At 72.0% G+C, this 57,671-nt stretch carries 37 protein-coding genes (1 of these 37 only partly in view); 26 read left to right on the top strand and 11 right to left on the bottom strand.

Features of this window, described 5'->3' with window-relative positions; genetic code table 11:
* Both ACIRR9_RS15485 and ACIRR9_RS15480 read left to right on the top strand, forming a co-directional pair.
* On the top strand, window positions 1–2,643 hold the 3' portion of the coding sequence (locus ACIRR9_RS15485) for a S8 family serine peptidase (RefSeq protein ID WP_403751450.1). It extends 1,044 nt beyond the left edge of the window; the window shows 2,643 of its 3,687 coding nt (coding positions 1,045–3,687); its start codon lies beyond the left edge, outside the window; it ends in the stop codon at window positions 2,641–2,643.
* Between the two features lie 76 nt (window positions 2,644–2,719).
* Window positions 2,720–3,721, top strand: coding sequence for a helix-turn-helix transcriptional regulator (locus tag ACIRR9_RS15480; RefSeq protein WP_403751449.1), 1,002 nt, complete (start codon window positions 2,720–2,722; stop codon window positions 3,719–3,721).
* A 78-nt stretch (window positions 3,722–3,799) separates the two neighbouring features.
* Here ACIRR9_RS15480 and acnA read toward each other — a convergent pair whose 3' ends face one another.
* Complete coding sequence (gene acnA / locus ACIRR9_RS15475; protein ID WP_403751447.1) at window positions 3,800–6,514, bottom strand: aconitate hydratase AcnA; 2,715 nt, start codon at window positions 6,512–6,514, stop codon at window positions 3,800–3,802.
* A gap of 347 nt (window positions 6,515–6,861) precedes the next feature.
* Between acnA and ACIRR9_RS15470 the strand changes: the two genes are divergently transcribed.
* Window positions 6,862–8,391: a helix-turn-helix domain-containing protein gene (locus ACIRR9_RS15470; protein ID WP_403751445.1), complete on the top strand. Its 1,530-nt coding sequence runs from the start codon at window positions 6,862–6,864 to the stop codon at window positions 8,389–8,391.
* Between the two features lie 72 nt (window positions 8,392–8,463).
* Window positions 8,464–8,889: an isochorismatase family protein gene (locus ACIRR9_RS15465; RefSeq protein WP_403751443.1), complete on the top strand. Its 426-nt coding sequence runs from the start codon at window positions 8,464–8,466 to the stop codon at window positions 8,887–8,889.
* Window positions 8,890–8,934: 45 nt separating this feature from the next.
* Here the strand turns inward: ACIRR9_RS15465 and ACIRR9_RS15460 are convergent, their stop codons facing one another.
* Entirely contained in the window at window positions 8,935–9,729 is a 795-nt protein-coding gene (locus tag ACIRR9_RS15460) for a hypothetical protein (RefSeq protein ID WP_403751441.1), read from the bottom strand.
* Between the two features lie 340 nt (window positions 9,730–10,069).
* Between ACIRR9_RS15460 and ACIRR9_RS15455 the strand changes: the two genes are divergently transcribed.
* The 3 genes from ACIRR9_RS15455 (at window position 10,070) to ACIRR9_RS15445 (ending at window position 12,858) form a co-directional block, all read left to right on the top strand.
* Window positions 10,070–10,738: a DedA family protein gene (locus tag ACIRR9_RS15455; protein WP_365346202.1), complete on the top strand. Its 669-nt coding sequence runs from the start codon at window positions 10,070–10,072 to the stop codon at window positions 10,736–10,738.
* A 78-nt stretch (window positions 10,739–10,816) separates the two neighbouring features.
* The gene (locus ACIRR9_RS15450) at window positions 10,817–11,479 is read left to right on the top strand and encodes a response regulator transcription factor (RefSeq protein ID WP_403751438.1); all 663 of its coding nucleotides are present in this window, start codon (window positions 10,817–10,819) and stop codon (window positions 11,477–11,479) included.
* On the top strand, window positions 11,476–12,858 hold the full coding sequence (locus tag ACIRR9_RS15445) for a sensor histidine kinase (protein ID WP_403751436.1): 1,383 nt from the start codon (window positions 11,476–11,478) through the stop codon (window positions 12,856–12,858). Before ACIRR9_RS15450 ends, ACIRR9_RS15445 begins: the two co-directional genes overlap by 4 nt.
* A 3-nt stretch (window positions 12,859–12,861) precedes the next feature.
* On the opposite strand, the gene ACIRR9_RS15440 is transcribed toward ACIRR9_RS15445, so the two are convergent.
* A complete protein-coding gene (locus tag ACIRR9_RS15440; protein WP_403751435.1) occupies window positions 12,862–13,722 on the bottom strand; it encodes a hypothetical protein in 861 nt (286 codons plus the stop codon).
* A gap of 255 nt (window positions 13,723–13,977) precedes the next feature.
* On the opposite strand from ACIRR9_RS15440, the gene ACIRR9_RS15435 reads away from it, so the two are divergent.
* The 7 genes from ACIRR9_RS15435 to ACIRR9_RS15405 all read left to right on the top strand — a co-directional run bounded on the left by ACIRR9_RS15435 (window position 13,978) and on the right by ACIRR9_RS15405 (window position 32,230).
* Window positions 13,978–14,625 carry an isochorismatase family cysteine hydrolase gene (locus ACIRR9_RS15435; RefSeq protein WP_403751433.1) on the top strand — a complete coding sequence of 216 codons (648 nt, stop codon included), beginning with the start codon at window positions 13,978–13,980 and terminating at the stop codon, window positions 14,623–14,625.
* Between the two features lie 430 nt (window positions 14,626–15,055).
* Window positions 15,056–19,105, top strand: a complete 4,050-nt coding sequence (locus tag ACIRR9_RS15430; RefSeq protein ID WP_403751709.1) for an amino acid adenylation domain-containing protein — start codon at window positions 15,056–15,058, stop codon at window positions 19,103–19,105.
* Window positions 19,102–28,656 carry an amino acid adenylation domain-containing protein gene (locus ACIRR9_RS15425; RefSeq protein WP_403751431.1) on the top strand — a complete coding sequence of 3,185 codons (9,555 nt, stop codon included), beginning with the start codon at window positions 19,102–19,104 and terminating at the stop codon, window positions 28,654–28,656. Before ACIRR9_RS15430 ends, ACIRR9_RS15425 begins: the two co-directional genes overlap by 4 nt.
* Before the next feature lie 11 nt (window positions 28,657–28,667).
* The gene (locus ACIRR9_RS15420; RefSeq protein WP_403751429.1) at window positions 28,668–29,780 is read left to right on the top strand and encodes a GSCFA domain-containing protein; all 1,113 of its coding nucleotides are present in this window, start codon (window positions 28,668–28,670) and stop codon (window positions 29,778–29,780) included.
* Complete coding sequence (locus ACIRR9_RS15415; protein WP_403751427.1) at window positions 29,752–30,435, top strand: hypothetical protein; 684 nt, start codon at window positions 29,752–29,754, stop codon at window positions 30,433–30,435. Before ACIRR9_RS15420 ends, ACIRR9_RS15415 begins: the two co-directional genes overlap by 29 nt.
* A 90-nt stretch (window positions 30,436–30,525) precedes the next feature.
* Window positions 30,526–31,404: a TauD/TfdA dioxygenase family protein gene (locus tag ACIRR9_RS15410; RefSeq protein ID WP_403751425.1), complete on the top strand. Its 879-nt coding sequence runs from the start codon at window positions 30,526–30,528 to the stop codon at window positions 31,402–31,404.
* Between the two features lie 22 nt (window positions 31,405–31,426).
* Window positions 31,427–32,230, top strand: a complete 804-nt coding sequence (locus ACIRR9_RS15405) for a hypothetical protein (protein WP_403751423.1) — start codon at window positions 31,427–31,429, stop codon at window positions 32,228–32,230.
* A 111-nt stretch (window positions 32,231–32,341) separates the two neighbouring features.
* Here ACIRR9_RS15405 and ACIRR9_RS15400 read toward each other — a convergent pair whose 3' ends face one another.
* Window positions 32,342–32,662 carry a trypco2 family protein gene (locus ACIRR9_RS15400; protein WP_403252454.1) on the bottom strand — a complete coding sequence of 107 codons (321 nt, stop codon included), beginning with the start codon at window positions 32,660–32,662 and terminating at the stop codon, window positions 32,342–32,344.
* Between the two features lie 91 nt (window positions 32,663–32,753).
* On the opposite strand from ACIRR9_RS15400, the gene ACIRR9_RS15395 reads away from it, so the two are divergent.
* The 5 genes from ACIRR9_RS15395 (at window position 32,754) to ACIRR9_RS15375 (ending at window position 40,399) form a co-directional block, all read left to right on the top strand.
* Window positions 32,754–34,085 carry a serine protease gene (locus ACIRR9_RS15395; protein ID WP_403751421.1) on the top strand — a complete coding sequence of 444 codons (1,332 nt, stop codon included), beginning with the start codon at window positions 32,754–32,756 and terminating at the stop codon, window positions 34,083–34,085.
* A gap of 37 nt (window positions 34,086–34,122) precedes the next feature.
* Complete coding sequence (locus ACIRR9_RS15390) at window positions 34,123–36,471, top strand: tetratricopeptide repeat protein (RefSeq protein ID WP_403751419.1); 2,349 nt, start codon at window positions 34,123–34,125, stop codon at window positions 36,469–36,471.
* 264 nt (window positions 36,472–36,735) lie between these two features.
* Window positions 36,736–38,124, top strand: a complete 1,389-nt coding sequence (locus tag ACIRR9_RS15385) for a hypothetical protein (RefSeq protein WP_403751417.1) — start codon at window positions 36,736–36,738, stop codon at window positions 38,122–38,124.
* Window positions 38,121–39,149, top strand: coding sequence for a hypothetical protein (locus ACIRR9_RS15380; RefSeq protein WP_403751415.1), 1,029 nt, complete (start codon window positions 38,121–38,123; stop codon window positions 39,147–39,149). Before ACIRR9_RS15385 ends, ACIRR9_RS15380 begins: the two co-directional genes overlap by 4 nt.
* The gene (locus tag ACIRR9_RS15375) at window positions 39,146–40,399 is read left to right on the top strand and encodes an ABC transporter substrate-binding protein (RefSeq protein WP_403751413.1); all 1,254 of its coding nucleotides are present in this window, start codon (window positions 39,146–39,148) and stop codon (window positions 40,397–40,399) included. The genes ACIRR9_RS15380 and ACIRR9_RS15375 overlap by 4 nt, the downstream gene beginning before the upstream one ends.
* Before the next feature lie 18 nt (window positions 40,400–40,417).
* On the opposite strand, the gene ACIRR9_RS15370 is transcribed toward ACIRR9_RS15375, so the two are convergent.
* The 3 genes from ACIRR9_RS15370 to ACIRR9_RS15360 are packed head-to-tail and all read right to left on the bottom strand — an operon-like array spanning window position 40,418 to window position 42,632.
* Window positions 40,418–40,627 carry a DUF397 domain-containing protein gene (locus ACIRR9_RS15370; protein WP_403751411.1) on the bottom strand — a complete coding sequence of 70 codons (210 nt, stop codon included), beginning with the start codon at window positions 40,625–40,627 and terminating at the stop codon, window positions 40,418–40,420.
* A complete protein-coding gene (locus ACIRR9_RS15365) occupies window positions 40,609–41,451 on the bottom strand; it encodes a helix-turn-helix domain-containing protein (protein ID WP_403751409.1) in 843 nt (280 codons plus the stop codon). The genes ACIRR9_RS15370 and ACIRR9_RS15365 overlap by 19 nt, the downstream gene beginning before the upstream one ends.
* A gap of 59 nt (window positions 41,452–41,510) precedes the next feature.
* Complete coding sequence (locus ACIRR9_RS15360; protein ID WP_403751407.1) at window positions 41,511–42,632, bottom strand: CapA family protein; 1,122 nt, start codon at window positions 42,630–42,632, stop codon at window positions 41,511–41,513.
* Window positions 42,633–43,009: 377 nt separating this feature from the next.
* On the opposite strand from ACIRR9_RS15360, the gene ACIRR9_RS15355 reads away from it, so the two are divergent.
* Window positions 43,010–44,014, top strand: coding sequence for a substrate-binding domain-containing protein (locus tag ACIRR9_RS15355; protein WP_403751405.1), 1,005 nt, complete (start codon window positions 43,010–43,012; stop codon window positions 44,012–44,014).
* A gap of 14 nt (window positions 44,015–44,028) precedes the next feature.
* Here ACIRR9_RS15355 and ACIRR9_RS15350 read toward each other — a convergent pair whose 3' ends face one another.
* Entirely contained in the window at window positions 44,029–45,042 is a 1,014-nt protein-coding gene (locus tag ACIRR9_RS15350; protein WP_403751403.1) for a LacI family DNA-binding transcriptional regulator, read from the bottom strand.
* A gap of 220 nt (window positions 45,043–45,262) precedes the next feature.
* Between ACIRR9_RS15350 and ACIRR9_RS15345 the strand changes: the two genes are divergently transcribed.
* From ACIRR9_RS15345 to ACIRR9_RS15330, 4 genes are read left to right on the top strand one after another with little or no spacing between them, the layout of a single operon-like run.
* The gene (locus tag ACIRR9_RS15345; RefSeq protein ID WP_403751401.1) at window positions 45,263–46,213 is read left to right on the top strand and encodes a TIM barrel protein; all 951 of its coding nucleotides are present in this window, start codon (window positions 45,263–45,265) and stop codon (window positions 46,211–46,213) included.
* A 10-nt stretch (window positions 46,214–46,223) separates the two neighbouring features.
* The gene (locus ACIRR9_RS15340; protein ID WP_403751399.1) at window positions 46,224–47,648 is read left to right on the top strand and encodes a sugar porter family MFS transporter; all 1,425 of its coding nucleotides are present in this window, start codon (window positions 46,224–46,226) and stop codon (window positions 47,646–47,648) included.
* A 22-nt stretch (window positions 47,649–47,670) separates the two neighbouring features.
* Window positions 47,671–48,687, top strand: coding sequence for a Gfo/Idh/MocA family oxidoreductase (locus tag ACIRR9_RS15335; RefSeq protein WP_403751397.1), 1,017 nt, complete (start codon window positions 47,671–47,673; stop codon window positions 48,685–48,687).
* Entirely contained in the window at window positions 48,684–49,550 is an 867-nt protein-coding gene (locus tag ACIRR9_RS15330; RefSeq protein WP_403751395.1) for a sugar phosphate isomerase/epimerase family protein, read from the top strand. Before ACIRR9_RS15335 ends, ACIRR9_RS15330 begins: the two co-directional genes overlap by 4 nt.
* Window positions 49,551–49,668: 118 nt before the next feature.
* On the opposite strand, the gene ACIRR9_RS15325 is transcribed toward ACIRR9_RS15330, so the two are convergent.
* Window positions 49,669–51,660 carry a BTAD domain-containing putative transcriptional regulator gene (locus ACIRR9_RS15325; protein ID WP_403751393.1) on the bottom strand — a complete coding sequence of 664 codons (1,992 nt, stop codon included), beginning with the start codon at window positions 51,658–51,660 and terminating at the stop codon, window positions 49,669–49,671.
* Window positions 51,661–51,717: 57 nt separating this feature from the next.
* On the opposite strand from ACIRR9_RS15325, the gene ACIRR9_RS15320 reads away from it, so the two are divergent.
* The gene (locus tag ACIRR9_RS15320) at window positions 51,718–52,608 is read left to right on the top strand and encodes an alpha/beta fold hydrolase (RefSeq protein WP_403751391.1); all 891 of its coding nucleotides are present in this window, start codon (window positions 51,718–51,720) and stop codon (window positions 52,606–52,608) included.
* Between the two features lie 42 nt (window positions 52,609–52,650).
* Here ACIRR9_RS15320 and ACIRR9_RS15315 read toward each other — a convergent pair whose 3' ends face one another.
* Window positions 52,651–54,945, bottom strand: coding sequence for a Dyp-type peroxidase (locus tag ACIRR9_RS15315; RefSeq protein ID WP_403751389.1), 2,295 nt, complete (start codon window positions 54,943–54,945; stop codon window positions 52,651–52,653).
* 44 nt (window positions 54,946–54,989) lie between these two features.
* Window positions 54,990–56,906 carry a galactose oxidase-like domain-containing protein gene (locus tag ACIRR9_RS15310; protein ID WP_403751387.1) on the bottom strand — a complete coding sequence of 639 codons (1,917 nt, stop codon included), beginning with the start codon at window positions 56,904–56,906 and terminating at the stop codon, window positions 54,990–54,992.
* A gap of 202 nt (window positions 56,907–57,108) precedes the next feature.
* Between ACIRR9_RS15310 and ACIRR9_RS15305 the strand changes: the two genes are divergently transcribed.
* On the top strand, window positions 57,109–57,555 hold the full coding sequence (locus tag ACIRR9_RS15305; RefSeq protein WP_403751385.1) for a hypothetical protein: 447 nt from the start codon (window positions 57,109–57,111) through the stop codon (window positions 57,553–57,555).
* Window positions 57,556–57,671 lie beyond the last annotated feature (116 nt).

The raw sequence follows: 57,671 nt of genomic DNA, 5'->3' as shown, positions 1-57,671 counted from the left end.
GTCGACGACCTGTCCGCCGCCACGGGCACCCTCTTCGTGATCGCGGCGGGCAACACCGGCCCGTCCGACCAGACCGTCGGCACCCCCGGCATCGCGGACTCGGCCCTGACGGTCGGAGCGGTCGACAAGTCCGACAACCTGGCCTCGTTCTCCAGCCGCGGCCCGCGCACCGGCGACTACGCGGTCAAGCCGGAGATCACCGCGCCGGGCGTGAACATCACGGCGGCCCGCGCGGCCGGGACCAGCATGGGAACCCCGGTGAACGACTACTACACGACGGCGAGCGGTACGTCGATGGCGACCCCGCATGTCGCGGGCGCGGCGGCGCTGGTCGCCGAGGCGCATCCCGACTGGACCGGCCAGCAGATCAAGGCGGACCTGGCGAGCACCGCGAAGACCATGACCGACGCCACCGCCTTCGAGCAGGGCGACGGCAGGGTCGACGCCGTACGGGCGGTACAGCAGGGTGTCTTCGCGACCCCGACGCTGAGCTTCGGCAAGTTCGAGGACGGGGACAACGATGTCGTCACCAAGGACATCACGTACACCAACACCACTGACAAGGCAGTGGAGTTGAAGGTCGCGTCGAGCCTCGCGGACCTCGCGCTGGGCGCCGGTACGGTGACGGTACCCGCGAACGGCACCGCCACGGTCCCGGTCGGCGTCGACCCGGCGCAGGAGACCCAGGGCCGCTACACCGGTTACGTCACCGCGACCGCCGACGGCATCCAGGTCACCACGGGCGTCGGCTTCGAGAAGGCGCCGAAGACGTACGACCTCAAGGTGTCCCTCGTGAACCGGGAGGGCAACCCGTCCACCGGCGCCTCGCTCTTCACGCTCCAGGAGCTGAACGGCGCCTTCCCCGACGAGTACGGTTACCTCGGCTCGGGCTGGACCTGGCAGGTGCCCGCGGGTACCTACTCCATCGCGACCTGGATCCCGGACCGCGACGGGGCAGGAGTGGCGGTCGGTACGTCCGTCGTCGGCAATCCGGAGATCAAGGTCGACGGGGACACCGAGGTCGTCCTCGACGCCCGCAAGGCGGTGGAGATCAAGCCGAAAACCAAGGAGGACTCCGAGTTCCAGGGCTTCACCACCTCCTGGCACCGTGAAGGGCCGGGCGGCGCCTGGGGGCTGACGTACAGCCAGGGCTGGTGGACCGACCACGTCTATGTGGCGCCGACCCCGAAGGTCACCGAGGGAACCCTGGAGTTCTCCGCCAAGTTCCGCCTGTACGCGAAGGAGTTGACGGCGAGCGTCACGAGACCGGAGAAGACGACGCTGTCATCGCTCTACTACTCGCAGACCTACAACGGCTTCCCGCTGAAGATCAGCGGTGAGCACACCGTGCAGGCGGTGGACGCGGGCGGCGGTACCGCGGCCGACTTCGCGGGGCTCGACGTCAGGGGCAAGGTCGCGGTTGTCGGGGTCGGCTCCACGGAGCGGGCGCAGAGCGCCCTGGACAACGCGACCAAGGCCGGCGCCGGTTACCTCATCGTGTACCGCAAGACGCCCGGCTTCTGGATCGAGGCCGTGGACAAGGCCACCACCGTCCCGACGATGATCGCCACCGGCGAGGAGGGTGCCGAGCTCACCAGTCTGCTGCAGACCGGCAAGAAGGTCATGCTGAAGCTGACCGGCACACCGGTCAGCCCGTACGTCTACAACCTGCTCGCCGCGCAGAGCGGCTCCATCACGGCGGACCAGACCTACAACCTGGACAGTTCCAACACGACGAAGCTGACGGCCCGTTACTACGGGGCCACGGACGGCGAGATCGGCATGGACAGTCTGTACACGTTCCGCCCCTGGCAGCAGTTCAGCATCGAGACCGCCAAGTACCTGCAGCTCGGCATCAAGCGCACCGAGTACTACTACGCCGACCCCGACACCCGTACCCGGCACGCCGTCTACCCCGACTCGACGGCGCTCCTGGGCGAGTGGAGTCCCCTGAAGACCTACGACAAGGCGATCACCGAGCCCACCGAGAACTGGCTGCGTCAGGTCGTCCGCCCGGCGTCCAGCGAGGAGTACGGCGCCTCCCAGCGCACCGGCGACAAACTCACGTTCCGGATACCGGAGTTGACCGACTCGACACCGGGCCACTACGGATCCGTGGACGGCATCCAGAACACGGCGACCGGCACGCTGTACGCGAACGGGGAGGCGGTCGGCAACTCGGCCCTCGGCGGGTACGGCACCTTCGACGTACCGGCGGACAAGGCCTCGTACCGTTTCGTCCTGGACACACAGCGCAAAGCCGACTGGGCCGTGTACTCCACGGGCACGCACACCGAGTGGTCCTTCGCCTCGGCGCACACCGACACCGCGACGGCGCTGCCGCTGCTCAGCCTCGGGATCACCCCGAAGGGGCTCGACCTCCTCAACCGTGCCGACGGCGGACGGGAGTCGGTGGTCGGTCTCTCGGTCACCGATCAGCTGGGGAACGTCAGGGCATGCGGCCTGACGGCCTGGGTCTCGTACGACGACGGCACGTCCTGGAAGGAGGTGCCGGTCAGGCACGGCGAGGCGCGGTTCAAGCCCGCGAAGGGCGCGGAGTCCGTGTCTCTGCGGGTGCAGGCCACCGACAAGGACGGCAACCGGATCGACCAGACCGTGCTGCGGGCGTTCGGCCTGAAGTGAGCGGTGCGGCTTGAAGTGAGTCATGGCCCGGATCGGTGCGACGAGCCTTAACAAGGATCGCCTACCGTACCGGGCCATGGTGAACACCGCACACGACCCGGCAAGACAGACCCCTGCCACGAGCCCCTGGGCCGTGGTGGGGGTCTCCGCCTTCGACGAGCGGGTGTACCGGACGATCCTTCAGCAGCCGGATATCGGCGCGGGCGGCTGGGCGCTGCTGGCCGGGGCGTCCCCGGCCCAGGTCCGCGAGTCCTGCAACCGGCTGCTCGGGCTCGGGCTGCTCCAGGCGCCCGACTCGATGGGCGGGTTGCGGGCGGTCGACCCGCGGGTGGCGATCCGCGCGCTGATCCGGCGGCGCGAGACGGAGTCCGAACTGCTCGCCGCCACCGCCGAGGAGATGGCGACCGCGTACGAGGCGGGGCTGCTGCGCGAGGAGCCGTCCCGGCTGGTCGAGGTCGCCTCCGGCGAGGGCGCCATCGCGGCACGCCTGGAGGAGCTGTACGCGCGCGCCGAGTACGAGGTGTGTCTCTTCGACACGCCGCCGTATCTCGCCCCGCCCGCCCCGCAGGTGGATCTCCAGGCCGATCTGCTCAGACGCGGGATCGTCTCTCGTGGGGTCTACGCGGCGACCGCCCTGGAGGATCCGAAGGTCCTTGCGCGCGCCTGGACGATGGCGGAACTCGGCGAGCAGGCACGCGTGCTGCCGTCCGTGCCCCTCAAACTACTGGTGGTCGACGGATGCCGGGCGATGCTCCCGCTGACCGCTTCCGAGGCGGGCGGGTACTGCGCCGTCGTGGTGTGGCACTCAGCGGTGACCGAGGCCCTCCAGAAGCTCTTCGAGCTGGCCTGGCAGCAGGCGACGCCGCTCGGCCAGCCGGTCGGCGACGGTGAACTCCCTGAGGGCGAACAGACGTTGATCAGGTTGCTGTCGGCCGGGATGAAGGACGAGGCGGTGGCCCGTCATCTGGGTGTGAGCCTGAGGACGCTGCGGCGGCGGGTGAGTGAGCTGCAGGAGCGACTGGGGGCGGCGAGCAGGTTCCAACTGGGGGTGCGGGCCGCCCAGCGGGGCTGGGTGTAGCCGTACCGGTCCGGGTACGGCGAAGGGCCGTACCCCCGGCGAACCGGGGACGCGGCCCTCGACTGCGTTCCCTGCCGCTTACTTGCGGATCAGGCTGCGCAGCACGTACTGCATGATGCCGCCGTTGCGGTAGTAGTCGGCCTCACCGGGGGTGTCGATCCGGACGACCGCGTCGAACTCGACGCCCGTGTCAGTGGTGACCTTGACCGTGCGCGGGGTGGTGCCGTTGTTGAGCTCCTCGACACCGGTGAAGGAGAAGGTCTCCTCGCCGGTCAGACCGAGGGACTCGGCGTTGGCGCCCTCCGGGAACTGCAGCGGGAGGACGCCCATGCCGATGAGGTTCGAGCGGTGGATGCGCTCGTACGACTCGGCGATGACGGCCTTGACGCCCAGCAGCGCGGTGCCCTTGGCGGCCCAGTCGCGGGACGAGCCGGAGCCGTACTCCTTGCCGGCCAGGACGACCAGCGGGATGCCCTGCTCGATGTAGTTGCGGGAGGCGTCGTAGATGAACGCCACCGGCGCGTCGGCCTGCGTGAAGTCGCGGGTGTAACCGCCTTCCGTCCCCGGCGCGATCTGGTTGCGCAGGCGGATGTTGGCGAACGTGCCGCGGATCATGACCTCGTGGTTGCCTCGGCGGGAGCCGTAGGAGTTGAAGTCACGACGCTCCACACCGTGCTCGGTGAGGTACTTGCCGGCCGGGGTGTCGGCCTTGATGGCACCGGCGGGCGAGATGTGGTCGGTGGTGACCGAGTCGCCGAGCTTGGCGAGGACGCGGGCGCCGGCGATGTCGGTGACCGGGGACGGCTCGTGCTGCATGCCCTCGAAGTACGGGGGCTTGCGGACGTAGGTCGACTCGGCGTCCCACTCGAAGGTGTTGCCGGTCGGGACCGGGAGCGACTGCCACTGGGCGTCGCCGGCGAAGACGTCGGCGTAGGACTTGTTGAACATGTCCTCGCCGATCGCGTTGGCGACGACGTCGTTGACCTCGGCCTCGGTCGGCCAGATGTCGGACAGGTAGACCGGCTTGCCGTCCTGGTCGGTGCCGAGGGCGTCCTTGGTGATGTCCACCTTCATGGAGCCCGCGAGCGCGTAGGCGACCACCAGCGGCGGGGAGGCCAGGTAGTTCATCTTGACGTCGGGGTTGATACGGCCCTCGAAGTTCCGGTTGCCGGAGAGGACCGAGGTGACCGCGAGGTCGTGGTCGTTGACGGCCTTGGAGACCTCCTCCGGCAGCGGGCCGGAGTTGCCGATGCAGGTGGTGCAGCCGTAGCCGACGAGGTTGAAGCCGACCTTGTCGAGGTAGGGGGTGAGGCCCGCCTTCTCGAAGTAGTCGGTGACGACCTTGGAACCCGGGGCGAGGGTGGTCTTGACCCACGGCTTGCGGGTCAGGCCCTTCTCCACGGCCTTCTTCGCGACGAGCGCGGCGGCGACCATGACATACGGGTTCGAGGTGTTGGTGCAGGAGGTGATGGCCGCGACGGTGACCGCGCCGTGGTCGATCTCGTACGTGGTGCCGTCGGGGGCGGTCACGGTGACCGGGTTGGACGGAACGCCGTTGATGGACGCCGGGGCGTCGGAGGCCGGGAAGGACTCCTTGCCCGCCTCGTCGGCGGTGTCCACGTAGTTGCGGACGTCCGTCTTGAACTGCTCGGCGGCGTTGGCGAGGACGATACGGTCCTGCGGGCGCTTCGGGCCGGCGATCGACGGGACGACCGTGGAGAGGTCCAGCTCCAGCTTCTCGGAGAAGTCGGGCTCGGCCTTCGGGTCCAGCCAGAGGCCCTGCTCCTTGGCGTACGACTCGACGAGCGCGACCTGCTGGTCGGAGCGGCCGGTCAGGCGCAGGTAGTTCAGGGTCTCGTCGTCGATCGGGAAGATCGCGGCGGTGGAGCCGAACTCCGGCGACATGTTGCCGATGGTGGCGCGGTTGGCGAGGCTCGTGGCCGCCACCCCCTCGCCGTAGAACTCGACGAACTTGCCGACCACACCGTGCTTGCGGAGCATCTCGGTGATGGTGAGGACGAGGTCCGTGGCGGTCGTGCCCGGCTTGAGCTCACCGGTCAGCTTGAAGCCGACGACGCGCGGGATGAGCATGGAGACCGGCTGGCCGAGCATGGCGGCCTCGGCCTCGATGCCGCCGACGCCCCAGCCGAGCACGCCGAGGCCGTTGACCATGGTGGTGTGCGAGTCGGTGCCGACCAGGGTGTCCGGGTAGGCCTGGCCGCCCCGGACCATCACCGTGCGGGCCAGGTGCTCGATGTTCACCTGGTGGACGATGCCGGTGCCCGGGGGGACGACCTTGAACTCGTCGAACGCGGTCTGGCCCCAGCGCAGGAACTGGTAGCGCTCCTTGTTGCGGCCGTACTCCAGCTCGACGTTCTGCTTGAAGGCGTCGTTGGTGCCGAACTTGTCGGCGATGACGGAGTGGTCGATGACCAGCTCGGCCGGGGCCAGCGGGTTGATCTTCGCCGGGTCGCCGCCGAGCTCCTTGACGGCCTCACGCATGGTGGCGAGGTCGACGACACAGGGGACGCCGGTGAAGTCCTGCATGATCACGCGGGCCGGCGTGAACTGGATCTCCTGGCTGGGCTGGGCCTGCGAGTCCCAGCCGCCGAGGGCGCGGATGTGGTCGGCGGTGATGTTCGCGCCGTCCTCCGTGCGGAGCAGGTTCTCCAGCAGCACCTTCAGGCTGTACGGAAGGCGAGCCGAGCCTTCCACCTTGTCCAGCCGGAAGATCTCGTACGACTCGTCGCCCACCTGCAGCGTGCTGCGGGCGTCGAAGCTGTTCGCCGACACGACAGTCTCCTTCATTGATGTGCGCGTACCACCACGATCCTGCCGCCACGCCGACTTGGCCCATCCACTAAGGTAAGGCTAAGTTAGGTAACCCTTACTGACGGGGCGGGCACGGTGCGCCTGGCAGATATCTCGATGTCGAGATAACTCTAGTACACGGGGGCTGGATGGTCATGCCCGGACCGCGCCCCGTCGCGGCCTTCCCGGCCGGCCGGGCAGCTCACCTCACACCCTCGCGCGAACCGGCAGGAGTGCGGATGGGCCGAACGGGTACTCTCGCTGACGCGGCGTCACTCCAACAGACCCCCCAGCAGGTGGCATCTCATATCTGAGATAACCTCGACCTCATGTCAGACGACTACCTCGTACGCATCGGCAAGCTCATCCGTGACGCCCGGCAACACCGCGGCTGGACACAGGCACAGCTCGCGGAGGCGCTCGGCACCAGCCAGAGTGCTGTCAACCGCATCGAGCGGGGCAACCAAAACATCAGCCTTGAGATGATCGCTCGAATCGGTGAGGCCCTGGACAGTGAGATCGTCTCACTGGGCTACGCGGGTCCGATGCATCTGCGGGTGGTCGGCGGCCGTCGGCTCTCCGGCGCGATCGACGTGAAGACCAGCAAGAACGCGTGCGTGGCCCTGCTGTGCGCCTCGCTGCTCAACAAGGGGCGCACGGTGCTGCGCCGGGTGGCCCGGATCGAGGAGGTGTACCGCCTGCTGGAGGTGCTCAACTCCATCGGTGTGCGCACCCGCTGGATCAACGAGGGCGTCGACCTGGAACTGGTGCCGCCGGCCGACCTCGACATGGCGTCGATCGACGCGGAGGCCGCCGTACGCACCCGCTCGATCATCATGTTCTTCGGCCCGCTGCTGCACCGTATGGACCACTTCAAGCTGCCGTACGCGGGCGGCTGCGACCTCGGCACCCGGACCATCGAGCCGCACATGATCGCGCTGCGCCGGTTCGGGCTGGACATCGCGGCGACCGAGGGGCAGTACCACGCGCAGGTCGACCGGGCGATCCGGCCCGACCGCCCGATCGTCCTGACCGAGCGCGGCGACACGGTGACCGAGAACGCGCTGCTGGCCGCCGCCCGCCACGACGGTGTCACCGTCATCCGCAACGCCTCCTCCAACTACATGGTCCAGGACCTCTGCTTCTTCCTGGAGGCGCTCGGCGTCAAGGTCGAGGGCATCGGCACGACCACGCTGACCGTGCACGGCGTCCCGAACATCGACGTGGACGTGGACTACTCCCCCTCCGAGGACCCGGTCGAGGCGATGAGCCTGCTGGCCGCGGCGGTGGTGACGGAGTCGGAGCTGACGGTGCGCCGGGTGCCGATCGAGTTCCTGGAGATCGAGCTGGCGGTCCTGGAGGAGATGGGCCTCGACCACGACCGCAGCCCCGAGTACCACGCGGACAACGGCCGTACCCGCCTGATCGACCTCACGGTCCGCCCCTCCAAGCTGGAGGCGCCGATCGACAAGATCCACCCGATGCCGTTCCCCGGCCTGAACATCGACAACGTCCCGTTCTTCGCCGCCATCGCGGCGGTCGCGCAGGGCAAGACCCTGATCCACGACTGGGTCTACGACAACCGGGCGATCTATCTGACCGACCTGAACCGCCTCGGCGGCCGCCTGCAGCTCCTGGACCCGCACCGGGTGCTGGTGGAGGGCCCGACCCGCTGGCGCGCGGCCGAGATGATGTGCCCGCCGGCGCTGCGTCCCGCCGTCGTCGTCCTCCTCGCCATGATGGCCGCCGAGGGCACGTCCGTCCTCCGCAACGTGTACGTCATCAACCGCGGCTACGAGGACCTCGCGGAACGCCTGAACTCGATCGGGGCACAGATCGAGATCTTCCGGGACATCTGACCCACGAACGCCGGGCCGGCATCCACCGGCCCGGCAAGCCCGGTGCGCCTTCAGATCACCGGGCTGTCAGGCATGGACTGCCATCGCGGCACCCTGGCGAGCGGGCCCGCTTGCAGTCGCCGGGGAAGCGCGTTCCCCAGCCGGCACGCCTGGCACGACGACCGGGTCCGTGAGGCCGTCGAGGCCACCGGGCGGCGGAAGCTGATCTTCGCCGGGGTGTCGCTGGAGGTGTGCGCGGCACTGCCGGCGATCGCGGCGACGGCGGCCGGGTACGACGCGTACGTCGCCGTGGACGCCTCCGGCACCTTCAGCCGGACCAAGCGGGAGACCGGGCTGCTGCGCATGCAGCAGGCGGGGGTCGTCGTCAGCGACTACGCCACCCTCATGGTCGAGGCCCTGGCCGACAACGCCCTCCCCGAGTCCGGCGCGCTCTACACGGCTCTCGACATGCCGTTCGCCGTCCTGGTCGGCCAGATCTCCGCGGCCCACCGCGGCTGACGGCCGACCCTCAGGCTGCCCTCGGACCGGCCCTCGGACCGGCCCTCAGACCGTCGCGTCGGCGCCGGAGGTGTCCCGGCGGGAGACGGCCAGGTAGCCGACGAAACCGACGATGGCGACCGTCCAGGCCAGGGTGACCGGCGCCAGCCCCAGCGCGAGTCCGCCACGGGCGTGGCTGACCGCCATCCAGTCGGCGAAAGAGGCACCGAGGGGGCGGGTGATGACGTAGGCCGTCCAGAACGCGGGCACGGCGTTCAGGACGCCGCCCCGGTGGGCGAGTGCGGGAACGCAGATCGCGACGGCGTAGAGGACGCCCGAGCCGAGGTAGCCGAGGCCCATGGTGGCGCTCAGGTCACCGGCGGCGGTGCCCAGCGCGAAGGTGGCGAGGACGGCCGCCCAGTAGAAGATCTCGCGGCGGCGGGTGCGGATGCTGTGGATGGACAGGGTCCGCTCGACGGCGTACCAGAGGGAGAAGACCGCGGCCAGTGCGATGAGGAAGAACGGCGTGGAGATCGCGTAGGGCACACCGAGGCCGACGTGCAGGACGTCGGCGGCCATCGTGCCGAACACGCTGACCATGACGACGGCGGTCCAGTACACCCAGGCGATGTACCGGCGGACGGTGAACTGCACGGCCAGGGAGGCCACGAGGGCGAGACCGCCGAGACCGACCGCCGGCACCGGGCCGAGCACCTTGGCCAGCAGGTCCGACGCGGTCTCGCCCATCCCGGTGGTGAGCACCTTGATGATCCAGAAGTAGGCGGTCACCTCCGGCACCTTGTTCGCCATGGTGCGGAGGTTGACATGGGGACGGTCGTCGAGGAGGTGCTCCGTGGTCATGGTGGGCACCATGACACGGTGGAGCGCCGGTGCCACAGATGCCTTTGCCATTGTTTTGAAGGCTCTGGTGCATGAATTTCACCAGCACGCGACCAACCTGAACACGACCTGAGCGTGTCGGCATATCCCCTGTTCAGGTGGGCCGGGATGCTGATACGCAGGGAGTTTCGGGTCCCGTGGCCCGGGCCCCGCACGGATTTCGGATGCATGGCTCACGCACAGCGCCATCGACTACAGTCTTCGATGACGTCTACATGTCTGTAGTCATTCTTCTGTAGTCATTCTTCTGTAGTCATTCGGCGACTGCGTCCCGGTCTTCCCCAGGAGAGGTCCTCTGTCCATGACGACACCGATCACCGCTGCCTCGCAGCTGGCCGTGAACGTACTCGACGCCCACTCGCTGCTGGCGGCCTTCGGCGTGCTGGGCGTCGGCGTGGTGATGTTCGTCGAGACCGGGCTGCTGGTCGGGTTCTTCCTGCCGGGCGACTCCCTGCTGTTCACCGCCGGCCTGCTGTGCACGGGCACGGCCGAGAGCAATGTGCATCTGTCCCTGGGGCCGCTGCTCGCGGCGGCCGCGGTGGGGGCGCTGGCCGGGGCGCAGTGCGGCTACCTGCTCGGCCGGAAGGCGGGCACCACGTTGCTGGCCCGCTCCCGCTCACAGCGCCTGCACGAGGGCATGAAGCGCTCCGAGGAACTGCTGCAGCGGTACGGGTACGCGAAGGCCATCGTGCTGGCCCGGTTCGTGCCGGTGGTGCGGACGGTGCTCAATCCGATGGCGGGCGCGCTGGAGGTTCCGGTGCGGACCTTCACGGTCTGGCAGGCCGTCGGCGGCCTCGTGTGGAGCATGGGCCTCACTCTCGCGGGGTACGCACTGGGCTCGTCGATCCCCAATGTCGACCGCTACCTGCTGCCGCTGGTGGCACTGATCGTCGTCGTGTCGCTGCTCCCGCTGCTCGCCGAGGTGCTGCGGAGCCGCCGGGCCGCCCGGCCCGAGCGCGGCGACGGCTGACCCCGGCCCTCGGACGGGCGCCGACCGGCTCAGGCACGGCCCGCTCGGCCCGCACGGCACCAGACCCGACGGAGAACCATGCGCCACAAGATCCTCGTCGTCGAGGACGATCACGCCCTGCGTGACGTGCTGCGCCGCGGCCTGGCCGACGAGGGCTTCGAGCCGGTGCCCGCCGCCGACGGCGCCACCGCTCTGCGACTGATCACCGACGACATCGCCGCGGTCGTCCTGGACGTCGGACTGCCCGACGCGGACGGCCGGGACGTGTGCCAGGCGATGCGCGCCAACGGGTTCACGGCCCCGATCATCTTCCTGACCGCCCGCCACCACCTCACCGACCGGCTCTCCGGGTTCTCCGCCGGGGCCGACGACTACCTGCCCAAGCCCTTCCATCTCGCCGAACTCGTCGCCCGGCTGCGGGCCACGCTGAAACGTGCGGCCCCGCCGGCCGTGGCCACGGCCGGCGACCTGGTCCTGGACGCGACCCGGCACCGGGCGAGTGTCGGCGCCGTCCACGTCGACCTGTCCCCGACGGAGTTCCGGCTGCTGGCCACGCTCGTGGCCGCGGGCGGCGGCATCGTGAGCCGCCGCGACCTGGTCCGGGCCGCCTGGCCGGACGGCGCCCAGGTCAGCGACAACACGCTGGACCAGTATCTGAGCCGGCTGCGCCGCAAGCTGCGCGAGGCGGGCAGCGACCTGAGCCTGGGGACGGCACGCGGGATCGGTCACCGGCTGTCATGAACGGCCTGCTGCGGCACCTGGCTCCCCGTACGCTGCGCGGGCGGCTCTCGCTCGTGGCGCTGACCACCGCGGCGCTCCTGATCACCGTGCTGACCGTGGCGTTCAACACCGTGATGTCCCGGCACCTGCAGCACCAGGCGGACTACGAACTGCGCAACCGTGCGGCCGCCGTCGCCACGACCGTCGACACCAGCGGTCCCCGGGTGCGGGTCCTGGAGACCGTCAACGACAGCCTCCTGGACGCGAACGTGTGGATCTACTCGGGGACCGGGACACACCTGCTGGAGAAGCCGCCGGGGGCAGTCGGCACCGGCACGCTCCCCCGGGCCGTCGACCGCCTCGCCGCGCGGGGACACGGCGTCTGCGTGACCGTCGAGGCCGGAAACCCTCGCTTCGTCCGGCTGTGCTCCCGCCCGGTGACCGGCCGCCGCAGTACCGCGACCATCGTCACGGCCCTGGACCTCGCCCCGTACCGCAACTCGGCGAAGACCCTGCTGCTCGGTTCCCTGGTCCTGGACGCCGTCATGCTCGCGTGCACCTACGCACTGACCCGGCTGGCCGTGGGGCGGGCGCTGCGCCCGGTGCGCACCATGACCGACCAGGCCACCGAATGGAGCGCCGTGGGCTCCGACGAACGTTTCGGCGGGGAGCACCACCCGGCCGAACTCGCCCGGCTGGGCGGCTCGTTGGACGCGCTGCTGGACCGCATCCGGACCGTGCTGCGGCATGAGCGGCAGCTGACCGGGGAGCTGTCGCACGAGCTGCGCACCCCGCTCACCCGGATCATCATCGAACTCGACTGGTGGCAGGCCCGGCCGCGCTCCGCCGCCGAGACCCGCGCCACCCACGAGGTGATAGCCGAGGCCGCCCAGTCCATGCGCACCATCTGCGACACCCTGCTCGACGACGCCCGCGACGACGCGCTGAGCACCGGTACGGCCCCCGGTGCCGTCCATGTCGCCCCCGTACTGCGCCGGCTGGCCGAGGACCTCGGCCGGCCGGACCGGGTGACGGCCGTCGTGGACGTCCCGGATCCGGCGCTGGAGGCGGGCGTCACGCCCGCGCTCCTCGAACGCATCGTCAGCCCGCTGCTGGCCAACGCGGCGCGGTACGCCCGCTCCACGGTGACCGTGTCCGCGCGGCGGCTGCCCGGCGGAGTGCGGATCGCTGTCACCGACGACGGTCCCGGCGTGCCGGAGGAGTTCCTGGGCGAGCTCTTCCAGCCCGGCCGCCGCGCCGACCACGGCGACGGGCACGACGGCGCGGGCCTCGGACTTCCGCTCGCGCGGCGCCTGGCCCGCGCCGCCGGCGGCGAGGTGTCCCACGATCCCGCGTACACCTCCGGGGCACGCTTCCTGGCCGACCTGCCGGCCGGGTGACCGCTACACCTGCTCCGCGGCGTCGGCCCTGCGCTCCTGGACGTGCGCGTAGGCCATGAGGCCGAGCAGGACCACCAGCAGGACGGCCGAGGAGCCGATGGTGCCGAGGTCCAGTCCGCCCTTGGCGGTCGGCTTGGTCAGGAAGTCGCCCGCGGTGGCGCCGAGCGGACGGGTGAGGACGAACGCGATCCAGAACAGCAGGACGTTCGGCACCACGGGCACCTTCATCAGCGCGACCAGCACGGCGAGCGCCCCGGACACCACCAGCGCGCCGCCCGCGTAGCCGAGACCGGAGCTGTCCGACAGGAAGTCGCCCATGGAGGTACCGAGGGTGTTGGAGACGAGGATCGCCGACCAGAACAGGGCCTCGCCGCGGAAGGTGACGATGTCGCGGATCTGGAAGGTCATTCCGCTCAGCCGCCAGATCGCGAAGATGACCAGCAGGAGGGAGATGAGGATCGCCGCGCCGGCCGGGTAGCCGAGGCCGAGGCCCTGCGGTCCCCAGCCGAGCGAGGTGGCGCCTTTCGAGAGGTACTTGGCACTGGCGTCACGGTTCATGAAGTCGGACATGGTGGTGCCGGCCATGCTGGTCGACAGGATGACCGTCCAGTAGAAGAACGGGTTGTAGCGACTGGAGCGGAGCTGGACGACGAGTGTCACCACGAAGACCAGGAAGAGGACGACCGTGGTGAGGAAGTAGCCGAGCTTCAGGGTCTGGGAGAAGAGGTCTCCCGCGGTCTCGCCCAGTGTCGTCGCGGCGATCTTCATGATCCAGAACGCGAGGGTGACTTCGGGGAGCTTCTTCATCACCGATTTCGTCGTACTCGCGACGTCGAGGTCGGTGATGACTTCCGGCTGCTGCAAGGTGGGGGGCTCCTTGTGTGGTCGTGCGGCAGGGTGATCGACACAAAACGATCACAGACCAAGACCTTGACAGCGTCGACCTGAACGGATCCTGAACGCGGACCGCGTGCCTGTTCAGACGGCGTGCCGAGCGGTCCGCCGCGGCCGCCGTGTCACCGAGTGCCGGACGGCGCCTGCTGGACGGGCGCGAAGCGGGGGCCGGTGGCAAGGTGGGACGGAGGACGACCGCGAGTCCGATGGAAGCCGAGGACTGCGATGACTGACAGCTACGGCCTCGCGGGTGACACCTACGACCCCGCGCGTACGGCGATCCTGCTGGTCGACCCGTACAACGACTTCCTCTCCGAGGGCGGCAAGGCCTGGCCCGCGGTCAGCCGCGTCGCCCTCGAGGTCGGACTGCTGGACAATCTGCGTGCCGTCGTCGGCACCGCACGGGCGAGCGGGGTCGGTGTCTTCTTCGTCCCGCACCGCCGCTGGCGGGAGGGCGACTACGAGGGCTGGGACCATCCCAACCCCACCCAGCAGCGCATCCGGCAGAGCCACACCTTCGCGTTCGGCACCTGGGGCGGCGAGTTCCATCCCGACTTCCAGCCCGCCGGCTCCGACGTGGTCGTCAAGGAGCACTGGGCGCAGAGCGGCTTCGCCAACACCGACCTGGATTTCCGGCTGAAGCAGCGCGGCGTCACCCACGTCATCGCCGTCGGCCTGCTGGCCAACACCTGCATCGAATCCACCGGCCGTTTCGCCATGGAACTCGGCTACCACGTCACCCTCGTCCGTGATGCCACGGCCGCCTTCGGACCCGAGATGATGCACGCGGCCCATGAACTCAACGGGCCCACCTTCGCCCACAGCATCACCACGACCGGAGAACTCGTGCGGGCACTGAAGAACGGCGCATAGGCGGTTTTCTACCCGCGGGCGTTTCAAACGAAAAATTAGCGGCGACGGCGAGAAATGACCCCCTCTTTACCCGCGACCCGGTGGCTGGACAGGACATCCGACGGGCTCAGAGTTACGTGAACTCCCCCAGGAAAGTCAAGAGTTGACATGTCCCCAATGCGTGACTGAGGATCACAACCAGATCACGGAGCCTCCTGAGAAACTCCGCACAGCTGACGCAACTGTGCTCCCGGCTGCACCACGCGCATTCCCCGGTCGATTTCCCCCCACCCGCCGATCGACGATTTCCCTCCCCCCTCTTCCCTCAGGGCCTTTTAGGCCCTCCCGCGCCCTCTCACGGCCTCTTACGGCACTTCGCGCGCTGCCGTCATCGCCGTGCCTCTGTTCCGTCCCCGGTCCCGTCCCCCGACAGGAAGGCCAGGCCTTGCCGGTGCAGAACACCTCCGACCCCGCCCCCGCCCCCACGGACCCGGCCCGCCACGTCCGGCCGGCGTCCTTCGCCCAGCAGCGGCTGTGGTTCCTGGCCCAGCTCCCGGGCGGGAACACCGCCTACAACGAGACCCTCGCCTTCCGCCTCGACGGACCGCTGGACCGCGGCACCCTGGCCGCCGCCCTCGATGCCCTGACCGACCGGCACGAGACCCTGCGCACCAGGCTGGTGGCCAAGGCGGGCGGAGTGCACCAGCACATCGACCCGCCGGGCTCGGGCCACCCCCTGGCCTTCGAGGACCTCACCACCGCCACCGACCCCGACGCACAGGTGGCCGCCCGGCAACTGGCCGAGACGGAAGGCGAGTTCGACCTGGCGACCGGCCCGCTCTGGCGCGGTCGGCTGCTCGCCCTCGGCCCCGCTCACCACGTGCTGCTGCTGACGTTCCATCACAGCATCTACGACGGCGCGTCGATGAACGTGATGATGCACGAAGTCGGCCTGCTCTACGAGGCGTTGGCGACCGGCGTACCCGACGGGCTGCCGGAGCTGCGGCTCCAGTACGCCGACTATGCGGAGGCACAGCGGGAGTCCGTGTTCGGCGGTGCCCTCGCCACTCAAGAGGCCTACTGGAAGGGCGCGTTGGCCGACGCGCCGACCATGCTCGAACTGCCCGTGCCGGGGCCGCGGCCGGCGGAGCAGGGTTACGACGGCGGACGTGTCGGGTTCGAGCTGGACACGGACGTCACGGCGGCCCTGCGCGGCCTGGCCCGGGAACACGGTGCCACCTTGTTCGTCGCCGTGCTGACGGGCTGGGCGATCCTGCTGTCCCGGCTGTCGGGGCAGCAGGACATCGTTGTCGGCAGCCCGGTGGCCGGTCGGCGCGGGCCGGGGACCGCCGGGCTGATCGGTTTCCTCGTCAACTCGCTACCGCTGCGCGTCGACCTGTCCGGTTCCCCGACCGCGGCGGAGGCGCTGGCCCGCACCAGGGCGGTGGTCCGCGACGCCCTGGCCCACCAGGACCTGCCGTTCGAGCGGATCGTCGAGGTGGTGAACCCGCCGCGCAGCGCGGCCCACACCCCGCTGTTCCAGACCATGCTGGCCTGGGTCCCGGACCGGCACGACCTGCTGAAGCTGCCCGGTGTCGAGGCCGCGCCGCTGCCGATCGCCCACGCCCCGGCCAAGTTCGACCTCGCCCTGTCGGCGACCGAGTCGGAGGGCCGGGTGACCGGGCACCTCGATCACGCGACCGCGCTGGTGGACGCCGCCACGGCCGAACGCTGGGCCGGACACCTGCGGCGGCTGCTCACCGACATGGCCCGGCACCCGCACCGCACCGTCGACACCCTGGAACTGATGGACCCGCGCGAGCGCCTGGAGCTGATCGGCGCGGGCGACGCCACGCGGGGGCGGGGCGCGGGCGTCGGTGACCCCTCCGACGCGACGGCGACCGCGCTGCGTACGGCATCCGGTCTCACGGAGCTCTTCGAGGCACGTGCCCGTGCGCACCCCGCCGCCACCGCCGTCGTCGACCGCGACCGCGCGCTCGACTACGCGACGCTCGACCGGCGTGCCAACCGGCTCGCGCACGCCCTCGTCTCCCGTGGTGTCCGCCCGGGTGACGTCGTCGGACTGCATGCCCGCCGCACCTGTGACCTGGCCGTCGGCATCCTCGGGATCCTCAAGGCGGGTGCCGCCTACCTCCCGCTCGACCCAGGACAGCCCTGGGAACGCCTCACCGCCATGGTCGAGGACGCCGTGTGCCCCGTGGTGCTGAGCGACCACATTGGCGAGGACCGGCCACGGGACTGGCTCGACATCGGCACGGTCAAGGCAGGGGCAGGGGCAGGGGCAGGGATAGAGGCCGGGGCAGAGGCGGACGGGACGACCGGGGACCTGCCGCCGGCCGGGATCACCCGCGGCCCGGACCAGTTGGCCTACGTGATCTTCACCTCCGGGTCCACCGGGCGGCCCAAGGGTGTCGCCGTCGAGCACCGCAGCGTCCTCAACCTCTTCGCGGTCTGGCACGACCGGATGGGCACCGCACCCGGCGAGGCGGGTTCGGCCTGGTCCAGCATCGGCTTCGACGCCTCGGTCCACGAACTGCTGCTGCCCCTGACCACGGGCGGTGTGCTGCACATCGTCCCCGAGGAACTGCGCGGCGACCCGGAGGCGTTGTTCGGGTGGCTGCGCGAGCGGGAGATCGTCCAGGCGTTCCTGCCGCCCGCCTACGTCAAGTGGGTCGACGAGAACCCGGCGGAGCGGTTGCGCGGGCTGGCGTTGCACAGGCTGCTGACCGGCGTCGAGTCGCTGACCGAGGCCGCGTTGCACCGGATGACGGAGCAACTGCCCGGCCTACGCGTCTGCTTCGGCTATGGCCCCACCGAGGCGACCCTCTACAGCACCGCCCACTACGACCCCCGCCCGCTGGACCGCCCGTGCCCCATCGGCCGCCCGCTGCCCGGCACCCGCTGCTACGTCCTCGACGCCCGGCTGCAGCCCGTCCCGCCCGGTGTCGTCGGGGAGGTCCATCTCGGCGGGGCGGCCCTCGCCCGCGGCTATCTGGGCCGCCCCGACCTCACCGAGGAGCGCTTCCTGCCGGACCCGTTCGTGCCCGGTGCCCGCGTCTACCGCACCGGCGATCTCGCCCGCTGGGGCGACGACGGCCTGCTCCACTACGCGGGCCGCGCCGACGACCAGGTGAAGCTGCGCGGCTTCCGTATCGAACCCGGCGAGATAGCGGCGGCGTTGACGCGGCTGCCCGGCGTCCGTGAGGCCGTCGTGCTCGCCGATCAGGACCCTGCGGGCCGGTCCCGGCTGGTGGCCGCCGTCGGCCGGGGCGCCGCCGCGGCCCGCACCAGCGCCGACTGGCGCACGGCACTCGCCCGCAGCCTGCCGGACTACATGGTCCCCGCCGTCGTCCTCGACCTGGAGACCCTGCCGCTGGGCCGCAACGGCAAACTCGACCGCGCCGCACTGCTGCGACTGGTCCACGAGCAGACGTCCGGCCAGGTCAACACCGCCAGCCCGCGCGACCATGTCGAGCACGCCCTGTACCGGATCTGGCAGCGCATCCTGCTCCATCCGTCGATCGGCGTCGGCGACAACTTCTTCGACATCGGCGGCACTTCGCTGTCCGCCATCAAGATGGCCCACGAGGTCACGGAGGCCTTCGGGCGCCCGCTGCCGGTCGCGGAGGTCATGGTGCGGCCGACGATCGAAGCACTGGCCGCGCTGCTGCGCGAGGACGGCGAGGACGGCACCGACCGCGCCCCGGGCAGTCTCGTCGAGTTCCGCCGGGGCACCGGCCCCCGGGTCGTCTGCGTCCACCCGGCCGGCGGCACCGCCTTCTGCTATCTGCCCCTCGCCGCCCATCTCCCCGAACACACCGGCCTCTACGGCATCCAGTCCCCCGGGGTGAATCCGGGAGAGGACGTGCTGCCCAGCGTGGAGGCCATGGCCGAGGCGTATCTGCGCCTCCTCGAACCGCTCGGCGACCGCCCGCTGGTGCTGACCGGTCTCTCCTACGGCGGGCTGGTCGCCCACGAGATGGGACGCCTCCTCGGCCGTGCCGGACGCGACGATGTGAGTGTGGTTCTCCTCGACACCCAGGCGACCGACGACGCCGAGGCCCGTGCGGCGATCACCGTCGTCGACGCGGACGAGTTCCGCGACAAACTCGTGAGGTTCAACGGGATGTACCCCGGCATCGAAGACGCCCAGGTGGACCGCTACTTCAGGATCTACAACCACAACCGGCTCACCGCGCGCGAGCATGTCCCGGCCGCCTCCCCGGCCCGGCTGGTCCTCGCCCAGGCCGTGCCGGACGGCACCGACACCCCCTTCCACGCCGAGGTCCGCGCGTTCTGGCGGCTGCGCGCTCAGGGCGAGTTCCGGGTCGAGACGATGGAATGCGACCACTGGGAGATCCTGGAGGGCGCCGAGACCTCCCGGGTCGCCGCGCTGCTGGCCGCCGAACTTGCCCATCATGAGGGTGAGTTGACGAGCGGGGCGCGCTCCGTCGCCGTAACGGCGGGAGACGCGCGATGACCGAACGCACCGCACCCTCCGAAGCCTCCGCCGCGTCCGACACCTCCGATGCCTCCCACGCCTCCCACGCCTCCCACGCCTCCGTACTGGCCGAGGCCGTACTCGCCCAGGCCCGCCGAACGCCTTCCGCCGTCGCCGTCGAGGACGGCGGCCGGCTGCTCGACTACGCCGAACTCGACCTGCTCAGCGGGCGGGTGGCCGCACGGTTGCGTGAACGGGGCGTGGGCGCCGGGCAGTCCGTCGCCGTCTGCCTGCCCCGCTCCTGGCAACTGGTGTGCGTCATGCTGGGCATCCGCCGCGCGGGAGCCACCGTCGTCCCCCTCGACCGGCTCAGCCCACCCGACCGTCAGCGCCACATCCTCGACGACTCCGGCGCGGTCGCCGTCGTCCACGACGGTACGGCCGAGTACGTCCACGGAATCGACGCCGACGCGCTCCTCGCCCCGGCCGCGGCAGCCGTTGCCGTGAAGCCCGATGCCGTGCAGTCGTCCATCGGCGGGGGCGACCCCACCGGCTTCCTCTTCTACACCTCCGGCAGCACCGGCCGGCCCAAGGGCGTCGAGGTCACCGACGCGGGTGTGCTGCGGCTGGCCCGCCCCGGCGTGCTCGGCCCGCACCCCGGCGCCCGCTTCGCCTGCCTGTCCAACCCGGCCTTCGACGCCCTGAGTTTCGAGGTGTGGGCCCCGCTGCTCACCGGTGGCGTCTGCGTCGTACTGGACGACTCCGAGGTGCACAGCCCGCACCGGTTCGCGGCCGTGCTGCGCGAACGCCGTGTCGACACCCTGTTCATCACGGTGGCGCTCTTCAACACGGTCGTCGACAAGGTCCCCGGCTGCTTCGCCGGCGCCGCCCGGGTCCTCGTCGGCGGCGAACGACTCGACCCGCGCGCGATACGCGCCTGGTACGACGCCAACCCGGACTCCGCCACCGTTCTGCACAACGTGTACGGGCCGACGGAGGCGACGACGTTCGCCCTGTGCCACCCGATCCCCCGGGACTTCGACGGCGACTCGATCCCGATCGGTACCGCGCTGCCGGGGACCGGAGTACTGCTGCGCACTCCGGACGGGCGTACCGCGGAGGACGGCGAGGTGGCCGAACTCCTGCTCTCCGGAACCGCGTTGGCGCGCGGATACCGCAATCTGCCGGAACTGACCGAGCGTTCCTTCGTCTGGCTGGACGACGCGAGCGGTGGGAGCGGCAGCCCGCGCCGCTGGTACCGGACGGGTGACCTGGTGCGCCGGGACGACGACGGGCGCGTGGTCTACGTCGGACGCGCCGACCGGCAGGTCAAGGTGCGCGGTTTCCGTATCGAACCCGGCGAGGTGGAGCAGGGGATCCTGACCCTGCCCGCGGTGCGCCACGCCCATGTCTGCACCCGGCGCGACGCGGCGGACCGCAACGAACTGCTGGCCTTCCTCGTCCTCGGCGACGACGGTCTCTCCTACGCCGACTACGAACGTCACCTCGCCGCCGCCCTGCCGCCGTACATGCGTCCGCACCACACCCACCTCGTCGCCGAACTCCCGCTGACCGCCAACGGCAAGGTCGACCAGGCCGCACTGCTGCGTGACACGGGCAAGGGCACGCAGTGGCGCGGCGGGCGCGAGGACGCCGTGCCCGTCACCGCCGGGCAGCGGCCGGTGCTGGAACTCGCGGAGGAGATCCTCGGCGTCGGCGGTCTGCGGCCCGACGACCGCTGGATCCCGAGTGGCGGCGACTCCCTGAAGGCGTTGCGGTTCCGCTTCGAGATCCTGGAACGGTACGGCGTCGACCTCCCCCAGGACCTTGTACTGCGGGCCGACCTCGCCGCTCTCGCGGACGCCGTCCGCACCGCTCCGGCCGACTCCCGTCCGCCCGTGCCGCCCGCCCCGGACGCCACCGACGCGACGACCGCGCCGGCCACCAGCGAGCAGGAACGCCTCTGGCTGCTGCACCGGCGCGACCCCGACGACCGTTCCTACGACGTACCGCTCGTCTTCCGCGTCCAGGGCGCCGTCGACCCGTCGGCACTGCGCCGGGCCCTGCGCTCGCTGGTGGAGCGGCACCCCGCCCTGCGCACCCGGCTGGTTCCCACCCCGGACGGCCTGCTCCAGCGGACCGAGGCGCCGTACGACCCATGGCAGCCGCTGGACGCCCGCGAGGGTGAGCCCTGGCAGGAGACCGCCGACCGCTTCTTCGCCCCCCGCTTCGACCTCACCGAGCCTCAGATGCTGCGGGCCGGCTGGGCGGAGCGGACCGACGGCGGTCTGCTGCTTCTGCAGCTGCACCACGCGGCCGTGGACGGCTGGTCGCTCAACCTCCTCTTCCGCGACCTCACGGACGCCTACGCGAACGCGGGCCACGCGAACACGCGCCATGCGAACACGCGCCATGCGAACACGCGCCATGCGAACACGCGCCATGCGAACACGGGTGGCTCCGGGCGTCCGGCTCCGGCCGTCGGTCCGCTCGACCTCGCCCGCTGGCAGCGGGACTGGCGCGCTACCCCCGCCTACGAGCACCAGCGCGTCCGGCTGCGCGACCACTACGCCGACGGGGTGGAACCGTCCCCCGCCCTGCCCGCACCCGAGCCCGCTCCCGGGTCCACGTCCTCGGCCCGGCCGCGGGCGAGGCTGCTGCGCACCTCCCTCGACCTGGTCCGTCGTACCGCGCTGGACCGGCGAGCCGCGGAACTCGGTCTGACCCGGTTCCAGGTGCTGGTGTCGGCGTTCGGCGCGTGTCTGTACGGAGTGACCGGGCAGGCCCGGCCCCTGGTCGCCACCCCCGTGGCGAACCGGCCGCGCCCCGAGTTCGCGGAGAGCGTCGGCATGTTCGCGAACACCGTGCTCCTCGACCTCGCGCTACGGCCCGGCGACCCCCTGCGCACCCAGTTGACGGCGCACGCCGACACCGTGCGCCGGGTGCTGGAGGGGCAGGAGGTCCTTCTCGCCGATGTGCTCGCCGATGTGCTCGCCGGACCGGCGTTCCGCGACCGCACGCCTCTCTTCGACTACCTGTTCGTCCTGGAGAACACGGAGTTCTCCGCGCTGCGCCTGGCGGACTGTGCGATCGAGCCCCTGTGGCCCGAGCCCACGGGCGCCAAGTGCGCGCTGACGCTGTCGGTGGTGGAGCACGAGTCCGGGTTCGACTGTCTCTGGGAGTACCGCGACGACTTCGGCGCCGAACGCGCCGAGGCGGCGGCCAGGTTGTTCCGGCGGGCTCTGGACCGGCTGACCGGCGACGGAGACGGTGACACCTCCCTGCGTGAACTCGTCATCGCCCACCGCAAGTCGGCGACCGCACACGGCACCGCTCTGGAACCGGACTTCACCACGGTCGCCGAGGGCTTCGCCCGCCAGGTGGCCCGCACTCCGGACGCACCCGCCGTCACCCTCGGCGGGACCACCCTCACCTACGCCGAACTGGAGGCCCAGGCCAACGAGTTGGCGTCCCTCCTGAGATCTCCCGCGGATCCCGCCGCCCCGGCATCGGTCGCTCTCTACCTCCAGCCGTCCGTCGAACATGTCGTGGCCCTGCTCGCGGCGACCCGCCTCAATCTGACCGTCGTCCCCCTCGACCCCGCCTACCCGCCGGCCCTGCTGCGCCATGTGCTGGACCATGCGGCGCCGCTGTGCGTACTGACCGGCGCCGACGGCCTGGACGTCCTGGCCACGATCGCGCCGCCGTCGCTGCCCCGGCATGTCGTCACCCTCGCCGCCGAGCCCACCGCCCGGCCGGTGCCGTACCGGCATCGCGGACTCCGACCGCTCTACACCCTGTTCACGTCCGGCTCCACCGGAACCCCGAAGGGCGTCCAGGTCCCCGACCGGACCCTGTGCGACCTGCTCACCTGGCAGCGGGCCGAAGGCGGCCTCGAACGGCCCGCCGTCACACAGCAGTTCGCCATGCTCTCCTTCGACGTCTCCTTCCAGGAGATCCTCACCACCCTGTGCTCCGGCGGCGAGCTGCGGCTGGTGAGACCGGCCTGGCGGCAGGACATGCCCACGCTGCTGCGGCAGTTGGAGAACGGTGGCGCGGAGCGGATCTTCCTGCCGTACGTGGCGCTGCAACTGCTCGCCGAACATGGGGTGCGTGCGGGGGTGTTCCCGTCCCGGCTGCGTGATGTCGTCACGGCGGGCGAGCAGTTGGTGTGCACGGACGCGATCCGGCGCTGGATCGCGGGGCTGCCGGGCGGCGCCCGGCTGTTCAACCACTACGGCCCGACCGAGACCCATGTCGTCAGTGGCCTGTGCCTCGAAGGCGACCCGGCCGGCTGGCCGACGCGCCCGGCGATCGGGCGTCCGGTGGCGGGGGCCGTCCTGCGGGTGGTGGACGAGGGCGGTCTGCCCGTCCCGCCGGGGGTGACCGGCGACCTGCTCATCGGCGGCCGTATGGCGGGCCGGTGCTACCTCGGCGATCCCGCCGAGCACCGGGACCGGTTCGTCGACGATCCCGAGCTGGGCGTTCTCTACCGCACCGGGGACCGGGCCCGCTTCGACGAGCGGGGGCTGCTGCACTACGCGGGACGCGACGACGGCCAGGTCAAACTCGGCGGGCACCGGCTGGAGCTGGGCCAGGTCGAGGCCGCTCTGCTCGGGTGTCCCGGGGTGGTCAACGCGGTCGCGGGGATGCTGGACGGCCGGCTGGTCGCCGTTCTCCAGTGCCGGGGGGAGGATCCCGACCCTGCGGCCCTGACCCGGCACCTGGCGGGGCTGCTGCCCGCCTACGTCCGGGTCGCCCGCTTCCGCCTCGTGCCGGACCTGCCGCGCACACCCAGCGGCAAACTGGACCGCAGGGCGGCGCTCACCGCGCCGGGGCGCGAGCTGCGGCCGGGGGGCCGCGAGGATGCGGGGCTGTCTGCGCTCGAACGGCGGCTGGCCGAACTCTTCCGGGCGGCGACCGGGCGGAGCGTCGCCGTGGACGAGCGGTTCTTCGACGCCGGGGCCACCAGCCTGGACCTGATGCGCTTCCAGCTCAGCTGCGCGGGTGAGGGCGATCTCCCCTTCTCCGTACCGGACTTGTTCGAGCACGTCACACTGCGTGCGCTGGCCCGGCTGGTGACGGACGACGACGGCAGCGCCCGCGACACACCGGCCGTGCGGTCGACCCGGCCGACCCGGCCGACCCGTCCGGAGGCGGGGCGGGCCGACGAACCCGTCGCCGTCGTCGGCATGGCCGTACGGCTGCCGGGGGCGCCCGACCTGGCCGCGTTCTGGGACCTGGTCGTCTCCGGCCGGCGCGGCATCGAGCACTTCGCCGCGGCCGACGGCCGGGTCGGTGCGCGCAGTCAGCCGGCGGGACTGCTCGCCTTCGATCCGGGCCGGTTCACGATCAGCCCGCACGAGGCCCGGCTGATGGACCCCCAGCAGCGCCACCTGCTGATGAACTGCGCCGAGGCCCTCGCCCACGCCGGGATCGGCGACCCGGCGCGGCTGCGGGTCGGTCTGGTCGCCTCCTGCGGCGAGAACACCTACTTCCAGCGCATGCTCCGCGAGGGCGACCCGGACCGGCTGCCGGACGCCTTCCGGCTCGCCCTGCACCACGAGAAGGACTTCCTCGCCACCAAGGCCGCCTACCATCTCGGGCTCACCGGACCGGCGTTCACGCTGCAGTCCGCCTGCTCCAGCTCGCTCGCCGGGGTGCACATCGCCGCCGGGATGCTGCGGCAGGGCGATGCCGAGGTGATGCTCGTCGGCGGGGTCCTCGTCGACACCGAGCTGACCGACGGCTACACCTACCGGCCGCAGCACATCTTCTCCCCCGACGGACACTGCCGACCCTTCAGCGCGGACGCCGAGGGCACGGTGGGCGCGAGCGGCACCGGCGTGGTCGTCCTCAAGCCGCTGGCCGCGGCCCGCCGGGACGGCGACACCGTGTACGCGGTCATCACCGGCTCGGGCCTCAACAACGACGGTTCCGGCAAGCTCGGTTACAGCGCCCCGTCCCTGCCCGGCCAGCGGGCCGCGATCCGCGCGGCGCTGGACCGGAGCGGTCGCGACGGCAGCGAGATCGGATATGTCGAGGCACACGGCACCGGCACCCGGCTCGGCGACCCGGTCGAGGCGGCGGCGCTGCGACAGGCGTACGGGCTGGTGGCGGACGCTCGGGGAACGGACGAGTCGGCAGCGGACACGCGGGCGGTGGACGCACGGGGTGCGGACACGCGGGTGGCGCTGTCGTCCGTGAAGAGTCAGATCGGGCATCTGGGTGCGGCGGCGGGTGTGGTCGGGCTGGTGCGGGCGGTGCTCGCCGTGCACCACGGGGTCGTTCCGCCGACGGCCGACTTCGACCGGCTCAACCCGGAGATCGACGAAGGCCCGTTCCGGATCCCGGTCGCCGCCGAGCCCTGGCCGGCGGTCCCGACCAGGGTGGCCGGGGTGAGCAGCTTCGGTATCGGCGGCACCAACGCCCACGTGGTGCTGGAGCAAGCGGCGCCGGCCGGAGTGCCGGACGGCCCGCCCACGGCGGAACCGCTGCCGTGCCTGGTGCTGTCCGGGGCGTCCGACGCCGCCGTCCACGCGGACGCGCGCCGTATCGCCGACTATCTGTCGGCCCGGCCCGAGGCCTATCCCCAGGTGCTGCGGCATCTCCAGGCCGGCCGCCCCGCCCTCTCGCGCCGCGCGGCGGCCGTCTGCCCCGACGCCGCGTCGGCCGTCGCCTGGCTGCGGGCGCTGCCGACCGTCACGGCGCCCCCGGCCCGGGACGCACCGGCGGCGGCCGAGGGCCGTGATCCGCACGCCCTCGCCGAGGCATGGACGGCCGGCCGCACCGTCGTATGGCCGTCCGCGGGCCCGGCGCCCGCGCCCTGGGACTTCCCGCCGCCCGCCTTCGACACCGCCGAGTACGACTTTCCCCGTGCCCCCGAGGAGCCCTCCGGCATCTCCCGGCTGCCTGCCGCGCAGTGGCTGCACCAACCCCTGTGGACGCGGTCGCGCCGCGCCCGCACCGGCACTCCGGTGTCCCGCCGTACCGCCGTGGTCGTCACCGGACCCGGGCAGGACGGCGAGAGCTGGCGGTTCCTGGAACGCCACTACGCCCGGGTGGTGACCGTACGCGCCGGCCAGGGCCTGGCCCGTATCGGCGTCGACCGCTACGAGGCCGATGTCGCCGACCCCGGACGGCTCGCCGCCCTGCTCGACCGGCTGACCGGTGCGGGCGAGCCTCCCGTCGACTGGCTGCACGCGCTCCCGCTCGCCCTCGACGGCAGCCCGACCGTGTCCACGCTGGAGAAGGCCGAGTGGGCCTGCCTCGACACGGTCGCCGCCCTCGCCCTGGCCCTCGCCGACCGTCCGGAGCCGGAACGCCCCCGTGTCTGGCTGCTGTCCCAGCGGGCGCAGCCGGTCACCGGGACCGTCCACACCCCCGAGGCCGGTCTGCTCGCCGGGGCCCTCGAAGTCCCCCGGCAGGAACTGGGGGTCACCCTGCGCTGGGCCGACCTGCCCGGCCCGCACCCGGCCGCCTGGGCCGCCCACCTGCCCGACCTGCTCCTCGACGACACGGCAGCCCACCGGGCGACCGACACGACCGGCGACACGACCGGCAGCACGGCAAGCAACACGGCCGGCAGCATGCCCGGCCACACGGCCGCCGACCGGGCGACGGCCCTGCGCGACGGTTTCTGGTGGCACCGCACCACCCTGCCGGTCCCCGCCAGGGAGCCACCGCGCCCCGTCGCCCCGCCGGGCACCCATCTGGTCCTCGGCGGCACGGGCGGCATCGGCGCCACGCTGGCCGCGAGCCTCCTCCGGCACCCGGGCAACCGGGTCGTCCTGGTCGCCCGCGGCACCGAAGTGCCCGCCGTACTGGGAGAGTTCGGCGGGCGGGTCACCCTGGTCACGGCCGACCTCGCGGCCGAGGAACCCCCGGCGGTCGCGGACCGGCTGGCGCCGCTGCTCGACGGTCTCGCCGGCATCGTGCACGCAGCCGGTACCGCCGCGGGCGGGCTCCTGGCGCGCCGCGAGCCGGCCGTCGGCCGCCGCACCACGGCGGCCAAGCTGCGCGGCGCCCTGCTCGTCGAACTGCTCGTCGCCGAGCACGCCCCCGACTACGTCCTGTACTGCTCCTCCGCGGCGGCGGAGTTCGGCGGGGTCGGCCAGTTCGACTACGCGGCCGCCAACGCCTGCCTGGACGCCCACGCCCACCGCGCCGTGCCCGGCGGCGACGCCACGGTACGGATGAGCGTCGGCTGGGACGCGTGGCGGGACGTCGGCATGGCCCAGCGGCACGCGGACCGTGCGGACGCCAGGCACCGGGAGCACCTGACCGTGGCGCTCACCCCCGAGGAGGGCACAGCCGTCTTCGAGCGGGCCCTGCGCCTCCAACTGCCGTACCTGATGGTCGGCACCACGGACCTGACGGCCGCGCGGGCCTTCTACGAGCCGGTCGCCGCCGACGGACCCCCGGCCCGCGCGCAGGGCGACGCCGGCACGGAGATCACCGACCTCCTCCGCTCCCTCCTCGGCGTGGACACCGTCGACCCCGAGGCCCCGCTGTACGACCTGGGCGCGGACTCGCTGACCCTGCTGGAACTCCTCGACGAGATCAAACGCCGGCACGGCGCCGACATCGAACTGTCCCGGCTCAGCCACCGGGTGAGCCTGGCGGAGATCCTCGGCCACGTCGACGACGGCGCCCGCCCGGGCGGAACGGCGGCTGTCCCGCAGGGCACGGTGGACGTCGAGGTGTGGCAACGCGGTGCCGGGCCGGACGTGCTGTGTCTGGTGCATCCGGTCGGCGGGGACGTCCAGGCCTACCGGCCGCTGGTGTCCGCCCTGCCCGACGACCTCACCGTCTGCCTGATCGCCGATCCCGGCCTGCGTGACCCCGGGCTGCCGGACCGCTCGATCGACGAGCGCGCCGCGCACTATCTGGCCGCGGTACGGCGGGAGTTCCCCGAACCCGAACGCCGACTGCGGCTCGCCGGCTGGTCGTTCGGGGCGTGGACGGCGCTGTCGATGGCCGCGCTCGCCGAGGCGGAGGGCCGTCCGGTGACCGCCCTCCACCTCCTCGACCCGCCACCGCCCGGAGCCGGCCACCGCCTCGCCGGTTACGACGAGGAGCAGATCCAGGCCGTCTTCACCCGCGAACTGAACGGCAACGGCAATGGCGACGGCGACGGCGACGGCGACGGCACGAGAGGACTTGCGGAGCCGGACCGGGACATCGCCGCCCTCACGGAGTCCGGTCGTGCCTACGCCGAGCGGCTCGCGCGTTGCTGCCGGGCCAACCTCGCCGCCATGGCCGGGCACCGGCTGCCGCGGCTGCGCCGGACGCCCGCCGCCGTATGGCTGGCGACGCGTCCCGTGGGTGAGGCCGCGCTCGCGCCCGAGCCGACCGCACCCGGTGCCTGGGACGCCCATCTGCCGTCGCCGTACCGGCTGCACCACGTCGACGCCGACCATTACCAGATCGTCGCCGAGCCCCACGTCCGGGCGATCGCCGCCGCTCTCACCGAGCCCCTGCCCAACGCCCTCACCGCACATCCGCCCGCCGGCCTCACCGAAACCCCACCCGCGGGCCTCGCCGAACCCCCGCCCGGCGCCCGGCCGCAGCCCGCCGGACGGATCTGAGGAGGCCACCCGTGCAGCATCCGTACACCCGCCTGCCCGCGCGGTCGTTCTGGCGCACCGCGGTCGCCGAACCCGACCCCGCGGACATCGACGGCCTGTGGACGCCGAAGTTCGCGATCGGCCAGGACGATCCGGTCGTCACCGCCGGATCCTGCTTCGCCGCGCACATCGGCCGGGCCCTCCTGGCCGAGGGCATGCACTGGTACGACGCCGAACTCCCGCCCCCGGGACTGACCGCCGCCGAGCAGGCGGCCCGCGGGTACCGCCGTTTCTCCTTCCGGACCGGCAACATCTACACCGCCGCCGCGCTGCGCCAATGGGTCGCCTGGGCGCTGGAGGAGGAGAAGCCGCCGGAGGAGGTGTGGGAGGAGGACGGGGTCTTCCACGACCCCTACCGGCCGGCCCTGGAACCGGACGGCCACCGTTCGCCCGACGACGTGCTGCGCGCCCGCGCGGTCACCCTGGACGCCGTCCGCACCGCCCTCCGCACCGCCGACGTCCTGGTGTTCACCCTCGGTCTGACCGAGGCCTGGCACGACGTCCGTACCGGCACCGTCCTGCCGATGTGCCCCGGGACCGTGCGCGGCACCTACGACCCCGGCCGGCACGTCCTGCACAACCACACCGTGGACCGGGTGCACCGCGACCTCACGGACGTGCTCGCGATGGCGCGCGGCGTCAACTCCCGCCTGCGTACGGTCCTCACGGTCTCCCCGGTCCCGCTGACGGCGACCGCGACCGGCCGGCACGCCCTGGTCGCCACCACCCACTCCAAGTCGGTGCTGCGCGCGGCGGCCGGCCAACTCGCCGACGCCTGCGACGACGTGGACTACTTCCCGTCGTACGAGATCGTCACGGGCTTCCCGTACCGGGCCGCGTTCTTCGAGCCGAACCTGCGCACGGTCACCCCCGACGGCGTGGCCTTCGTGATGCGGCACTTCTTCCGGGCCCTCCGGCCCGGGACCGACCCGGCGCCGCACGCACCCGCGCCCGTGTCCGTGCCCGCGCCTGCGCTCGTGCCCGCGCAGACCATCCCCGTCACCGGCGGAGAGGACCACTGGTGTGACGACGCAGTGCTCGACTACTACACCCCCCGTGCCCGCCCGGTTCCTCCTGCTCGGTGACTCCCACGCCGGCTGTGTCGGACGGGCCGCGCGACAGGCCGGGCTGCCCTTCGTGGGCGGCCCGGTCGGCTCGGGACGCGACTTCCTCGGGCCCTTCCTCGACGTGGACGACGGTGACGGTGGTGACGGCGACCTGGTCTTCCGGGACGCGGAGACGCGGCGGCTGGTCCGGGAGTTCCTGGACATGCTGGACGTGACCGGGTTCGCGGGGCTCGGAGTGCCGCTCGTGTGCACCTTCGGGCTGAGCGCCCACACCGTGGCCACCCGGCAGAACTGGGACATCCACCGCGACCGGCACGGCACCGTGCCCGAGGGGTTCCTGCGCAGCGGGCTGTTCGCCGGCCTGGTCCGGGCGGGGGTCCGTGGCGCGCTCGCCTTCTACGAGCAGACGGCCGCCCTCGGACTGCGGGTGCTGGCACCCCTGCCGCCGCAGCGCGTCCCCGGCATGTCCGACCCGGCCGTGTTCTTCGCCGCCCAGGACGTCATCGGTGCCGAACTCGCCGCGCGCGGTGTGGAGATCGTCGACCTGCGCGCCCGCGTCACCGACGGCTCGGGGAGGCAGCGGCCGGTCTTCTGCCAGGCCGACGACACCATCCACGGCAACCTCGCCTTCGGCCGCCTGGTGGTCGCCGAGCTCCTCGACCGCGGGCTCTGATCCCGCTCCCCCGCTCCCCCGCTCCCCCGCTCCCCCAATCCCCCCTCTCTCCCCGCTCCCCCGTTTCCAAGGATTCCAAGGAGGTCCCTCATGGAGGACTACGCACTGCGGGCCGTCGAACGGCTCACCACCCGCCCCGCCGAGCCCTACGACACCCTCTCCGTCGCCCCGATCACCCCGGTGCTGGGCGCCGAGGTCACCGGCCTCGACCTCTCCCGTGAGCTGACGCCCCAGCAGGAGAAGGAGCTCAAGCACGCGTTCCACACCCACCATGTGCTGGTCTTCCGCGACCAGGACCTGACCCCCGAGGCACACAAGCGGTTCGCGGGCGTCTTCGGTGAACTGCACCCGGTCGCCCTCGCGGCCGAGGGATCCGATCCGCACATCCTGGAGATCAAGGCGGACAAGGACTCCAAGGCGGTGGCCGGCAACGGCTGGCACTCCGACGGCACCGCCGACGCCGAGCCCTCCCTGGGTTCGATGCTGTACATCACGACGATCCCCGAGGGCGGCAGCGGCGGCGACACCCTGTTCGCCAACATGCACCTGGCCTACGAGCTGCTCTCCCCCGCCCTGCGCGGCTTCCTGGACGGCCTGACCGCTGTCCACGACGGCGCGAAGCCCTGGACGGACGCCGGGCTGACCCCGCCGCCCGAGTACGACGTACCGCGCACCGAACAGCCGGTGGTGGTCCGCCATCCGGAGACCGGCCGCAAGCTGCTGTTCGTCAACTCGCCCTACACCTCGCACATCACGCAGTTGTCGCGCGCCGAGAGCGACGCCCTGCTGGCGATGCTGTACGCGCACATCGCCCGGACCCCGCTGCTGCACTGCCGGGTGCGCTGGCAGGAGCGCACCCTGGTCTTCTGGGACAACCGCAGCGTGCAGCACCACGCCGTGTGGGACTACTTCCCGCACACCCGGGAGGGCCGCCGCGTGGCGATCGACGGCACGAGCCTGCACGCCTGACCGGCCCGGAGGGAACGCGCACATGACGCACGCGGCCCGCCCGGCGCCGACCACAGCCGCCCCGGAGACCTTCCTCACCGCACTGCGGGCCCGGACCCCCGAGCCGCCACCGGCGACCGGCATCCCCACCTGGCTGTGGCGGCTCGCCGCCGCCGTCCACGGGGAGCTGCCGCCGCCCGACGCGGACGCCTGGGCGACCCGTCTGCACGACCTGCTCCGCACGGCGGGCGCACCGGCCGGGCTGCGGGCCGTGCACGTCTGGCAAGCGAACACGGTCCTGCCGCTGCTCGCCGAGACGACGGACACGGCGGTGGCGGCGGACCCGGACCGTGCGACAGACAAGACCGTGTCGGCGGACCTGCACCGTTCAGCAGACACGACCGTGGCCGCGACCCTGCACCGCGCGGCGGCACAGGGCACGCCCGTCGACCGGGACGCCTGGCGGTCGGCCCTCCACCCGGTGCTGCTGTGCCTGCACGAGGCCGCCTACGACCGGGCGTCAGCCTACGCCGAGGGGCACGCGGGCGCCCGCGACCACGCACTGGCCAACGGCTACTCGGCGGCCGAGGCCGACGCGTACGGCCATGAGTACGCGCGGCTCAGCAGCGGCGCGAACGCCCGCGCCTTCGCCGAGACCCACGCGGAGGCGCTGGGCCAGGCGCTGGCGACGGCGTACGCGGCCGACGACTGCCTGGCCTATGCCGACGCCTATCCAGGAGCGCAACTGCGGGCGGTCGTACGCGCCACGGCGGCACGGGACGACGCCCCCACGGTCCGCCGCCTGGCCGAAGGCCTCCTCACAGCACTGACAACACCCCAGCCGTGACCGCGTACCCGGGTCCGAGGCCGGGGCCGGGTCCGGGGCCGTGCCCGGGGCCACCGGCCGCCAACCGCCAACCGCCAACCGCCAACCGCCAACCGCCAACCGGAGAGCCTGTCAGCCCCGTGCCAGCGGGTCGTCGTCCTCGCGGCTCACCTCGTGGTGGCGGCCGTCAGGGCGGGGTAGCGGCTTGAGGTCGACCTGGATGCGGTGCGTGGAGTCGTGGCTCACCGAGCCGCCGAGGCGGGCCTCGACCACGCCCAGGCGCAAGCCCGCCCCGCCCTCGCCGGCCCGGTGGAACTGGACCGAGAACTCCAGGCTGACCTGCTCCACGCTGAACCGCCAGTCGCTGTCGGCGCCTTCGGCCTGGGCTCGGACCAGCTCCGCACGCACCGTGCCGATGGCCTCCGCGAGACCGATCGGTTCCGGATCCCCCATGTCAACACACCGCCGGATTCCGTTGATTGACCGATCCAACCTGGTCACAAGTCTAGGGACGCAGCATGCCCCGCGCGTAGTGTGAGACAGCATGGGGGAACTGCGTGCGGACTGGAGACTCAGGCTGCGACGCGAGAACGCGCACGGCCCCGTCTGCGGGGCCGGTGTACTCGTGGACCAGCGGACGGCGCTGACCTGTGCGCACGTGGTGCGCCACCCGGACGCCGTGATGTGGCTGGAGTTCGCCGAGAACGGCGCGCTCGCACCGGTCGCCGCACGGGTCGAGCCCGGCGGCTGGCTGCGGGACGGTGAACACGGCGAGGACGTCGCCGTGTTACGGCTGGACAGCCCGCGCCCGCAGGCCCGCCCCGCCCGGCTGGAGGCCCGGCTCCGGGCCGGTACGGAGGTGTACGCGACCGGGTACGCGGAGGGCTTCGACGACGGGATGAGCCTGTGGGGCCGGATCGGCGGCGCCAGCGGCGAGCGGGTGCAACTCGACGCCGTCACACGGGCGGAGGTGGTGCGCGCCGGCTTCAGCGGCGCCGCCGTGTGCACCCGGCCGCAGGAGGGCCGGCCCGCCCGTGTGGTCGGTCTCGTCGTGAGCTGGCGCGGCGACCTGGGTGAGCTGCTGCCCGAGGACAACCGGCTCGCCTTCTCGTATCTGGTGCCCGTCGAGCGCATCGCGGAACTCTCCCCGGTTGTGCAGGAGTTGAGCAGTCCGGACGCCTGGGACCACGGCTTCGAGGAGCGGCTGACGCGGTGGTTCGAGGACCCCGACGAGGACCCGGTGAAGATCACCGTGGTGCCGCCGGGCAGCGGCAGGGACCGCTCGCTGCGCCATCTGCTGCACCGCGCCGACGTCGTGCACCGCGGCGGCGACAGCAGGCCGCACCTGGCCGACCACGCGCTGGGCAAGGGCTCCTTCCCGGTGGGTGAGTACCTCGCCTACTGGGACTGGCTGCTCGGCACCGGACGGCGGCCCGCACAGGCGCCCGGTCTCGCGCCGGTACGGCCCGCACGGCCCGTCACGGTCGTCGTCGACGGCCTCGACGAGGAAGCCCAGCCGCGCCCTCTGATCGAACTCCTCGACCGATTACGGGAGTTGGGGTTCCGGCTGCTGCTGGTCTTCCGGCGTGAGGGCGGCACCGGCTGGACCGCGGCCCGGGACGACCTCCTGCGGCCCGCGCTGCTCAGCCATGCGGACGCGCTGATCGGCCGTCTGGAGGTCGCCGAGTTCGGCAACGCGATCCGCCGCGATGTCGTCGACAGCGCCTCCCTGAGCTCCGTGACCGAGACGGCCGACCTGCGCCGGGCCGAACGCCGCCGGATCGACGGGATGCGGGACCCGCAGCGGCAACTCGCCGCGCTGCGTGCGCTGCTCAGGACCCTGCGCACCGACCTGGACCGCCAGGAGGGCCGGTGACGCGGTGCGCCGGGCGGGAAAGGGGGCGGTCGGGAGGATGACCGCCTGCCCGCACCGGAGCTTCGACGGATCACCCTGCGAGGGCACCGTGCTGCCCACCGGCTGGTGCGACCTGTGCGGCCGTGCGGAAGGGCAGCCGGGACTGCCCGCCCTGCCCGAGGACCCACGGGACCTCGGCCCCCGGGACCTCCTCGCGCTGCCCGAGCGTGCCCCGCGCCCCGCCGAGGCCCGCCTCATCCGTCCCGAGGCGCCGCTGCGCATCCGGATGGGCTGCTCGGCCGCCGACTGCGGCACCACCTTCGCCCCGCCGTACACCGTGGGCGCGGTGCCCATCAAGGGCTACTGCCCGGCCTGCGGGGAGCGTTACTCGTACGAGCCCGAACTCACCGAGGACGAGCTGCTGCGCGACCAGTACCGGATCATGGGACCGATCGCGCACGGCGGCCAGGGCTGGGTCTATCTCGCCGAGGACACCCATCTCGGGGATGTCGTCGCCGTCAAGGGGCTGCTCAACCGGTACGAGCACGATGGCGCCCGGCTCGCCGACGTCGAGCGCCGCAACCTGGTCGCCATCCGCCACCCCCGTATCGTCCAGATCCGTGACTTCGTCGCCCGGCGCGACGGCACCGGGGAGATCACCGGCGGCTACATCGTCATGGACGACGTCGGCGACGGCACCCTCGCGAAGGTCGTCGAGGAGACCCGGCGGGGGGCGTCGGTCCTCGACATCGAGCATGTCGCGGCGTACGGCTGCCAGATCCTGGAGGCCCTCGTCCATCTGCACGCCGGCGGCGAACGGGTCTTCGTCTACGGCGACATGAAGCCCTCGAACGTCGTGCACCACGGGAACGGCGTCAAGGTCATCGACCTCGGCGGGATGCGCGAGGAGGGGCAGAGTCTGCCGCCCGCCCATGTCACCCCCGAGTACATGGCGCCCGAGACCGCGTTCTCGGGTCTGCCCACGGTCGCCCACGACCTGCACACCGTCGGTGTCACCCTGCGGGAACTCGCCGGCTGGGCCGTCGACGAGGTGCCCGGCCTCGGCGCCGACTCCTTCCGGCGGGTCGTCGAGCGCGCCGTCCGGGACGACCCCGGGCGGCGGTTCACCGACGCCCGCGAGATGGCCGGCCAACTACGGGGCGCGCTGCGGGAGATCCGTGCCCTGCGGGGCAAGAGCGATCCGCCCGAGCCCTCCGACTACTTCCGGCCGTCCCCGCAGCTGCTCGGCGCCCGGCTCGGCACGGTACCGGGGATCGGGCACTGGCTGGAGAGGCCCCGCCGCGACCGCTACGAGCCGCCGCTGGCCCCGGCCCTCGACCTCGGTGCCCCCACCCCCACCGAGATCGCCGGCTGTCTGCCGGTGCCGCGGCGGTATCCGGGCGACCCGCAGACCGCGCGGTTCGAGGTGAGCAGCGGCTACGACCCCGGGCAGCTCCTCGACCAGGAGGACGAGAAGCCGCGCTCGGTGGAGATCTGTCTGCACAACGTGCGGGTCCTGCTGGACCGGAACACGAGCGACGACCTGGAGCTGGCCCAGGCGGAGCTGGACACCGCCGACTCCATCCCCGGGCCGTCCGCGGTGCGCCGGTGGCGGCTGGAGTGGCACCGCGCCCTGCTCGCGCTGCGCAGCGCCGGCCTCGACGACAACCCGCAGCAGGTCGCCGAGGCCAGGACCCACTTCATGCAGGTCCACCTCGAACTCCCCGGCGAGTACGCCCCGAAGCTGGCCCTCGCCTACTGCGGGGAGCGGCTCGGCGACGCGGCAGCCGGGCCCACCGCCAAGGAGCTGTACGAGGCGGTGTTCGCCCGCAACCCCGCGCACGGCGGCGCCGCCCTGGGCCTGGCCAGGCTCGCGCTGCGCGCGGGCGACCGGCGGGCGGCCCTCGACGTGCTGGGCCGGGTGGGGCCCGGCACCCTGGACCACACCGTCGCCCGCATCGCCTCCCTGCGCATCCGCGCGGCCCGGCTGCCCGGGGACGTCGATCCTCCCCCGGACTTCGTCCGGGGGGACCCCCATCTCGCTTCGCTCGCCGCACCCGCCGAGGTCGACGCGGCGCTGGCCGAGCTGCCGGGCCTGGTCGGCCGCGGGCCGGGCGCGGGCGAGCCGAGCCTGTCCGAGGACGAGGCGCTGCGCCTCCGTACCGAGCTGCACGAATGGAAACTGGACGCGCTGCACCGCCTCAACGACCGGGCCGGCCCCGCGGGCGGGGGCACCGGCCGGCTCGACGCCCGCCGCCTCAGACACCTGACCGCGCCGGAGCGCGAGCTGCGCCTGCGGCTGGAGTCGCTCTACCGGCAACTGGCCGCCCGCCATCGGGAGTCGGCCGCCACCCACGAACACCTCGTGGACCTCCTGCACGCGGTACGACCGCAGACCCTGATCTGACCGCACGGCACGCAACAGACCACGCACGGCACAGCACGACGGATACCCGACCGCACAGCAGCACGGGTTTCCGACCGCAACGGCACCGGGCACCACCGAACAACGACACACCCCACGAACGGCACCGCACACGAACGGCCGCACGACACACGAACGGCACCACACACGACCGACCGATGCACGAACGGCACCCGGCGCGACCGACCGAACGGCACCCGCCACGCGGTGCGCAGGCGACGCAGGGAAGGAGCGGTGACGTAGGACATGAGCAGCCACACCCGGCCGCCGCAGCCGGGCATCCGACTGCACGTCGATCTCGACGGCGATCTGCGCCCGCACCGCAGCGCGAAGATCGAGGCCCATCTCCAGGTCGACGTGGCCGCCGACGGCGCCCCCACCGATCTGCCCGCGGTCGAACTCGCCGTGATCATCGCGGTGGACGTCGCCGAGACCAACCGGGCCGTCGTCCGGCACGCCCTGCCGGCCGCGTTGCGCGCGCTGCCGGACCGGATCTCCTTCGCGGTGCTGGGCAGCGGGCCCGAGCCGGTCCGCTGCTATCCGCGCGGCGACGACGAGTGGGCCGTCGCCGACCAGTACCAGCGGCGCCGGGCCGCCTTCGGCGCGGGCGCGCTCCCGCTGCACCGGGACGGTCCGCGTCCGGCCGGGTACGCCGCCTGGGCGGCCGGGGCGCGCGCCCTGCTGGCCGGCCGGCCGGTGTCCGTGCAGCATCTGGTGCTGATCACCGACGGCAGCAGCGCGGCCGGGGAGACCCGGCTGGAGGAGGAACTGGACGTCTGCGCCGGGCAGTTCACCTGCGATGTGTTCGCGGTGGGCGCCGACTGGACCCCCGACCCGCTGCTCACCCTCGCCGAACGGCTGCACGGCACCGCCCAGTTCGTGGACGACGGCCTCGGCCGGGCGATCACCGACGCGATCGCGCGGCTGCGCCGGGTGCACACGCCCCAGCTGCCGATCGAGGTGACCCTGCGGCCCTCGGTGCGCCAGGTCTCGCTCAGCGAGAAGGCGCCCCGGCCGCACCGCCTCGGCGGGCTGCCGCAGCCGGGCCGGCCGCACCGCTGGAGCTTTCCCACCTACCAGTGGGAGCAGGGCCGACGCGACTATCTGCTGACCCTGGTCGCGGACGCCGACGACGACCCGCTGGAGACGGAGCTGCAGTTCGCCATGGTCTCCATCGGTGAGGTCCACGCGCCCGTCGTGGCCCGCTGGCATCTCCCCGACCAGTCCGCGCCGCCCGCCCGGGAGGGCGCCGGCAGTGTGCGCAGCCTCAACGCCACCGCCCGGATGCGCGGCGCCCTGCGCGAGGGGCTCGCCGCGCTCCAGGAGCAGCGGCGGGACACCGCCGAGGACCGGCTGGGGCTGGCCGCCCGGCTCGCGGCGCGGTTCGGCACGGGCTGGGTGCTGGACGAGATCCGTACGGTCGCCGACATCGAGGACGCGGCCGAGGGCCGGATCCGGCTGCGCGCCGTCGACGCCGGCACCCTCGGCCCGATGATCCTGCGCGCCGGGTCCCGTCCCGGCGCGCTCCCGCCCGACGGCGTCGACGCACCGCCGGGCCCGCGCTGCGGCAACTGCGGCCGCCGGGCCGGGAGCGAGGCCCGCCACTGCATCATCTGCGGGGAGAAGCTGCTGTGACGACCGTACGCATCGCCTCCGCCTCCTTGCGGCGGTACTCCCCCGCCGCCTTCTGGCGCCGGCGGCTGACGCCCTGGCGGACCCGCCGGCTGCTGGAGACGCATCTGCTGGTGCTGTTGCTGTGCGCGGCCGTCGCCTCGACCGCGCTGTTCCTCTCGTACCGGCAGACCCAGCACGGCGCGGAGGCCCTCGCCACCCGCGAGGCACCGGCCGTGCAGGGGCTCGCCGGCACCCGGCTGGCGGCGCTCCGCGCCGACCAGGAGGCCCACACCCTGGTGCGGATGCATCTGGTCGACGTCGCGGGCTCGGGCGAGACCTACCGCTCCCAGCTCTCCGCCGCCGACCAGGGCCTGTCCCGGATCGCCGACCGCACCGACCAGGACCTCGGCACCGTCATGGGTCTGCTGAACACCTACAGCACCTCGCTCAACCTCGGCACGTCCATCTACTACGACCAGCCGCTGATGCGGGAGCAGAAGCTCGACGAGGCGCACTCGCTGCTCACCCGCCCCAAGGTGGGGCTCGCTCCTCGCCTGGACGACCTGCAGAGGACCCAGATGGGGCACGCCAGGGCCACGGCCGCCATGGGCCGCTGGCAGCGGGCGGGGTGGTGGTTCGCCGAACTCGCCCTGGCCGCCGTGGCGCTGACCCTGCTCTCGGCGCTGTTCGTGCTGCGTGACCGCTGCGGCCGGGACTGGAACCCGTACCTGCTCGCGGCCCTCGTCCTCACCGTGCTGCTGGCGGTGTTCCCACTGCTGACGACGTCCGCCACCGAGCACGACCTCGACGGGGCGCTCGGGGACCTGCAGCAGATCACCGAGACGTCCGGGCGGACCAGCGCGGAACTGGACACGGCGCAGCAACGCGTCACGGAGTTGTCGGAGGAGGTCCGGCAGCAGCTGGCCGACGACGCCTGGACCGACCGGGTGTACCGGGCCACCGTCGTCGGCGGTCTGCTGGTCGTCGTACTGCCCGCGCTGGGGCTCGGTCTCCGGCTCGACAGCGACTACTGGAGGCGGCGGTGACCCGGCGGTTCAAGGTGTTCGTCGTCCTCGTGGTCATGGCGCTGATCGCCGCCGGCGGCATGGTGGCGGCCTGGGCGCGGCACGACGACGGGGAGCCGGTGACCATCCTCGGCACCTGGACCGGGGCCCAGGAGACCCAGTTCGAGAGCCTGTTGCGAGGCTTCGGCATCCCCTTCCAGTACCAGGGCACCGCGGCCCAGCGCGAGGTGCTGCTCTCCAAGGTGCAGTCGGGAGAGCCGCCGGACATCGTGATCATGCCGGGCATCGGCGAACTCGCCGAGTACGCCGACCAGAACCGCCTCAAACCGCTGGACAGACTCTACGACCCGGCGCAGTACGGCGCCCCGTGGAACGCGACCGGCACCAACTCCTCGCATGTGTACTGGGTCCCGGTCAAGGCGGACCTGAAGAGCATCGTCTGGTACCGGCAGGGCGAGAAGCCGCCCGAATCGCCCGCGTCGCTGCGGAGTTGGTGCATCGGCATGGGGGACGACGGTGCCTCCGGCTGGCCCGGCACGGACTGGATCGAGGACCTCGTGCTGCAACGGTCGGGCCCGGCCGTCTACGAGAAGTGGGCACTGGACTCGGGCCCGACCCGGTGGTGGCGGAGCACTCCGGTGCGCTCCGCCTGGGAGGCGTGGGCCAAGCTGCTCGGGGAGGACCGGACCGCGGCCAGACATGCCCTGCTCACCGACCATCGCGGCGCCTCGGGCGGCCACGGGCTGCTGTTCGACGGCTGGGGCGGGTGCAGGCTGGAGCACCAGGGCTCCTTCGCCCGCTCCTTCTACGCGTCCGACGCACCGCAGGCGCGCCTGATGGACTCTGCCCCGCTGCTGCCCGGCGGCGGCCCGGTCCGGGCCCACGAGGTCACCGGTGACTTCGCGGCGTTGTTCAGCGACAGCCCTCAGGCCAAGACGCTGATCCGGAAACTGGCCTCCAAGGAGGGCCAGCAGAAGTGGGCCCACCTGGGCGTCTTCTCGGCGAACCGCCAGGTGACATCGGAGGACGGCCTGATCGAACGCGAGATCTCCGAGCGGCTCCGCACGGGCCCGCGCTGCCTGGACGCCTCGGACGTCATGGCACCCGCCGTACGGGACGCGTTCTACGGGGCCGTCCTGGAGACCATCGCGAGGGTCGCCGCCCACCAGAGTCCCGACATCCCGGGCCTCCTCCAGGACGTGCAACGGGTGCAGAACGCCCAGGGCCCCCACAGCAAGGCGGCGCCGAGGACGGTGTGCAGTACGCGGTGAGGAGTTGTACGGCGCCGCCTACGCGCTCAACTCCCCGCCCTTCACGGCGGAGACGAACGCCGACCATCCCTCGGCCGGGAACACGATCGCGGGACCGTACGGGTTCTTGCTGTCGCGAACGGGGACGACGGCGGCGAAGTCGTCGGACACCTCGACGCACGCGCCACCGTCCTGGTTGCTGTAAGTGCTCTTGCGCCACGAAGCAGCGTTCAGGTCGACGATTCGCAAGGTACCTCCTCCAACCTGCGCAGAATGTACTTCCGCGACTCGACTGGGGACAACGCCAGGTCGCGTACTGAATCGTATGCCTTCTGCAAGCGCACAACTGGTGTGGATTCCTCGATCAGTTCACCCCTGTAGCCGTTCTCCGTGTAGGCCACCGTCCGGCCGTCCGGCAGCAGCAGGTACCAGAGGTCGAAGCCCATCAGGGCATGCAGGCCCGCACTGTTCGGCAGCACATGGACGGTCACGTTCTCACGCTCCGCCATCTCCAGGAGGTGTTCCAGTTGGGCACCCCACTCCCCCGCGGCTCGCAGCGGCGTCTGCAGAACGGCCTCCGAGAGAATCGTCCGGAACGACGGCGCCCCCTCCCCCTCCAACAACTCCCGCCGCCCCATGCGCGCCTCGACCTGCTGCTCCAGCTCCTCGCCCTTGAGGCCACCCACTGCCAGGAGTTCCCGCGCATACCCCGGCGTCTGCAACAGCCCCGGCAGCACGCTCACCGCGAAGTGGCACAGGCCGACCGCCATGTCCTCCAGAGCCATGTACTCCCGGTACTGCTCGCGGAACTGCGTCTTGTCCGCCCGCGCCAGCTCCCACAGCGCCAGCAACAGCCCCGGCGTCCCGTAATAGTCGTCCAGCGCCTGGACGACTTCGGGACCTCCCAGCGTCTCCCCCTTCTCCATCTTCCCGAACAGGGAACAGTCCCAGCCCAGCCGTTCACCGAGCTGCCGCAGGCTGATCCCCTTCTGCGCCCGCAACTCCCGCAGCTCCTCCGCGAACCGCTGACGCGGCTCCTGGCTGCGGCCCGTGACGACTCGCCGTTGCGGCATGATGACTCCCCTACGCTTCCGTAACGACCCCACTACGCAGCGTAATCCACCGCGTGAGGTCACGGCGCCGAATCCGCGGACGCACCCAGGGTCAGGGCGCCGTCGGGGTCCAGGGTGATGTCGACGCCGTGGCTGATCCGGTCGAGGGTGTGGCGCAGCCAGCCGCGGTCCTCGGCCGGGGCGGGCTCCAGTCGCAGCCGCCGGACCTGGAACGGCACCATCCGCAGGCCGACGAGCCGGCCCGTGTCCGCGGCCAGCGTGACGAGGTGGGCGAGACGGAGGTCGTCGCGGTACTCCTCGTAGCCGGTGATGCCCTCGTAGTCGTCGATGAAGTCTCCGCAGCCGTAGAGGATCAGCCGGTCCCGGTACACCTCGACGGCGCGGGGGTGGTGACAGGAGTGCCCGTGGACGACGTCCGCGCCGCCGTCCACGAGGGCGTGCGCGAAGCGGACCTGGCTCCGGGGGACGAGGTAGCCCCAGTTGGAGCCCCAGTGCACGGACACGACCACCAGGTCACCGGCGCCCCGCGCCCGGCGCACGGCCGTGACCGCCTCCGCCGCCGAGGAGGCCGAGAGTTCGGGGACGTAGGCGACACCGGACCGGTGCTCGACCGCCGCCCAGTCGGCGGGGATGCCGCTGGATCCCGCCCCGAGGGCGAAGACCAGCAGGCGGCGGCCGTCGCGGAGGGGGACCGCGGCGGGCGCGTACGCCTGCGCGGCGTCGCGTCCGGCGCCCGCCGTACGCAGTCCCGCGCGGTCCATCGAGTCGAGCGTCTCCGCCAGACCGGAGCGGCCGAAGTCGAGCACGTGGTTGTTGGCCAGGACGCAGACGTCGGGCCGGGCCACCGTGAGTGCGGGCAGGTTGTCCGGGTGCATGCGGTAGTGGACCGCCTTCCCCGGGGCGAACGCGTCGCTGCACGTCACCGATGTCTCCAGGTTCAGGACTCTCGCGTCCGGCGCGGTCTCCTCCAGGAGCCGCAGCGCCTCACCCCATGGCCAGGACGGGGCGACGGGAGCGGGGATCGGGCCGCCCGCGGATTCCGCGAGGCGGACGTAGGACCGGGCGTCCCCGCCGTAGTCCTCCCGAAGGGCCGGATCACCGGGGCTCGCGAGGATCTGGTCGACACCGCGCCCGAGCATCACATCCCCGCACAGGAACAGCGTCACCGTGCCGTCGCCCATGCCTCCAGACTACGTACACACCTTTGTTGGAACGTCATGACAAAGTGATTGACATCCCCTGAGGGCGACCCCATAGTACGAGTCACTAGAGCGCGCTAATAAAGCGCTCTAGCACCTGCACAGCCGTCGACGGTCGCACCCCTTGGCCGTCGGCACGGAGCTCCATCCCCGCCAGTGCGAGGCACCCGGTCGGCCACCGGTGCCCCTGCCCCCCACCGCCGGCGGTCCACCGCTCGCGCCGCGGCGAGGGCGACTGTCATTCCATGACCAGTCGACCGTCACACCCGGCGCCGGACCACCTGCTTCTCCTCCCCGTCATTTCCAGCTCGTTCCGCTCCCCAGAGCCGATCCAGACCGCACAGCGAGGTGCAAGGGACATGCACAGAAACCACCGAGCCGCCGCAATGGCCGCCACCGTTCTCGTGGGCGCCCTGCTCGCCACGGGCTGCTCCAGCAGCTCGGGCGGCAAGAAGTCCGAGAACAGCGGCGCGGCCGCGTCCGCCGGCAAGGCGTCCACGCCCCGCATGACGGTGGCCATGATCACCCACGCCCAGCCCGGCGACACCTTCTGGGACCTGATCCGCAAGGGCGCGGCCGCGGCCGCCGCCAAGGACAACATCAAGCTGGTCTACTCGGCCGACCCCAGCGGCCCCAACCAGGCCAACCTGGTGCAGAACGCGATCGACCAGAAGGTCGACGGCATCGCCCTGACCGCCGCCACGCCCGACGCCCTGAAGGCCGTCACGGCCAAGGCCGAGGCCGCCGGCATCCCCGTCGTCGGCTTCAACTCCGGTGTGGACGCCTGGAAGAAGCTCGGCATGCTCGAGTACTTCGGCCAGGACGAGAACATCGCGGGCCAGGCCTTCGGCGAGCGCCTCAACCAGCTCGGCGCCAAGCACGCCCTCTGCGTCGTGCAGGCCCAGGGCCAGGTCGCCCTCGAAGCCCGCTGCGCGGGTCTGGCCAAGGGCTTCAAGGGCAAGACCGACAAGATCTACGTCAACGGCACCGACATGCCCTCGGTCAAGTCCACCATCACCGCCAAGCTCCAGCAGGACTCCTCGATCGACCAGGTCGTCACCCTCGGCGCCCCGATCGCCCTGACCGCCATCCAGTCCGTCAAGGACGCCGGCAGCAAGGCCAAGGTCGCCACCTTCGACCTCAACAAGGACCTGGTGTCCGCCGTCCAGAACGGCTCGGTCGAGTTCGCGGTCGACCAGCAGCCCTACCTCCAGGGCTACCTCGCCGTCGACGCCCTGTGGCTCTACAAGAACAACGGCAACTACAGCGGCGGCGGCGCGGCCCCCGTCCTGACCGGTCCCGCGTTCGTCACCAAGGACAACGCCGACACGATCGCCAAGTTCGCCGCCAACGGCACCCGCTGACGGTCAGTCAGCACTCACCGGGCACTCGGGCCGTCCCCTGCGGGGGGCGGCCCGCTTGTGCCCCGTACCACCAGTTTCGGGTCCAGCACCGCCTCGCGCGGCTCCAGTTCGGGGTTCTCCAGCCGCTCCACGGCGAACCGCACCGCGTACTCGGCCATCAGCCCCGCGTCCTGACGCACCGTCGTGAGGCCGACCGGCATGAGGTGGGAGAGATGACTGTCGTCGAAGCCGACCACGGAGAGGTCCCGCGGGACCTCGACGCCACCGCGCGTCATGGCCATCAACACGCCCATCGCGCAACGGTCGTTGCCCGCCAGCACCGCCGTGGGCAGGGGCAGCCCGCGGTCGCGTTCCGCCAGCAGCAGCCGTCCGGTCTCGATGCCGGACTGCTCGGTGTGCTCACCGGGTATCACCCGGATCTCCGTCTCCAGTCCGTGCCGGCGCATCGCGGCCCGGTAGGAGCGCCGCCGCTCGGCCGACCCGGGACCCCCGCCGCCGTCGATGTGCACGATCCTGCGGTGCCCGAGCTCGACCAGGTAGTCCATGGCCTGCCGGACGCCCTTGCTCTCGGCGCTGTGCACGAAGTCGACCCGGGCCCGTGGCACCCGCCGGCTGACCGACACGGTGACGGCCCGCTGGCCGAGGCCGTCGAGGTAGGCGGGCTCCGCGTCCGGGCCGAGCAGGATCAGCGCCTCGCAGCGGTGGCCGAGCAGGGCCTCGACCGCCTTCTCCTCGCTGCGGCCGCGGGAGGCGGCGGAGAGCAGCACGTCGTAGCCGAGCCGCTCGGCCTCCGGGTAGATGCCCTCGATCAGGTCGGTGTGGAAGGTCTGGTGGACGGTGAACATCACACCGAGGGTGCGGCTGCGGCCGCGGGCCAGCAGCCGGGCCGCGCTGTCGGGGCGGTAGCCGATCTCGTCGGCGACCCGCAGCACCCGCTCGCGCGTCTCCTGGCTCGCGCCCGGCTGGTTGCGGAACACGATCGACACCAGCGCCCGGGAGACCCCCGCCCTGTCGGCGACGTCGGCCATCGTCGGCCGCTGCCTGCCCGCTGCATCCACCTGTGCACCCACCCTTCGACGGAGCCCAGCCTAGGGCCTGCCCCCGGAGCCTCCAGGAAATCCCCCGGCAACAAGGTATTGACATGACATTCGGACAGGGGTCATCGTACTCGCACTAGAGCGCGCTAGTAGAGCGCAGCAGCCAGCTGGCGACAGCCCTCCCCGTCCCCCTCTCCCCGAAGGACACGCCATGGCAACGGCGCCATCCCCCCTCCGCACCACCGTCGGCAACCTGTGCCTCGGCTCCGCCCCCGACTCCTGGGGCGTCTGGTTCCCGGAGGACGAGCACCAGGTCCCGTACACCCGCTTCCTCGACGAGCTGAATCAGGCCGGCTACGAGTGGTTCGAGCTCGGGCCCTACGGCTATCTGCCCACCGACCCGAAGGTGCTGAAGGAGGAGCTCGACGCCCGTGGGCTCAAGGTCTCCGGCGGCACCGCGTTCGGCGCGCTGCACCGCCCCGAGGCCTGGGACGAGATGCTCGCCCACGTCCGCCAGGTCGCCACGCTGACCCGGGCCGCGGGCGCCCACCACCTGGTCCTCATCCCGCCCATGTACCGGGACGAGAAGACCGGCGCGTTCACCGAGTCGCCCGAGCTGACCGCCGAGCAGTGGGCGGGCTTCGGCAAGGCCGCCGACCGGCTGGGCAGACTCCTCCTCGACGAGTACGACGTCCGCCTCGTCGTCCACCCGCACGCGGACAGCCACATCCAGACCCAGCCGGAGATCGAGCGGCTGCTCAACGAGTCCGACGGCCGGTACACGAACCTGTGTCTGGACACCGGACACGTCGCCTACGGCGGTGGTGACAACGTCGACCTGATCCGCCGCTTCGGCGAGCGTGTCGGCTATGTGCACATCAAGCAGATGGACCCGGAGATCCTGGCCCAGGTCGCGGCCGAGGACCTCGGTTTCGGCGAGGCCGTGAAGCGGGGCGTGTGCGTGTCGCCGCCGGCCGGTGTGCCGAACCCCGCCGACGTGGTGGCCGAGCTGGCGAAGCTCGACGCCGAGCTGTTCGTGATCGTCGAGCAGGACCTGTACCCGTGCGCCCCCGAGGTGCCGCTGCCCATCGCCACCAGCACGCGTGAGTACCTGAACGGCCACGGCCTGTCCGGTACCCGTCGCCCGAACCCGAACCGGTAGGAGGCGGCCGATGAACGTCAGGGACGACACGCTCCAGGCCACCGCCCCCGTCACCGACCAGCCCGCCACGGCGGTCTCCCGGCGGCTGCGCATCATCACGATCATCGCCACCTTCGGCGGACTGCTCTTCGGCTACGACACCGGTGTCATCAACGGTGCCCTGCCCTACATGAGCAAGGACCTCGGGCTGAACGCGGTCACCGAGGGCATGGTCACCAGCTCGCTGCTGCTGGGTGCCGCGCTCGGCGCGGTGGCCGGCGGCCGGCTGTCGGACGCGCGGGGCCGCCGCCGTACGATCCTCACTCTCGCGGTGCTGTTCTTCGTCGGCGCCCTCGGCGCCACCCTCGCCCCGACCACCGCGGTCATGATCGTGGCCCGCTTCGTGCTCGGCCTCGCGGTCGGTGGCGCCTCGGTCACCGTGCCGGTCTACCTCGCGGAGATCTCCCCCGCCGAGCGGCGCGGTGCGCTGGTCACCCGCAACGAGCTGATGATCGTCAGCGGCCAGCTGCTGGCCTTCACCTCCAACGCGGTCATCGCCAACGTGGGCAGCGAGTCCGGCGGCATCTGGCGCTGGATGCTGGTGATCGCCACCATCCCGGCGGTGGTGCTGTGGTTCGGCATGCTGGTCATGCCGGAGAGCCCGCGCTGGCTGGCCTCCCAGACCCGTTTCAACGAGGCACTGGAAGTCCTGAAGCAGGTCCGCTCCCGGCAGCGCGCCGAGGCCGAGCTGGCCGAGGTGTCCGCGCTCGCCGTCAAGGAGGAGCAGGAGAAGCTCGGCGGCTGGCAGGACATGCGGTCCACGCCGTGGCTGCGCAAGCTGATGTTCGTGGGCTTCGGCATCGCGATCGTGCAGCAGATCACCGGCGTGAACACGATCATGTACTACGGCACCCAGATCCTCTCGGACGCCGGTTTCGCCTCGGACACCGCGCTGACCGCGAACATCGCCAACGGTGTGATCTCGGTGCTGGCCACCTTCGTCGGCATCTGGCTGCTCGGCCGCGCCAACCGCCGCCCCATGCTGATGACCGGCCAGATCGGCACCACGCTGGCGCTCCTGTTCATCGGGGTGTTCTCCCTCGTGCTGCCCGCCGGCGACGGCCGGGCCTACGCCGTGCTCGCCATGACCGTCACCTTCCTCGCCTTCCAGCAGGGCGCGATCTCCCCGGTGACCTGGCTGATGCTGTCCGAGATCTTCCCGATGCGGATGCGCGGCTTCGGGATGGGCATCGCGGCCGTGGTGCTGTGGCTGACCAACTTCGTGATCGGGCTGGTCTTCCCGTCGCTGGTCTCCGCGATCGGGATCTCCGACACGTTCTTCCTGTTCGTCGTGGCGGGGATCTTCTCGCTCGCCTTCGTGAAGCTCTACGTCCCCGAGACCAAGGGCCGCACCCTCGAAACCCTCGAAGCCGAGCTCCGCGCGCGCTTCTCCTGACCTCTTCGAAGGACATACGACCATGACCGTACGTATCGGCGTCATCGGCGCCGGCTGGATCGGCAAAGAGCACATCCAGCGCCTCACCCACACCGTCACCGGCGCCCAGGTGACCGCGGTCACCGACATCGACCCGGTCCGTGCCGCCGAGGCCGCCGAGCCGGTCGGTGCCCGGGTGCTGCCCGACGGCGCGGCCGTGGTCGCCGCGGACGACGTCGACGCCGTCCTCGTCACCTCCTGGGGCCCCACCCACGCCGAGCACGTGCTGAACGCGATCGCCGCCGGGAAGCCGGTCTTCTGCGAGAAGCCGCTGGCCACCACCGCCGAGGACTGCCTGCGCATCGTCGAGGCCGAGCAGGCGCACGGCCGCCGGCTGGTCCAGGTCGGCTTCATGCGCCGCTACGACGCCGGCTACCGCCGGCTGAAGCAGGTCATCGACTCCGGGACGATCGGTGAACCGCTGATCGTGCACTGCGCCCACCGCAACCCGACCGTCCCGGAGTCCTACACCTCCGAGATGGCCTCGCTGGACACGGCGGTGCACGAGGTCGACGTGCTGCGCTGGCTGCTCGACGACGAGATCGTCTCCACCCAGGTGATCACCCCGCGCGCCACCAGCAAGCGGTTCGCCCACCTCAAGGATCCGCAGATCATCCTCTTCGAGACCGCCAAGGGCGTCCGGATCGACCTGGAGGTCTTCGTCAACTGCCAGTACGGCTACGACATCCAGTGCGAGACCGTCGGCGAGGAGGGCCTGGTCCGGCTCCCCGACCCGGCCGCGGTCGGCGTCCGCACCGCAGGTCAGCACAGCACCGAGGTCCTCATCGACTGGGTGGGCCGCTTCCGCGACGCCTTCGACACCGAGTTCCGCGAGTGGATCGCGGGCCTCGCGGCCGGCAACGAGCCCACCGGCCCCTCGGCCTGGGACGGCTACGCCGCCACCGTCATCACCGCCGCGACCGTCGACGCCCTGCAGTCGGGCGGCGTCGTCGCCACCGACATCAAGCCCCGCCCGGCCTTCTACGGAGGCACCGCATGAAGATCGCCCTCGACCCGTACATGTTCCGTGCCCTGCCGATCGACGACATGGTGCGCACGGTGGCCGAACTCGACTACGAGTACATCGAGTTGTCGCCGCGCGACGACTTCATGCCGTTCTTCCTGCACCCGCGTGCGGACGACGAGCGGATCGCGGAGCTGAAGAACTCCCTGCGCACGCACGGTGTGAAGCTGTCCTCGGTGCTGCCGCTGTACAAGTGGTCGTCGCCGGACGAGACGGAGCGGCAGGCGGCCGTCCGCTACTGGAAGCGGATGATCGAGATCACGGCGGACCTCGAATGCCCGCTGATGAACAGCGAGTTCAACGGGCGTCCCGAGCACGCGGCGGAGAGCGAAGCGGCCTTCTGGCGCTCCCTCGAAGAACTCCTCCCGCTCTTCGAGCGCGAGGGCATCGCCCTCAACCTGGAGGCGCACCCGGACGACTTCTGCGAGGAGAACGCCCCCGCGGTGGACCTGGTCCGCGCGATCAACAAGCCGTGGGTGAACTACCTGTACTGCGCCCCGCACTCCTTCCACCTCTCCGGTGCCGACCCCAGGGCCGACATCGCGGCGATGATGCGCTACGCCGGTGACAAGCTGCAGCACGTGCACATCGCGGACTCCTTCAACCACAAGGGCTCCAGCGGGCTGCGCTACATCCTCAACCCGCCCGGCACCACGGCCCGGATCCACCAGCACCTGGACATCGGCCAGGGCGAGGTCGACTGGGACGCCTTCTTCGGCACCCTGCGCGACCTGAACTTCGACGGCGTCGCGACCGCCTGTGTCTTCGCCTGGGAAGAGCGGGCACACGAATCCTCGGCGTTCATGCTGGACCGCATCAAGAAGGAGCTCACGGCGTAGGCGCTCCGCTGGGGGTGCCGGGGGGTGTTGTTGTTCGGCTGCGGCGCCGTCGTGGCCGGTCGCGCCCACGCGGCGGTAGCCGCACATGAATACGGCCCCGCGCCCCTCGGGGCGCTGGTCAGCGGAGGGCCTCTGCAATCGCCGCCAGCCAGGCATCGATCGGGCCTGCCGTCAGTAATCCGCTGCCCGCGCCGGCGAGTTGGCCGACGGCCGGGCGTAGCGCTTCCTGGCAGCGGCGGAGCGTCGGGCGGTCGTCGAGATCGAGGGCGGCGGCCGCCACGACACACCACAGCGCCTCCTGCACGAGGTCGACAGGGGGCTCGGGCAGTCCGCGGAGTGCTTCGCGGGCTGCCCTTTCGTCGTCGGCGGCGAGGGCGAGCGCGGGCCGGACCCAGGGGAGGTACGGCCCCCAGGCGGCGCCGGGACCGACGGCCTCCCGGATGCCGTACGGCCGCCCCGCGAGGCGGAGGCAGAGCAGCGCGAGGGGAAGCAGCCCGTCGCGCACCCCGGGCATCCCCGGCCCGTCCAGCAGTCGGTCGACCTCGCGGTAGGCGTCTTCGACTGCCCCGCTCGCAAGGGGCGGCCTTGCCTCCCCCTCCGCCGCCAGCCGCACCGCCCGGTATCCCGTCGTGAACACCCGGACCAGCGGTAGTTCATGACGGGCCGCCAGCCGGTCGGCCGCCGCCGCGTGTTCGTCGGCCGTCGTGAAGTCGGCCAGGGCGGCGCGTGCCTGGACTCGGATCAGGTGGCCGAGCACCTCGTAGGTGACCAGGCCGTGCCGGTCGGACAGGGCGATCAGTTCGGTGCCGATGGCGTCGCGGCGCGGGGCGAGTCCGGGCCGGGTGCAGGACTGCATGAAGACGCCGTTGAGGGCGAAGGCGAGCAGCGCCGGGTCGTCGAGGCGGCGGGCGAGGTGCTCCGCAGCAGCGGCCGCTTCCGCGGCACGGGCCGACCCGGTGCCGCGTGACTCCAGGGCGATCGTGGCGAGCAGCCGGCAGCGGGCCGCGTCCTGGGCCGGGGTCGCGGGGAGCCTGGCCAGGGCCCGTTCGGCGGCTTCGACGATCCGGTGGGCGCCCACCGGGTCGTCGGACCGGGTCCAGATCGCGGGGACGTCGTACGCGCCGATCACCCGCGCCGTCAGTTCCGGGTCGCCGAAGTCCTCGGCCGCCGTGATCGCCGCGAGCCGGTGTTCACGGGCCGCGGCCAGCCCGCCGGAGCCGGTCACCGCGAGGGTCCGCAGCAGGCCGACGGTGGATTCCAGGCGGGCCCGGGCACCGGCGGCCACCGTACGGTCGTACGCCTCGGTCGCCCTGGACCACACCCGGGCGGCCGCCGTGGCTGCCGGTTCTTCCGCGTCCAGGGCGGGGTCCTGCGCGAGGATGCCGGCCTCCAGCCGGCGCAGGGCCGGGCCGGGGTCGAGGCCCAGCTGGTCGGCGAGGGTGGTTCGGGCCCGGCGCAGCACCGCGAGGGCGTCGCCCTGGCGGCCGGTGCGGTACAGGGCGAGTGCGAGCAGCCGCCAGGCCTCCTCGCGCCATGGATGCCCGGTGAGGTGGGCATCCAGATCGGGCACCGCCTCGGCCGCCCGGCCCCCGGCGAGCAACGCCTCGGCCCGCTGCTCCACCGCCCGCAGCCGCAGCTCGGCGAGCCGGGCCCGCTCGGCACCGGCCCACTCCTCGTCGGCGAACTCGGCGTAGGCGGGCCCCCGCCACAGCTCCAGCGCCGTACGCAACGACAGCGCGGCCTGCGCGGGCTCCTCCGTCGCGGCCGTCTCCACTGCCTTCTCGAACCGACGGGCGTCCACCGCATCCGTGCGCAGGGCGTAGCCGGGGCCGTCGGTGACCAGCAGCCGGGCCGGGGTGCGGGGCGGGCGGTCGGGTTCGAGGGCGCGGCGCAGGTCCCCCACGAAGGTGCGGACCGCGCCGAGGGCGGTGGGCGGTGGCTCGTCCCAGAGGTCGGCGACCAGGCGGGCGACCGGCACGACCCGTCTGCGGGCGACGATCAGCCGGGCCAGCACCGCGCGGTGCCGGGGACCCTTCAGGGCGAGCGGGACTCCGGCGCGCTCCGCCGTGACCGGCCCGAGGACCCCGAAGACGACCTCGTCCTTGCTCACCCGCCCACCGTACGTGCTGCTGATCGGCTGCTGATCCGGGCACGGGAGTCTCGGCGCATGAAGCACATGAAGCACATGGACATCCCCGGTTTCCAGCAGCGCCGCGTCCCGGTCGCGGACGGTGTCTCCCTGCACACGGCCGTGGGCGGCACCGGCAGCCCGGTCGTCCTCCTCCACGGCTTCCCCCAGACCCACCTGATGTGGCGGCACGTGGCCGCCGGTCTGGCCGCCGACCACACCGTGATCTGCCCCGACCTGCGCGGTTACGGCGCCAGTGACAAGCCGGCCGACGCGGACGGGTCGTCGTACTCGAAGCGGACGATGGCCGCGGACGTCGTGGCGCTCGCCCGGGCCCTCGGCCATGAGCGCTTCGCGCTGGCCGGGCACGACCGGGGCGCCCTGGTCGCCTTCCGGGCCGGGCTCGACCACCCGGACGCCGTCACCCACCTGGCGCTGCTGGACGTACTGCCCACCGTGGACATGTGGGAGGTGCTGCACGGTGCCTCGGCCGCCGTGGCCTTCCATCTGTATCTGATGGCCCAACCCCCAGGGCTGCCGGAGCAGTTGATCGGTGCGGCCCCGGAGCTGTTCTTCGGGCACTTCCTCGACCTGTGGTCGCGGGACCCGGCCGCGATCCCCGCCGCCGTCCGCGCCGTCTATCTCGCGGCCTGCCGGGAGGCGGTGCCCTCGATCGTGGCCGACTACCGCGCCTCGGCCGGTGTCGACGTCGAGCACGACCTGGCCGACCGGGCCGCCGGGCGGGTCCTGGGCATGCCGGTCACCGTGCTCCAGCAGGACTGGGGTGCCGCCCTCGGCTACGACGCGGCCGCGGTGTGGCGGGCCTGGGCACCGGACCTTGAGCACCGCACGGTGGACTGCGGGCACTTCATGGCCGAGGAGGCACCGGACGAGGTCACCGACGCGATCAGGAAGGCACTCGCCCGCTGACCGGTCGGGGTCCCGGCGCCGGGACCCCGACCTACATGGGCATCAACTGCGCCTGAACCACGGGGAGTTCGGGCGGGAGTCGCGGACCTTGTCGTCCTGGTGGCCGAAGCCGTCGGCGATCGAGACGAGCCGGTACCGGCCGCCGTCGTGCTGGACCCAGCACAGGGTCGTGCCGCCGCTGCGGAACTTGCCGGGGACGAACTGGAAGGCGTCCACCTTGGTGACGCCGTCCAGCGACCGCCACCGGCCGAGATCACGGTCGTCCCGGTCGAGGATGTCCGTGTGGTTGGTGTCCTCGGTGACCGACACAAGACGGTAGCGCTGGCCCTGCGGGGTGGTGTGGTAGAGCCAGTACTGGGACTTGCCGTCCATGTGCTGCATGTCGGGCACCGGCAGGACCGCGTCGACGTGGGTGACGCGGACACTGCCGCCGAAGGACTTCCAGTTGGTCAGCGGCCGGTCGTCGCCGACCTTGCGGGTGGTGTGGCGGGCGTTGTGGGCGATGTTGATGCGCCGGTAGACCTGGGTGCCGTTCACGGTGTGGAAGAGCCAGTAGCTGCTCTCGCCGTTGAGGTCCTGTTCGTCGGGGACGGGCCAGATGGCGTCGACCCGTTCCACTCCGGCCAGCGCCGGCCAGGTGCCGAGGTCGGCGCCGGTGCCGATGGCGAGGGCGGTGGCGGCGTCCGAACCGGTGGTCAGCTGCCCGGCCTCGTCCGTGCCGACGCCGACGACCCGGACCGTACGGCCGGAGAAGACCCAGTACCGGTCCGCCACGTCCGGCCAGGGCAGGATCTCGTCGATGGGGCCGGGCTGGACCGGGGGCTGCTGGTCCCCGATGGGCTGGGGGGCCGTGGTCTGGCCGCCGGTCACCGGAGTGCCGTCCAGGCGGCCCTCGCCGAGGTTGCGCAGGGTGGTGAGCGAGGGGGTGAAGGCGTAGAGGGAGCCCTCGGTGTTCACGAAGGGCTTGAAGTGCAGTGTGGTGGTCTCGGCCTTGCCGTTGGTCTTCGTCGCGAACGCGACGTCGCCGCTCCCGATCTCCGTCAGGGCTCCGGCGATCATCGGGTCCGGGCCGGGCATGGGTTCCCGGTCGGGCGGGAAGTTCGGGGTGTTGACCCAGTTGCGCTGCATGAACTCGAACTGCCGGACCAGGTCGGCCTGGTAGCAGATGAACACCAGGCCGCGCGGTTCGTCGGGCCCGCCCTTCGAGGAGGCGGGGTCGAACGGTGCGCCGTAGGGGATGCCGCGGCGGATGATGCGGCGCGGGTCGAGGACCTCCTCCTCGATCGGTTCCTGGTCGATGAGCCCGTCGCGCGGGTTGGTCTTGCGCAGATGGGAGAAGAGGGGGGTGATGACACCGTCGGGGTCGTCCTTGTAGCTGATGACGTTGTCCGGATCGGTGTCGGGGTCCTGGGCGAGGTCCGGGTGGTTGTGGACCGAGGCACCGCACCGCCAGCGGCCCACCAGCCGGGCGGCGAGCCACTCGCTCGTCGTCCTGGGCCCCACCACTCCGGCGTCCTTGAGCCGCTGCAGCTCGGTGGCGACCTGCGCCCACCAGCCGGGCACGTCCTGGCCGAGCCGCCGCACGACCTGGAAGGAGCCGTTGCGCATCCACTCGGGCACGCCCTTGGGCAGGGCGGAGCCGGTGGCGCCGAGGACGAAGAGGTCGGCGGAGATGAGCCGGGCGCCGGGCTCGGGCGTCTCCTCGATGCCCGCCACGTTCGGTTCGCTGACGCCGTCCTTGAAGCCGAAGTGCTCCCGGCCCTTGCGGGTTCCGGGCAGGACGTTGCCGGGCTGGACGTGGGCGATGCTGATCCCGGCCCGGGAGACGGCGTCCTGCTGACGGCCCAGCTCCTCGCCGAGACCGCTCTCGGTGTCGGAGGCGACGGTGAGCACGGCGTGCGTGACCTGGTTCTGCGCGGCGCCGAACAGCCAGCGGGCGGGTTCGTTCCGGTCGACGTCGCCCAGGACGTCCGCGCGGAAGGCGGCGCCCTGCACGAAGGCGCCGATCGTGCCGCGGCCCTGGTTCTCGGGCAGCAGGTCCGTCTTGCCGGTGAGGTGCGCCAGCCCCGGATAGGTGAGGCTGAGGCCCACCCAGGTGGCCTTCAGGTTGGCCGGGTCGGCTCCCATCGAGTTGTGGCGGGCCTCGCTGAACTTGGTGTTGAACGCGGCGACCTGCTGGGTCGTGGCCAGCCGCGGCACCAGGTCCTTCAGCCAGCTCCGGGCGGCGGCGGCATCGCCGAACCGGAGGAAGAGCAGCGTGACGTTGTCCTTCCTGAACCCGGCGAGGACGTCGCCCTGGATCTCGGTGCTGTCGCGCAGCGATACGGGGGTTGCCATGGATCTCCCTCGGTGAGGTGGGGACGGGGACGGCGAGGGCGCGGTCAGGCGTTGGGGGTGAGCCGCACCCACTGGGCCTTGCTGGGCACGCCCCGGTCGTCGAGGAGGAAGAGCAGGTAGTAGCCGGGAGGAGCGTCCTTGGCGGTCTGCGGGGCCCGTAGCCGCAGCGTGTTGCCGGCCCGCCTGGTGATGTCGAGCTGGATGCGGCGCTGGCTGGTGTCCACCGAGTGGGTGGAGGTGATGGGCGCCATCAGCACGGCCTTGTCGATGTCGTCCGGCGTAAACGAGTCGACGTCGAAGGTGGCGCCGTAGCCCACCGGGCCGCGCGGCACATGGGCCAGGTCGGGCCGGGTACCGCCCTGGTGCAGGTACGGCGGCTCGTAGATCTCGATGCTGCCGTTCATCCCGGACTTGATGTCGGGGTTGTTGGCGATCTCCTGGAGCTCGTCGCCGGTGATCATGATGCGGCCGTCGGGCAGCAGGACGGCGTTGGAGTGGTAGCCGCGCGGCAGCCGCTGCTGGGGGCCGGTCCGCCAGGCGCCGTCGGCACCGCGGATCTCGGTGTTGCGCCACTTGTCGTCGGTGTTGGGGTTGTACTGGCCGTTGCCGTAGTCGCGGATGTCGAAGCCGCCGTTGACGGTGAGGAGCCGGCCGTCGGGGAGGATCAGCGTGTCGTCCTGGGTACGGCCGAAGGCGCGCGAGGTGTCCTCGCTCCAGGTGCCGTTCGAGAACTTGTAGGTCTTCGGGTTGTTGCGGTCGCCGCCGAGGATCAGCACCGAGTCGGGGCCGGCGCCGGGGGCGGTGTTGGGCAGGGCCACCGCGGAGCCGTAGTTGCGCATGCCGCCGTCCGGGCGGCTGCGCAGCGGCTGCTCGGTCCTGGCGTCCGTGTCGAAGACGAACTGCTCGTCGAAGTTCCGTCCGAAGCCGTAGATCCTCCCGTCCCGCAGGGAGAACAGGTGCGGGTAGTCGGTCGAGTAGTCGGCCTTGGTCGACTGCCACTTCTCCAGCGACTGCCCCTGGGGCGTGGTCGCGGGGTCGTACGCCACGTCCTTGCCGTTGGCCGGGAACTGCTCGATCGACTTGGAGAGCTTGCCCCAGCCGATGTCCCCGTGGCCGGAGGTGATGAACTGCCGGCCGTCGGAGCCGGTGACGACCGAGGGGTACCAGCGGCCCTCGGCCATGTCCTGCTCGCGGTACCAGGTCTCCTTCCAGGGGTCGAAGACCAGGGCGAGGTGGGCGCCGGTGCCGTGGTTGCCGCCGAGGTTGCCGCCGAAGACACCGACCATGCCGTTGGGCAGATAGGCGTGCCCGGCGCAGAAGACGGGCGCGGGCCGGTCCTCGTTCAGGCCGTCGTCGATGGGGACCACGGGCGGGGTCACCTTGGTGAAGGCGTCCTTGCCGTAGCCCTTGGCCGGGTCCCAGAGGTAGGCGCGGCCCGCGTTGGCGCTGCCGATGACCTCGGTGGGCGCGGTCTCCTTGTTGGGGCTGGTCTCGACGGCCTCGAAGGAGAACAGCAGCACCTTGCCGGTGGGCAGCAGCGCCACGTGGTCGCCGTAGTCGGGGCTGGAGAAGTACTGGTTGAACGCGCCCGACTGGCTCGGCGTGAAGGCCTTGTTCGCCTCGGCCTGCGAGGTGGTGTGCTCGTTCAGCATGCGCGTCCGAAGCGGCTGCGGATATCCGGCGTCGACCGCGCGCAGCCCGATCCGGTCCCGGGCCAGTGCCTCCGCGCGGGCCTGCCCGAGGGCCTTGACCTCCTCGGGGCGGACCTCCTTGGCGAGCTGCTCACGGGTGATGTGCACACCGCCCGGGTGGTGGGGATCGGCGGTGTGTGCCGCCGCCGGGGTGAGGGCGAACACGGCGGGGGCGGTGAGGGACAGGACGACCGCGGCGCAGCCTGCCGCGAACGTCCACCGCCCACGGGGCAGCCGGGATCTACGGGACAGGGGGGTCACGGGGGACATGGAACTCCTCACGGAGAGCGACGAAACGCGAGCAGTAAATCACACAGCGTTGCGATTGAAGTTCGCCCTGTTGTTCGCCACCTCGAAAGATTGACCGCTTTGCCCCGATGGGGTGTAACGCTGCGTGTCCGCCGGATCGCTACTGCCAGTGACGTCTCCAATGGTCGGAAACCCGTCCCCCGCCCCTCCTGGGAGCCACCGCATGCCTGGAACGACCCCCGGAAAGACCTCCGTGACCTGTGCCGCCCTGGTCGCGTCCCTGGTCGCCTCCCTGTTCGGCGTCGCCGCCACCGCCCCGGCCGTCGCCGCGAGCGACCCGCCGCAGCCGCCCCAGCACATCGCCGGTGAACTCATCCGCGGCGGCGCCGACGGCAGGCCGCACCAGGTGTTCTGCCCGGCGATGCAGCACGTCTACAGCGGCGGCTTCGAGATCACCGCCCCGCGCGGCACCCGGCTCGGCCCGGAGCCGACCGACGTCCTCGTGGACCGCCCCAACGACAACGCCACCGGCTGGATCGTCGCCGTGCACAAGGACCTGGCCCGGCGGAAGAGCTCGCGGGACGGCGGGCCCGGGATGCACGAGCCCGGACCCGCCGACCTGACCATCCATCTGGTGTGCTCGGACGACACGATGTCGCACGGCGCCTGAGCACCCCGGCAGCATGCCCGAGCGGCCCGGCCCCCCCGGGGGGGGGGGGCGCGCGGGGGGGGGGGGGGGCCCCGGGCCCGGGGGGTGTGGAGGGGAGGGGGGGGGGGGGAGAAACG

The sequence above is a fragment of the Streptomyces sp. NPDC101234 genome (assembly GCF_044767525.1).
Taxonomy (GTDB): Bacteria; Actinomycetota; Actinomycetes; order Streptomycetales; family Streptomycetaceae; genus Streptomyces; species Streptomyces sasae.
Note: the sequence above shows the minus strand (reverse complement) of the source record. Positions and strands in the feature narration are given on the sequence as shown.

Coding starts and splice junctions, on each gene's coding strand:
- ACIRR9_RS15355 (WP_403751405.1), top strand. CDS start 43,010: ATGCACAGAAACCACCGAGCCGCCGCAATGGCCGCCACCGTTCTCGTG.
- ACIRR9_RS15445 (WP_403751436.1), top strand. CDS start 11,476: ATGAACGGCCTGCTGCGGCACCTGGCTCCCCGTACGCTGCGCGGGCGG.
- ACIRR9_RS15385 (WP_403751417.1), top strand. CDS start 36,736: ATGAGCAGCCACACCCGGCCGCCGCAGCCGGGCATCCGACTGCACGTC.
- ACIRR9_RS15435 (WP_403751433.1), top strand. CDS start 13,978: ATGACTGACAGCTACGGCCTCGCGGGTGACACCTACGACCCCGCGCGT.
- ACIRR9_RS15410 (WP_403751425.1), top strand. CDS start 30,526: ATGGAGGACTACGCACTGCGGGCCGTCGAACGGCTCACCACCCGCCCC.
- ACIRR9_RS15360 (WP_403751407.1), bottom strand. CDS start 42,632: ATGGGCGACGGCACGGTGACGCTGTTCCTGTGCGGGGATGTGATGCTC.
- ACIRR9_RS15470 (WP_403751445.1), top strand. CDS start 6,862: ATGTCAGACGACTACCTCGTACGCATCGGCAAGCTCATCCGTGACGCC.
- ACIRR9_RS15390 (WP_403751419.1), top strand. CDS start 34,123: ATGACCGCCTGCCCGCACCGGAGCTTCGACGGATCACCCTGCGAGGGC.
- ACIRR9_RS15315 (WP_403751389.1), bottom strand. CDS start 54,945: ATGGCAACCCCCGTATCGCTGCGCGACAGCACCGAGATCCAGGGCGAC.
- ACIRR9_RS15350 (WP_403751403.1), bottom strand. CDS start 45,042: ATGGCCGACGTCGCCGACAGGGCGGGGGTCTCCCGGGCGCTGGTGTCG.
- ACIRR9_RS15340 (WP_403751399.1), top strand. CDS start 46,224: ATGAACGTCAGGGACGACACGCTCCAGGCCACCGCCCCCGTCACCGAC.
- ACIRR9_RS15330 (WP_403751395.1), top strand. CDS start 48,684: ATGAAGATCGCCCTCGACCCGTACATGTTCCGTGCCCTGCCGATCGAC.
- ACIRR9_RS15425 (WP_403751431.1), top strand. CDS start 19,102: ATGACCGAACGCACCGCACCCTCCGAAGCCTCCGCCGCGTCCGACACC.
- ACIRR9_RS15365 (WP_403751409.1), bottom strand. CDS start 41,451: ATGCCGCAACGGCGAGTCGTCACGGGCCGCAGCCAGGAGCCGCGTCAG.
- ACIRR9_RS15400 (WP_403252454.1), bottom strand. CDS start 32,662: ATGGGGGATCCGGAACCGATCGGTCTCGCGGAGGCCATCGGCACGGTG.
- ACIRR9_RS15405 (WP_403751423.1), top strand. CDS start 31,427: ATGACGCACGCGGCCCGCCCGGCGCCGACCACAGCCGCCCCGGAGACC.
- ACIRR9_RS15480 (WP_403751449.1), top strand. CDS start 2,720: ATGGTGAACACCGCACACGACCCGGCAAGACAGACCCCTGCCACGAGC.
- ACIRR9_RS15310 (WP_403751387.1), bottom strand. CDS start 56,906: ATGTCCCCCGTGACCCCCCTGTCCCGTAGATCCCGGCTGCCCCGTGGG.
- ACIRR9_RS15395 (WP_403751421.1), top strand. CDS start 32,754: ATGGGGGAACTGCGTGCGGACTGGAGACTCAGGCTGCGACGCGAGAAC.
- ACIRR9_RS15335 (WP_403751397.1), top strand. CDS start 47,671: ATGACCGTACGTATCGGCGTCATCGGCGCCGGCTGGATCGGCAAAGAG.
- ACIRR9_RS15345 (WP_403751401.1), top strand. CDS start 45,263: ATGGCAACGGCGCCATCCCCCCTCCGCACCACCGTCGGCAACCTGTGC.
- ACIRR9_RS15320 (WP_403751391.1), top strand. CDS start 51,718: ATGAAGCACATGAAGCACATGGACATCCCCGGTTTCCAGCAGCGCCGC.
- ACIRR9_RS15455 (WP_365346202.1), top strand. CDS start 10,070: ATGACGACACCGATCACCGCTGCCTCGCAGCTGGCCGTGAACGTACTC.
- ACIRR9_RS15305 (WP_403751385.1), top strand. CDS start 57,109: ATGCCTGGAACGACCCCCGGAAAGACCTCCGTGACCTGTGCCGCCCTG.
- ACIRR9_RS15450 (WP_403751438.1), top strand. CDS start 10,817: ATGCGCCACAAGATCCTCGTCGTCGAGGACGATCACGCCCTGCGTGAC.
- ACIRR9_RS15465 (WP_403751443.1), top strand. CDS start 8,464: ATGGACTGCCATCGCGGCACCCTGGCGAGCGGGCCCGCTTGCAGTCGC.
- ACIRR9_RS15460 (WP_403751441.1), bottom strand. CDS start 9,729: ATGACCACGGAGCACCTCCTCGACGACCGTCCCCATGTCAACCTCCGC.